Consider the following 53,972-nt stretch of genomic DNA (forward strand, 5'->3'; position numbering starts at 1 on the left):
ACTTCGTCATATGGTGCACTCGACAGGATTCGAACCTGTGACCGCTCGGTTCGTAGCCGAGTACTCTATCCAGCTGAGCTACGAGTGCATTTGTTGCCGCGCATTATAGACCGCTTAATCGATTTGCCAACCACTTTTTCGTTTAATTTCAACTACTTAGCGATTCAAGCAAGATTACAGCGCCCTACATGAATAATGGCGGAGAAGGGGGGATTCGAACCCCCGATACCCTTGTGAGGTATACTCCCTTAGCAGGGGAGCGCCTTCGGCCACTCGGCCACCTCTCCGCAACACGGGGCGTATAATAACCAGAGCCTTCCCCGTTTGCAAACCCTTTTTTGAAAAAATATCGATAAAAATTAATGGGTTGGTTCTTCGTCCTTCTCTTTCTTGATCCGCAGGTAGATTTCCTCACGGTGCACGGCCACTTCCTTGGGCGCGTTCACCCCAATCCGTACCTGGTTTCCTTTGACGCCGAGCACGGTCACGGTGATTTCGCCGTCGCCAATTATCAGGCTCTCTGCGCACCGACGAGTCAGAATCAACATACCTTTCTCCTCACGCAATTCAGTTCAGGGATAACAGTCTGCAAAAAAAAGGGCTTCAACCCGCCACCAGAACAGCGGCGGACCTACGCCTGAACGTTGACCGACACCCGACAACCCACAGGTTTCTTGTGCCGTTCAAAAACACGAAGGGCGCGGCCAGGCCGCGCCCCAGTGAGCACAACGCTTACTCGCCCTGACGGGAAGGCGCGTCGAGTTCGAAAGCGGTGTGCAAGGCACGCACAGCCAGTTCCAGGTACTTCTCTTCGATAACCACCGACACCTTGATTTCCGAAGTGGAGATCATCTGGATGTTGATGCTCTCCTTGGCCAGCGATTCGAACATGCGGCTGGCAACGCCCGCATGCGAGCGCATGCCCACACCCACGATCGATACCTTGGCGATCTTGGTATCACCCACCACTTCGCGGGCATTGAGCTTCAGGGCGGTTTCACCCAGTACCTTCTGCGCCTTTTCGTAATCGTTGCGGTGTACGGTGAAGGTGAAGTCGGTAGTGTTATCGTGCGAAACGTTCTGCACGATCATGTCGACTTCGATATTGGCTGCACTGATGGGGCCCAGAATCCCGAATGCCACGCCCGGGGTATCCGGCACACCGCGAATGGTCAGCTTGGCTTCATCGCGATTGAAGGCGATGCCGGAAATGATCGGCTGTTCCATGGATTCCTCTTCATCAATAGTAATGAGGGTACCCGGACCCTCCTGAAAACTGTGCAGTACACGCAGCGGTACGTTGTACTTGCCGGCAAACTCCACGGCCCGAATCTGCAGCACCTTGGACCCGAGGCTGGCCATTTCCAGCATCTCTTCGAAAGTGATCTTGTCCAGCCGCTGCGCCTGGGACACCACGCGCGGGTCGGTGGTATAGACACCATCGACGTCGGTGTAGATCTGGCACTCGTCAGCCTTCAATGCAGCCGCCAGGGCCACGCCGGTGGTATCGGAACCGCCACGCCCCAGCGTGGTGATGCTGCCGTGCTCGTCAACGCCCTGGAAACCGGCTACCACGACCACGCGACCTGCCTTGAGGTCGGCACGAATCTTCTGATCATCGATCTGCAGGATGCGCGCCTTGTTGTGCGCACTGTCGGTGAGAATACGCACCTGGTTGCCGGTGTAGGACACCGCAGGCACACCCCGCTTGATCAGCGCCATGGCCAGCAACGCGATGGTCACCTGCTCGCCGGTGGACACGATCACGTCCAGCTCGCGCGGAACCGGCTGATCGCTGATTTGCCTCGCCAGCTCGATCAGACGATTGGTTTCCCCGCTCATTGCCGACAGCACGACCACCAGGTCGTCGCCAGCCTCGCGGAACTTCTTCACCTTGTCGGCAACCTGTTCGATGCGCTCGACCGTGCCCACCGAGGTGCCGCCAAATTTCTGTACGATCAACGCCATTTCAAAGCCGCCTCAGCCCGTGAAGGGCACCCAATAAACACAATTACCCAACGCCAGGGCCCGCCATCGGATGGCGGGCCACCGGGCGCTTCAGACACCCTGTTCTACGAATGGCACGGTCAGAGCCAGTGCACCGTCCAGCGCTGCGGCATCCACGCCACCGCCTTGCGCCATGTCCGGACGACCACCGCCTTTGCCGCCCACCGCTGCAGCGGCTTGCTTCATCAGATCACCGGCTTTGAGTTGGCCGGTCAGGTCCTTGGTCACGCCTGCAACCAGTACGACCTTTTCTTCGTGGACACTGCCGAGCAGGATCACTGCGCGGCCGAGTTTGTTCTTCAACTGGTCGACCAGGGCCAGCAAGGCTTTGCCGTCCTGCCCGTCCAGACGCGCGGCCAGCACCTTGACGCCCTTGACGTCGACTGCGCTGGCAGACAGGTCATCGCCGGCAGCACTGGCGGCCTTGGCCTGCAGTTGCTCCAGTTGTTTTTCCAGCTGACGGTTGCGCTCGAGCACCGCCGACAGCTTGTCGACCAGGTTCTCGCGGCTGCCCTTGACCAGCTGGGCAGCTTCCTTGAGCTGCTCTTCGGCAGCGTTCAGGTAGGCCAGTGCGGCGGCGCCAGTGACCGCTTCGATACGACGCACCCCGGAGGCCACACCGCCTTCGCTGATGATCTTGAGCAGACCGATATCGCCGGTGCGCTTGGCATGGATGCCGCCGCACAGCTCAACGGAGAAATCACCGCCCATGCTCAGCACGCGCACGCTGTCGCCATACTTCTCGCCGAACAGCGCCATGGCGCCCTTCTGCTTGGCAGTCTCGATGTCGGTCTCTTCGGTCATGACCTCGGTGTTGTTGCGCACTTCGCGGTTGACGATGTCTTCCAGCGCCTTGAGCTGCTCTGGCTTTACCGCCTCGAAATGGCTGAAGTCAAAACGCAGGCGCTGGCTGTCGACCAGCGAGCCTTTCTGTTGTACGTGCTCGCCCAGCACCTGACGCAATGCCGCGTGCAGCAGGTGGGTGGCCGAGTGATTGAGCGAGGTGGCATGACGAACCTGCGCATCGACCCGGGTTTCAACCTGGGCACCGACGCTCAGCTTGCCGCTGGCAACCACACCGTGGTGCAGGAAGGCACCGCCGGTCTTGGTGGTGTCACGGACATCGAAGCGGACGGCACCGGCCTGCAGGTACCCGCAGTCACCCACCTGGCCGCCGGACTCGGCGTAGAACGGCGTGCGATCGAGGATCACCACACCCTCCTCGCCTTCCCCCAGCTGCTCGACGGCCTTGCCGTCCTTGTACAGTGCAACGACGCTGGCAGCGCCTTCGGTGGTGGCATAACCGGTGAATTCGGTGGCCACATCGACCTTGACCAGGGTGTTGTAGTCCAGGCCGAAGGCGCTGGCCGAACGCGCGCGCTCACGCTGCGCCTCCATCTCGCGCTCGAAACCGACTTCGTCGATGGTCAGGCTGCGCTCACGGGCGATGTCGGCCGTCAGGTCCATCGGGAAACCGTAGGTGTCATACAGTTTGAACACCACGTCACCGGGCACCACGCTGCCCTTGAGTTCGGCCAGGTCCTGCTCGAGGATCTTCAGGCCCTGCTCCAGGGTCTTGGCAAACTGCTCTTCCTCGGCCTTGAGCACGCGCTCGATGTTGGCCTGCTGCTGCTTGAGTTCCGGGAACGCCTCGCCCATCTCGGCAACCAGCGCCGCAACGATCTTGTAGAAGAAGCTGCCGGTGGCACCGAGCTTGTTGCCGTGACGGCAGGCGCGACGAATGATGCGACGCAGCACGTAGCCACGGCCTTCGTTGGAAGGCAGCACGCCATCAGCAATCAGGAAGCTGCACGAACGAATGTGGTCCGACACTACCTTGAGCGACGACTGGTCTTCGTTGCTGCAGCCGATGGCGGCAGCCGACGCGCTCAGCAGGTTCTTGAACAGGTCGATTTCATAGTTCGAATGCACATGCTGCATCACCGCACTGATGCGCTCCAGGCCCATGCCGGTGTCCACCGACGGTGCAGGCAGCGGGTGCAGCACGCCGTCGGCAGTGCGATTGAACTGCATGAAGACGTTGTTCCAGATCTCGATGTAACGGTCACCGTCTTCTTCCGGCGAGCCTGGCGGGCCACCCCAGATGTCGGCGCCGTGGTCATAGAAGATCTCGGTGCAGGGGCCGCACGGGCCGGTATCGCCCATGGTCCAGAAGTTGTCCGAGGCGTAGGGCGCGCCCTTGTTGTCGCCAATGCGCACCATGCGCTCGGCCGGCACACCGATGTGCTGGGTCCAGATGTCGTAGGCCTCGTCATCGGTGGCATACACGGTGACCCAGAGCTTTTCCTTGGGCAGTTGCAGCACGCCGGTGAGGAAGGTCCAGGCGTAGGTGATGGCATCACGCTTGAAATAGTCGCCGAAACTGAAGTTGCCCAGCATTTCGAAGAACGTATGGTGACGCGCGGTATACCCGACGTTTTCCAGGTCGCTGTTCTTGCCGCCGGCGCGCACGCACTTCTGGCTGCTGGTGGCGCGGGTGTACGCACGCTTTTCCTGGCCAAGGAAGCAGTCCTTGAACTGGTTCATCCCCGCGTTGGTGAACAGCAGGGTCGGGTCGTTGCCCGGGATCAAGGAGCTGGAGGCAACTCGGGTATGGCCCTGCTCTTCGAAGAAGCGAAGGAAGGCTTCACGGATTTCTGCGCTTTTCATAGGTTCTTCCACGGAAACGGCGGCCTGCGTCAAATTGACGAAACGACGGCAAAGGGCCGCATTATATCGAGCCTTAACACGAGGTGCAGTGAGTTTATACATCGCCAACCGCCATTTGAGGATGAAATGACCTTCATCCGGCGCGGTTTGCTTAGCAGGCTATACGTTCTGCCGACATCTATGCTACAACGTGTGCGTCGCCAGCCACTGGCGGCACGTTCTCAGGGCGGGGTGCAATTCCCCACCGGCGGTAATTGCGCCCATTGCGCATAGCCCGCGAGCGCTTGCAGGCAACCCTGCAAGGTCAGCAGACCCGGTGTGATTCCGGGGCCGACGGTCATAGTCCGGATAAAGAGAGAGCGGGATAGGCACGCGAGTGCCTGCGTCTGCACATCTGCGCAACGACAATCCCCTTCGATCCACTGCCCTGTTTCTCATACAAACAGGAGTTCGTTTCAATGCAAGCTACCCCAATCGACAGCAAAGGCCATCACAACGATCGCATCGCCTTCGTCCAGGCCTGCTGGCACAAGGATATTGTTGACCAGAGCCGCAAGGGTTTCGTCGAAGAGATGGCCAAGCAAGGCTATCAGCTGAGCGATATCGACTTCTATGAAGTCGGCGGTGCCTTCGAAATCCCGCTGCACGCCAAGCTGCTGGCCCGCAGCGGCCGTTACGCCGGCATCGTGGCTGCAGGCCTGGTGGTGGACGGCGGCCTGTACCGCCATGAATTCGTCGCCCAGTCGGTGATCAGCGGCCTGATGCAGGTGCAGCTGGAAACCGAAGTGCCGGTGTTCTCGGTGGTACTGACCCCGCATCACTTCCATGCCGGCGACGAGCACCAGAAGTTCTTCTTCGATCACTTCGTGCACAAGGGCGCCGAAGCGGCAGTGACCTGCGCCGACACCCTGCTCAAGCTGCGCTCGCTGCGCCGCAATGAAGTACCGCAGAAGATGGCGGGCTGATTGCACTGCCCCTTTCGCCGGCAGGGCCAACTGCTACGGGATGCGCGACACCTGTAGCAGCCGGCCTTGCCGGCGAAGGTGTTTCATCTTCAGACCAACTGCTCATCCGACGCAGGCACGATCAGCATCCCCGCACGCAGCCCGTTCTTCACCTTGGGGTTCGGGAAAATGATCCGCGCGCCCTCCTCCTCGACAACCCAGCGCGTCTCGGCCAGGTCCTCGGCCAGCAGATACCCTCTGGAAAGCTCGGAAAAGTTCTCGATATCCGCCGGCAGGTGCAGGTGGAAGCTGTCGCTGTGCTTGATGATCTCGCGCGCGACGCTGAACAGTTGCAGCCCGCCGATCCCTTCATCTTCAGCCGGCTCGTTACCCTCGATGATCGCCCTGAGCCGCGCTTCGAGCTTGCCGAGCTTGATCTCGCCGTTCTGGCCGAACGGCCGCGCCTTGCCCAGCTCGAGGGTGAACGCTTCGGCCCCCAGGGTTTCGTAGGTGAATGCGGTAAAGGTGATCGAAGGCTTGCTCTGCAGCAGCACAGCCTGCATGCCGGCGGCGCGCAAGCGAGCCAGTTCCCGACGCGAGTGCTGACGGCCTTCCTTGTAGGGATACAGCGCAAACTGCTCGATCTTGGAGCCGCGAATGGCGGTGTGCAGGTCATAGTGCAGGCGGGTACGGCCCTCTTTATAGAAAAAGGCCGTTGCCAGACGCTCCAGCGCACAGGCACGCAATGCCTCGACACCACTGGACTGCTCATGACGCCGGTTGAACAGACGGTTGACGTCGTGCTCGATATACCGCGCGCCCGTGCGCATCGCCTCGGGGTTGCCGAACAGGAACAGCACACGCGCCCGCGGCTTGATCTCCCCCCTGGCAATGCCATGCAGGAGTTCGTCGAGCAACTCGATCGGTGCAGTCTCGTTGCCATGAATGCCCGCAGACAGCAGCAGGTCCATGCCATCGTCACGCCCCTCGGGCGGGGTCACTTCAAGCGCCCCCTCGTCGAGCCAGCGCATGCGCACGCCTTCGACAGTCAGCTGGGTCTTCTCTGCCGGTTCACGACCGGCAAGGGTCAGTTCAAGCAGTTTGCCGAGGGCGAGCATGGGCGGTGTTCCTTAGTGGTGATGCCCGCAATCGGGGCCATGGACGTGGTCGTCATCTTCGCCAGCATCGGCCGGCTCCATTTCCAGCTGCAGGCTCACCAGGTTGGTGGCCAGCGGGCGCAGCAGCAGGTTGGCATACTCGGCGTCGCCTTCTTCAACATCGACACCGATCAGCAGCTGGCCGCGGCCATCCTGCTGAATCCACACTTCCTTGCCTTGCCACAGCACGGCAAAACGGGTGCAGGAAGTTTCCAGCTGGGTGCCATCTTCATCTTCGAGGATCAGCTGCAGGGCGTCGGACATAATCGAGTTCTCTTTCAAGGTTGGAGTTGGAACGGATACACCGAACCCAGCTTGAGGATCTGGGTCAGCTCATCCAGTGCCGTGCGACATTCCAGCAACAGCTGCGGGTCAGCCAGGTCGCGTTCGCTCAGGCTGTCGCGGTAGTGCCTGTCGACCCATTGGGTCAGGGTGTCGTACAGCGGCGCGGTCATGATAACCCCTGGGTTGACGGCCGCCAGTTCCGTTTCGTTGAGCGCCACGCGCAAACGCAGGCACGCGGGGCCGCCGCCATTCTGCATGCTCTGCTTGAGGTCGAAGACCTTGACCTCGGTCACCGGCCCGCCCTGGCCGGTCAAGGCCGACAGATAGGCCCAGACCCGCTCGTTGTTGCGGCATTCCTCCGGCACGATCAGCAGCATCGAACCGTCTTCACGGGACAGCAACTGACTGTTGAACAGATACGAACGCACGGCGTCCTCGACCGTCACCTGGGCCCGCGGCACGCAGATGGCCTTGAACTTGCCGCCACATCCGGCCAGTTTAGCCTGCAGCTCGGCCAGCACCGCTTCGGTGTCGAGGAAGGCGTCCTCGTGATAGAACAGCACCTCGCCGTTGCCCACCGCGATCACATCGTTGTGAAACACGCCCTGGTCGATCACGGCAGGGTTCTGCTGAGCATAGACCACGCCGTCAGCACTCAGGCCATGCAGCCGGGCAACCGCCTGGGAAGCCTCCAGGGTCTGGCGGGCCGGGTATTTGTGTGGCGCCGGGTAGCGCGCATCGAATGCACTGCGCCCGAACACGAAGAACTCCACGCCCGGTTCGCCATAGGCACGGCAGAAGCGCGTGTGGTTGGCAGCACCTTCGTCACCGAACTGCGCCACCGCCGGCAACGCGGCATGGTGGGCAAAGTGCTGCGTATTGGCGAACATCGCGCCCAGCACACGACTGGTGGTCGGGTGCTCGATACTGCGGTGGTACTTGCAGTTCAGGTTGGCCGCCGTGAAATGCACGCGTCCATCGGCCGTATCGGCGCTCGGACTGACCGTGGCGGCGTTGGCCACCCACATGCTGGACGCAGAGCAACTGGCGACCAGCAACGGCATCGCCTCCCTGGCCGCCCGCTCGATGACCTGCGCATCGCTGCCGCCAAAGCCCAGGCGACGCAGCGCAGCCACATCCGGACGCTCCTGCGGGGCCAGTACGCCCTGCACAAAGCCCATCTCCATCAGCGCCTTCATCTTCGCCAGGCCCTGGCGCGCCGCTTCACGCGGGTTGGATGCCTGCTGGCTGTTGCTCTGCGAAGCAACGTTGCCGTAGGACAGCCCGCCGTAGTTGTGCGTCGGCCCCACCAGGCCATCAAAATTCACTTCAAATGATTTCATCGGCTAAGGCTCCGTGAAGCTGTTGTTATAGGGTGACGCCGGGCGTCAGCGTGGCGGGCAGCACAAGGCTGGATGCCTCCAGCGACGCCACCGGGTAGGCGCAGTAGTCGGCCGCGTAATAGGCGCTCGCCCGATGGTTGCCACTGGCCCCGACACCACCGAACGGTGCGCTGCTGGCGGCACCGGTCAGTTGCTTGTTCCAGTTGACGATACCGGCGCGGCTTTCCAGCCAGAACTGCTGGTAGCGCGCCTCGGAATCGGACAACAGCCCTGCGGCCAGGCCGTACTGGGTGTTGTTAGCTTCGCGGATCGCGGCATCGAAATCGCTGTAGCGGATAACCTGCAGCAGCGGCCCGAAGAACTCCTCGTCCGGGCGCTCGGCCACCGAGGTCACGTCGATGATGCCCGGGGTCAGCAACGCCGCATCGGCCTGTGGCTGGGTCATCGGCAGCAGCGACTGTGCGCCGCTGGCCAGCAACTGGGCCTGGGCATCGAGCAGCGCGCGGGCTGCCCCCAGGGAGATCACCGAGCCCATGAACGGCGCCGGCTGCTGATCGAACGCGCCCACCGAAATGTTCCGGCTGACGGCCACCAGCCGCGCCAGCAGGGTGTCGCCCCATTCGCCTTGGGGTACCAGCAGGCGGCGTGCACAGGTGCAGCGCTGGCCGGCGGAAATGAAGGCCGACTGGATGATGGTGTATACCGCAGCGTCCAGGTCCTGCACCTGGTCGACCACCAAGGGGTTGTTGCCCCCCATCTCCAGGGCCAGGATCTTGTCCGGGCGCCCCGAGAACTGCTGGTGCAGCAGGTTGCCGGTGCGGCTGGAGCCGGTGAAGAACAGGCCGTCGATGCCGGGGTTGGCCGCCAGGGCCACCCCGGTTTCCCGCGCCCCCTGCACCAGGTTGAGCACGCCAGCCGGCAGCCCGGCCTCGATCCAGCACCTGAGCGTCAGCTCGGCCACTTTCGGCGTGAGCTCGCTGGGCTTGAACACCACGCTGTTACCGGCCAGCAGCGCCGGCACGATATGCCCGTTGGGCAGGTGGCCCGGGAAGTTGTACGGGCCGAACACCGCCACCACACCGTGGGGCTTGTGCCGCAGTACCGCCGTGGCGTCAGCCAGCGGGCCGCTCTTCTCGCCGGTACGTTCGCGGTAGCTCTGCACCGAAATGGCCACCTTGTTGACCATGCTGGTCACTTCGGTGGTGGCCTCCCACAGCGGCTTGCCGGTTTCTTCGCCGATGCAGCGGGCCAGTTCATCGGCGTGGGCCTTGAGGCTCGCGGCAAAGGCTTCGAGCACGCTGATACGCGCCTCCAGCGGCTGGCGAGCCCAGCCAGCAAAGGCTTGACGCGCAGCCTGTACCGCGGCCTCGACCTGCCCCGCGTCGGCGCCCTGGCCCTGCCAGATCACCTGCTGGCTGACCGGGTTCAGCGACTGCAGGGCCTCGCCCTGGCCGGCCTGCCATGTACCGGCAATGTAGTGCGTGGTCATTATTTGGCCTCCCGTGCTGCGGACAGTGGCACCGCACGTACCTGGTCACCGGCGCTCAGGCGCAGGCGCTTGGCCGTCAGCGGGTCGACCACCAGGGTGCCCGCAGCCAAGCGCGCGGGCGCTGCGGTGATACGGCAGTCCTCGCGCTTGCGGTTGTGGATGATGAATGGGGTGGCATCGTCGCCCGGCGTGCCGATCGCCAGCACCAGGGCCTGGCTGTCGTGCACCGCGCGAATCTTGCTGGTCTGGCACTCGACCGCCGGGCCCGCGTCGAAGATGTCGACGTAGCCCTGATAGCTGAAGCCTTCGCTCTGCAGCATGGCCAGCGCCGGTTCGGTATCGGTGTGCACGCGCCCGATCACATTGCGCGCCGCCTCGGACAGAAAGCAGGTGTACAGCGGGAACTTGGGCATCAGCTCGGCGATGAACGCCTTGTTGCCGACCCCGGTCAGGTAGTCGGCCTGGCTGAACTCCATCTTGAAGAAGTGTCGGCCCAGGCTCTCCCAGAAGGGCGAACGGCCCTGCTCGTCGGACATGCCGCGCATTTCGGCAATGATCTTGTTGCCGAACAGTTCGCTGAATTCGGCAATGAACAGCAGGCGAGCCTTGGCCAGCAGACGACCATTGAGGCCACTGCGGTAGTCGCTGCGCAGAAACAGGGAGCACAACTCGGAGTTGCCGGTCAGGTCGTTGGCCAGAAACAGCGTGGGGATCTCGCGGTAGATGTCCAGTTCCTGGGACGCGCTGACGGTCAGGCCCACCCGGTAGTTGTACCAGGGTTCACGCAGCCCAACGGCACCGGCGATGGCCGAAATGCCCACCACTTCGCCTTCGTCGTTCTCGAGCACGAACAGGTAGTCGGCATCGCCACGCTCGGCTTCGCCGCGGAAGGTCTTCTCGGCCCAGCCCACCCGGTGGGCCAGGCGCTCTTCGTTGGCCGGCAGAGTGGTCAGGCCGGTGGTGCCGGTGCTGCGCGCCAGCTCGATCAGCGCCGGTAGGTCGCTGCTGCGTACGGGACGAACAATCATGCTATCTCCTCGGGCAGGTGCCTGCTGGCCCCTGCGAAACTCGACCTGGGGTAGCCAGGCAATCAGACCGCGACCAGGCGCACGCTGGCGCCCTCACCCACTCCCAGCGCCTCGGCGGCGGCCAGGTCCAGCTGCACCGGCTTGCCAGGGGCCCAGTCCAGCTCCAGCATCACGGCGCGGTAATCCTGCAACTGGCCGTTGGATACCAGGTACGGGCGCCCACCCTTGACGGCCTGCTCCTGCAGCTTGACCGGCACCAGCCGGCTCTGGGCGATGGAGCGGATGCCGGACACCCGCGCATGCAGGGTCGGCCCACCGTCGAAGATATCGATGTAGTGATCGGTCTCGAAGCCTTCGCGCATCAGGATGTCGAAGGTGATCTGCGCGCGCGGGTGCACCTGGCCCATGGCCTCCTGCGCGGCATCCGGCAGCAGGGGCACATAGATGGGGTAATGCGGCATCAGCTCGGCAAGGAAGGTACGGCTCTTGAGCCCGCACAGGCGCTCGGCGGCAGCGTAGTTGAGGTCGAAGAAGTTGCGCCCGATGGCATCCCAGAACGGCGAGTCGCCGTGCTCGTCGCTGTAGCCGACGATCTCGGTCACCACCGAATCGGCAAACCGCTCCGGGTGCGCTGCCATGAACAGCAGCCGGCCGCGGGAATTGAGCTCGGCCCAGCCGGTGCCCACCAGTTCGGGCAGCACGTAGAAGCTGGTCAGCAGGCTGTTGCCGGTCAGGTCGTGACACTGCGACAGCACATGGATCTTGTTGTGGATCTTCAGCTCGCGCGAGGCGTGCACGAAGGTCTCGTTGCGAAAACTGTAGAACGGCTCGGAATAGCCGGCCGAGGCCACGATGGCCGAACAGCCGACCAGCTTGCCGGTCTCGCTGTCTTCGAGCACGAAGAAGTAGCTCTCCTCGCCATTGAAGCTGACTTCGGCGGCAAAGGAGGTTTCGGACGCAGCGATCTTGTCGCCCAGGCGACCGGCATCATCCGGCAGGGACGTGACACCGATGGGACTGTCCGCGGCCAGACGCTGCACTTCACCCAGGTCAGCCATTTGCGCGGGGCGCATCACCAGCATGGTGTCACTCCTTTAGGGAAAATCGGGCCGACAGCTGCCGGCGCAGAAGAAGCGGCACGTGCCACGGGCACGGGCCACCAGAATCGGTTCGCTGGCCACCGGGGCCAGCGAAGGACCGCAGGCCGGTATCAGGCCTTGGTCAGTGCAGCGGCAGCGCGTTCGAAGCGGTCAAGGCCTTCATCGATGTCGGCATCTTCCACCACCAGGCTGGGGGCGAAACGCACCACATCCGGGCCGGCCTGCAAAACCATCAGGCCTTCTTTCTCGGCAGCGTTAAACACGTCCTTGGCCTTGCCCTTCCAGGCATCGGACAACACGCAACCGATCAGCAGGCCCAGGCCGCGGACCTGGGTGAACAGGCCGTACTGCTGGCCGATCTTCTCCAGGCGCGCCTTGAAGCGCTCGTGCTTGGCCTTGACGCCCGCCAGCACTTCAGGGGTATTGACCACATCCAGCACCGCAGAGGCCACGGCGCAGCCCAACGGGTTGCCGCCATAGGTGGTGCCGTGGGTGCCCACGGCCAGGTGCTTGGCCAGCGCTTCGGTGGTCAGCATCGCGGCAATCGGGAAACCGCCGCCCAGGCTCTTGGCGCTGGTCAGGATGTCGGGGGTCACGCCGTAGTGCATGTAGGCGAACAGCTCGCCGGTACGGCCGACGCCGGTCTGCACTTCGTCGAAGATCAGCAGTGCGTTGTGCTTGTCGCACAGCTCGCGCGCGCCTTGCAGATAGGCCTTGTCGGCCGGCACCACGCCGCTCTCGCCCTGGATCGGCTCGATCACCACCGCGCAGGTCTTGTCGCTGATCTGCGCCTTGAGCGCTTCGAGGTCGTTGTACGGCACATGGCTGATGCCGGTGATCTTAGGGCCGAAGCCGTCGGAGTACTTGGGCTGGCCACCGACGCTCACGGTGAACAGGGTGCGACCGTGGAAGCTGTTCACGGTAGCGATGATCTCGTGCTTTTCAGGGCCGAAGCGGTCGTGGGCCACACGACGGGCCAGCTTGAAGGCGGCCTCGTTGGCCTCGGCGCCGGAGTTGCAGAAGAACGCACGCTCGGCAAAGGTGGCGTCGACCAGCTTGTGGGCCAGACGCAGGGCTGGCTCGTTGGTGAACACGTTGGACACGTGCCACAGCTTGTTGGCCTGCTCGGTCAGCGCACCGACCAGTGCCGGGTGGGCGTGCCCCAGGACGTTTACGGCGATGCCGCCAGCGAAATCGATCAGCTCGCGCCCCGCCTGGTCCCATACACGGGAGCCCTGGCCACGCACGGGGATGAAAGCGGCCGGCGCATAGTTGGGGACCATTACCTGGTCGAAATCGGCGCGTTGCACCGGAGCTTGCTCAACGGACATCGGAGTCTCCTGAAGAGGAACGCCTGCCTGGAACTGGCGAGCGATGGGGGGATTGTAAGGACTGATGAACGCCCGGCCTTGCCGCCAAGCGACAACTTCTTATAGCGCCAAACCCTGTTTTGCCAAGGCTTTCGGCAATGCGACAAATAGGGTCGCAAAGGCGCAGTTTAAACGGTGCGCGGTGCTGGCGGGGAGATTGTGTCACGCACGGATTTGCGGGGGCTTCTTCGCTGGCAAGCCAGCGCCCTCGGGCCGGTGCAGCCCCCTTCGACGCTGCGGGCGCTGGTTTGCCGCCGAAGGTCGCGCTGCGCTACCGAATCAGCCGCGCTCGGCAGGCGCCGACGACAACTCGAACGGGCTGTTGCTGCGGCGCTGGTTGCGGTCTTCGCGTGGCGTTGCGCCAAAGAAGTTGCGGTACGCGCTGGAAAAATGCGGCCCCGACGAGAACCCGCACGACAGGCCGATCTGGATGATCGACTTGCTGGTCTGCATCAGCATCTGGCGCGCCTTGTTCAAGCGCAGCTCCAGGTAATACTGGCTGGGCACCCGATTGAGGTACTGCTTGAAGATCCGCTCCAGCTGCCGGCGCGATACGCACACATGCTGGGCAATCTCGTCGGTGGTCAACGGCTCTTCGATATTGGCCTCCATCAGCAGCACCGCCTGGGTCAGCTTCGGATGGCTGGAGCCCAGGCGATTCTGCAGCGGGATGCGCTGACGCTCGCCCCCCTCGCGAATGCGCTCGACCACCAGCTCTTCGGAAACCGCACCGGCAAGCTCGGCGCCATGGTCACGGGCCAGCACGGCCAGCAGCAGGTCCAGTACCGACATGCCACCACAGGCGGTCAGCCGATCGCGATCCCAGTCGAACAGGTGGCTGGTGGCGATGACCTTGGGGAAGCGCTCGGCGAAGTCATCCTGCCAGCGCCAGTGCACCGCGGCGCGATAACCATCCAGCAGGCCCAGCTGGGCCAGCGGATACACACCTGCCGAAAGACCGCCCACCACGCACCCCGAGCGCACCAGTTGCTTGAGCGCGCTGCCCAGCGCCGCGCCTACCGCCTGCGGCGGCTCATCGGCCAGCAGAAACAGCTTCTGGCAACCTTCCAGCCGCCCCACCCAGGCTTCGCCAGGCAAGCGCCAGGCGCCCTCCGGCGCAGGTTCGGCCTGCAGGAACAGCAACTCGTAGACCACTTCGGGGTGCACCTTCTGGGCCACCCGCAAGACCTCTTCGGCCAGCGCCAGGGTCAAGGCCTTGGTGCTGGGCCAGAGGAGAAAACCGATTCGCTGGGTGGTCATTGGGTAAGGTCCGAAACCTGAGAGGAGTCTGGGAGAAAAGCCTCGATCGAGGCGCAGCATGCCCTATTCTGGTGCAAAGCGGCAGCCTCGAACTGTAGCACGGTCGATTATTTCAGGCTGCCGGACAGGAACTGCTGCAACCGCTCGGACTGCGGGTTGACCAGCACTTCACGCGGGTTGCCGCTCTCTTCGACCACACCCTTGTGCAGGAACACCAGCTGGTTGGACACCTCGCGGGCGAAGCCCATCTCGTGGGTCACCACCACCATGGTGCGGCCTTCCTGGGCCAGCGCCTGCATCACCTTGAGCACATCACCCACCAGCTCCGGGTCCAGCGCCGAGGTCGGCTCGTCGAACAGCATCACTTCAGGCTCCATCGCCAGTGCACGGGCAATCGCCACACGCTGCTGCTCACCACCGGACATATGGCCCGGGTAGGCATCCTTGCGATGGGACACACCGACCTTGGCCAGGTAGTGCTCGGCCTTTTCCAGCGCGTCCTTGCGGCTCATGCCCAGCACGTGCACCGGTGCCTCGATGATGTTCTCCAGCGCAGTCATGTGCGACCACAGGTTGAAGTGCTGGAACACCATCGACAGGCGCGAGCGCATGCGCTGCAACTGCTTGGGGTCGGCCGCCTTCAGCGCGCCGTCCTTGTTCGCCACCAGCTTCAACTCTTCGTTGTTGAGCAGGATCTTGCCGGCATGCGGCTGCTCGAGCAGGTTGATGCAGCGCAGGAAGGTGCTCTTGCCCGAGCCGCTGGAGCCGATGATGCTGATCACATCGCCCGCCTTGGCCGCCAGGGACACACCCTTGAGCACTTCGTGACTGCCATAGCGTTTGTGCAGGTCTTGGACTTCGAGTTTGTACATGCTGTCGGTTCTCACAAAGCGTCAGTCCCGGGCCTGCGCCCGGGGCGAAAAAGTTGCCGCCGGGCTCAGCCCTTGCGCGGCGCCAGGTAGCCGAGCCAGCGGCGTTCAGCCAGCTTGAACAGGCGCACCAGAATGAAGGTCAGGCACAGGTAGAACACACCGGCGGTGATGTACGCCTCGAACGGCAGGTAGTACTGGGCATTGACCGTGCGCGCCGCACCGGTGATGTCGATCAGGGTCACGATCGACGCCAGGCTGGTGGTCTGCAGCATCATGATCACTTCATTGCTGTACTGCGGCAGCGCCCGGCGCAGGGCCGAGGGCAGCAGGATGCGGCGGTACATCTTGACCCGCGACATGCCCATCGCCTTGGCCGCTTCGATCTCGCCGTGGGGCGTGGCCTTGAGGCTGCCGGCGATGATTTCGGCGGTGTAGGCACTGGTATTGATGGCAAAGGCCAGGCACGCACAGAAGGTCGCACTGGACAGCCACGGCCACAGGAAGCTCTCGCGCACCGCCTCGAACTGGGCCAGCCCGTAATAGATCAGAAACAGCTGCACCAGCATCGGCGTGCCACGAATCACGTAGGTGTAGAGCCAGGCGCTCATGTTCACCAGCGGCTGCTTGGACACCCGCATCAGGCCCAGCGGCACTGCCACCAGCAGGCCGAACAGCAACGACAGCGCCAGCAGCTTGAGCGTGGTCAGCATGCCGCTCAGGTACAGCGGCATGGCTTCCCAGATGACGTTGTAATCGAAAATCATAGATCAGCCGCCTTTACGCCAACCGAGTAGCGTTTCTCGAGGTAACGCAGGGCCAGCAACGAGACGCTGGTGATCACCAGGTACAACGCCGCGACCGCCAGGAAGAACGTGAACGGCTCGCGGGTCGCGTCCGCCGCCTGCTTGGCCTTGAACATCATGTCTTGCAGGCCCACCACCGAAATCAGTGCGGTGGCCTTGGTCAGTACCAGCCAGTTGTTGGTGAAGCCAGGGATCGCCAGGCGAATCATCTGCGGCACCAGCACCCGGAAGAAGATCTGCAGGCCGCTCATGCCATAGGCCATGCCGGCTTCGGCCTGCCCCTTGGGGATGGCCATGAAAGCGCCGCGGAAGGTTTCGGACAGGTATGCACCAAAGATGAAGCCCAGGGTACCGATACCCGCCATCAGCGGATTGAGGTCGATGTAATCGTCGAAACCGAGCAAGGGTGCGACGCGGTTGAGCAGGTCCTGACCGCCGTAGAAGATCAGCAGGATCAGCACCAGGTCGGGGATCCCGCGGATCACCGTGGCGTACAGGTCGCCCAGCCAGGCCAGCCAGCGCACTGGCGACAGCCGCAGCGCCACGCCGATCAGGCCCAGTACGATGGCCAGGGCCATGGACGACAAGGCGAGCTGTAGCGTCAGCCATGCTCCATCGAGGATGACTGCCCCGTAGCCTTTCAACATGTTGAGGTCCTCGACCTTAGGGATGAAAAAATGGTGCAAACCTCAGCGCTTCTGCTGCTTGCACCATTGAACAGGTGAAACGTCGACGGATTACTGCGCGTCAGGGCCGTAGATGTCGAAGTTGAAGTACTTGTCCTGGATCTTCTTGTACTCGCCATTGGCACGGATGCCGTCGATGGCGGTGTTGATCTTGTCCTTCAGGGCGTCGCCCTTGCGCACGGCGATACCGATACCGTCACCGAAGTACTTGGCGTCGGTGAAGGACGGGCCTACGAATGCATAGCCCTTGCCGGCGTCGGTCTTGAGGAAGCCGTCTTCGAGCAGGGTCGCATCGGCCACGGTGCCATCCAGGCGACCGGCGGCAACGTCCAGGTAGATTTCGTTCTGGGTGCCGTAGGGAACGATGGTGGCGCCTTTGGGGGCCAGCACTTCCTTGGCGAAACGGTCGTGGATCGAGCCACGCTGAACGCCGATCTTCTTGCCCTTGAGTTCGTCCAGGCTGTCGCTGACGGTGGTACCGTCCTTCATCACCAGGCGGGCCGGCGTGAGGTAGTAGCGCTTGGTGAAGTCCACGGACTTCTTGCGATCATCGGTGATCGACATGGACGACAGGATGGCGTCGATCTTGCGCACCTTGAGCGCCGGGATCAGGCCGTCGAATTCCTGCTCGACCCAAACGCACTTGACCTTCATCTCTGCACACAGCGCGTTGCCGATGTCGTAGTCGAAGCCCACGATGCTGCCGTCCGGCGCCTTGGAAGCGAACGGTGGGTAGGCGGCCTCGATGCCGATCTTCAGTGGTTTTTCATCAGCCAGCGATGCCAGGGAAAACACGGACAGCGCCAGGGCGCCAAGCAGTGCGAGTTTCTTCATCTGGGAACTCCATCGGTAAAGGGCAATACGTGACAGGCCGATTGGCCGTCGACGTTGCGAATGGGTACAACGCGAGCTGCGCAGGGCTCGACGAAACAGGGTCGAGGCATCACGAGCGAGTGATTGGCATTTTAGCGACAGCTCCGAACCCGATATTTCTTCAATGCGACAACTAGTTACAGAAGCGCCGGAAGTCAGGGCCGGAGATATTGACAGCTTTCGCGGAATATGCAAAAGCGAGAGACAAATAACCTATCAATCAAGCAATAACCGCGCCCATTATTGGCAAAGCCTTGTAATCCGGCAAGTGCATCGTGGCAGCCATGCAAAATTGGCGTGGTGGATGCGCCCGGATCGGGCGGCGGCGTTTCCCAATCCCCCGTTTGTGTGCGAAACCGGTGACAGAAAAGGTTACCGATGAAAGTCGGCGTAACAGGCATGAAAAAGCCCCGCAGTGCGGGGCTTTGTGCTGACAGCCAACCGGCCCTATCGCCGGCAGGCCGACCCCTACAAGGGCCGGCCTGCCGGCGATGACTCAGGCCGACGCCAGGTTCATCGACTTGTGCGTGTCGATCAGGTGCTGCACCACACCCGGGTCGGCCAGCGTCGAGATGTCGCCCAGGCCGTCGTACTCGGCCGTGGCGATCTTGCGCAGGATACGGCGCATGATCTTGCCCGAGCGGGTTTTAGGCAGCCCTGGTGCCCACTGGATCACGTCTGGCGAGGCGATCGGCCCGATCTCCTTGCGCACCCAGTTCTTCAGCTCCAGACGCAATGCTTCGCTCGGCTCCTCGCCACCGTTGAGCGTGACGTAGACATAGATGCCCTGCCCCTTCAGATCATGCGGCACACCGACGACCGCCGCCTCGGCGACCTTCGGGTGCGCAACCATGGCGCTCTCGATCTCGGCGGTCCCCATGCGGTGGCCCGAGACGTTGAGTACGTCGTCGACCCGGCCGGTGATCCAGTAGTAGCCGTCTTCGTCGCGGCGCGCGCCGTCACCGGTGAAGTACATGCCGCGGAAGGTCTTGAAGTAGGTGTCGACGAAACGGTCGTGATCGCCGTACAGCGAACGCGACTGGCCCGGCCACGAATCGAGGATCACCAGGTTGCCCTCGGCGGCGCCGTCGATCAGGTTGCCCAGGTTGTCCACCAGCGCCGGCACCACGCCGAAGAACGGACGGGTGGCCGAGCCCGGCTTGAGCGCAGTGGCGCCCGGCAGCGGGCTGATCAGGATGCCGCCGGTCTCGGTCTGCCACCAGGTGTCGACGATCGGGCAACGCTCCTTGCCCACGGTGGTGTGGTACCAGTTCCAGGCTTCAGGGTTGATCGGCTCGCCCACCGAGCCCAGCAGGCGCAGGCTCGAACCGTCGGCATCCTTCATGGCCGCCTGACCTTCGGCCATCATCGCGCGAATGGCGGTGGGCGCGGTGTAGAGGATGTTGACCTTGTGCTTGTCGACGATCTTCGCCACACGGGTGATGTCCGGGTAGTTCGGCACGCCTTCGAACAGCAGGGTGGTGGCGCCGTTGGCCAGCGGGCCATAGACGATGTAGCTGTGACCGGTTACCCAGCCCACGTCGGCGGTGCACCAGTACACGTCACCAGGGCGATAGTCGAACACGCGCTCATGGGTCAGCGAGGCGTACACCAGGTAGCCGCCAGTGGTGTGCAGCACGCCCTTGGGCTTGCCGGTGGAGCCGGAGGTATAGAGGATGAACAGCGCTTCTTCGGCGCCCATCTCTTTCGGCGCGCAGTGGGCAGAAGCCACTTTCATCAGGTCTTCGTACCAGATGTCGCGGTGCTGGTGCCAGGCAATGTCGCCACCGGTGCGCTTGCACACGATGATCTTCTGCACGCTGGCGGTTTCCGGGTTGGTCAGCGCCAGGTCAACGTTGGCCTTGAGTGCGGTACGACGCCCGCCACGCAGCCCTTCGTCGGCGGTGATCACGACCTTGGACTTGCAGTCGATGATGCGCCCGGCCAGCGCCTCGGGCGAGAAGCCGCCGAACACCACCGAGTGGATCGCGCCGATACGCGCGCACGCCAGCATGGCGACCACGGCTTCGGGAATCATCGGCATGTAGATGGTCACCACGTCGCCGCGGTGCACGTCCTGGCCACGCAGGGCGTTGGCGAACTTGCAGACCTGCTCGTGCAGTTCGCGATAGGTGATGTTGCGGTGCTCGGAAGGGTCGTCGCCTTCCCAGATGATCGCCAGCTGATCGCCACGCTCGGCCAGGTGACGGTCCAGGCAGTTGTAGGAAACGTTCAGAGTGCCGTCGGCAAACCACTTGATGTCGACATGGTGGTCGTCGAACGAGGTCTGCTTGACCTTGGTGAAGGGCTTGATCCACTCGAGGCGCTGAGCTTGCTCGCGCCAGAAGCCGTCAGGGTTGATCACCGACTGCTGGTACATGGCCTTGTAGGTCGCCTCGTCGGTCAGCGTGTTGGCCGCAACCTCGGGACGCACGGGATACAGGGGAGCCGCACTCATCTTTGTTACCTCGGTGTAATAGTTGTTTTTGTATGACCTCGTTTTAACTGTACCAGAGCGCCAAGGGCCATTCGACGTTGGTAGTAACGGGACCTGCATTTGGTCCAACACTGCGCGCCGACCGCTCTGGCACGGGCGTTCCAGCGCGGCAACAGATAGAAAAATAAATCCCGAGGTGAAATTTCAACTGATTGTTACAGTTTCCGCCAACAGTGTTTATCAAAACGGGCTCTGTTTCGGGGCCCGCCACACTCCTAGAATTCACCTCGCCAGCAACGGCAACGCGAATTAACTGGTAACAGCCCCCACGAAGGCATGTTAATCCCGCGATAACCCTGAAAGTTTCAACTTGCTGCACACGCCGCGCCACAAGCGCAGCGTGACCCCTTACGACCTTAGACAGGTAACTTGAAGATGAAAGCTTTACTGGTATTGGCACTCGGTAGTTTTTGCGCATCGGCCATGGCGGCTGAAGTTGCAGATGTTTCCGCCGAGCAGATTCCGGTTGAACAATACAGTTACTCGCAACATCTGGACATCGCCAAAGTCATTTCCATGACCGAAGTCCCGAACGTCTGCGAAGTGGTTCCGGCCCGCATGACCTACGAGGACTCCCAAGGCCAGAAGCACATTCTCGAATACCGCGTCATGGGTAACGGGTGCTCCAACGGCTGATAGAGCACACTGACGGTAGTTGCGCCTCGGGCCTTGTGTCGACGAGGCGCACCCTCGCTGCAAACAGTAACTTCCCCGCCTTTCAAGTCACTCCACAACTTTGCCGATTGCGTAATCACGCAACTTGTTGGCAATGGTGGTATGCGAAACGCCCAGGCGTTTACCCAGTGCTCTGCTACTGGGGAATTCACCCTGCAAACTTTCAAGTACGGCTTTTTCGAAACGACCGACTATTTGCGACAAGTCACCTTCCAGGGAAAACTCGCCCAAAGGTTGGCGCGCGCCATAATCGGGCAGGCGAATATGCTCGGCCTTGACCACCCCGCCGTCGCACAATGAAACCGCCTGGAACAGTACGTTCTCCAGTTGCCGCACGTTGCCCGGCCAATGGTATTGGCTCAGGCGCTCCATCGCCGCCGGTGCCAGGCTCGGCAACGGGCAGCCAATCTGACGGCTGGCCTGGTCGAGAAAATGCTCCACCAGCGGCGCCAGGCCGTCCAGGCACTCGCGCAGCGGTGGAATGTGCAGCGACAGCACGTTGAGGCGGTGATACAGGTCCTGGCGAAACTCGCCGCGGGCGCACAACTCCGACAAGTCCACCTGGGTCGCGCAGATCACCCGCACATCCAGGTACACCTCCTCGTCACTGCCCACCCGGCGAAAGCAACCGTCCTGCAGAAAGCGCAACAGCTTCACCTGCAGGCGCGGGCTCATCTCACCCACGCCGTCGAGAAACAGCGTGCCGCCCGCGGTCAGTTCCAGCAGGCCAAGCTTGCCCTCGGCGCGGGCGCCTTCGAACGCCCCCGGCCCGTAGCCGAACAGCTCGGTCTCGGCCATCGACTCGGGCAGCCCGGCACAGTTGAGCGCCATCAGCGGCGCCTGCCCACGCGGACTGGCCAGGTGGCAGGCACGGGCCAGCAGCTCCTTGCCGGTACCGGTCTCGCCCTCGATCAGCAGTGGCGCATCCAGCGGCGCCATGCGACGTGCCTCGCGCACCACCGCCGCCATCACCCTGGAGCTCTGGAAAATGCTGTCGAACCCACGCAGCTCCTGCTTGCGCACGTTGTAGATGCGTTCGCCGATTCGGTCAGCCCGGTGCAGGGTCAGCACGGCCCCTGCCAGCGCCTCGCTGTCATCGTGCTCGGACTGCAGCGGTGCGATATCGGCCAGGAACACATCGCCTTTGATCTTCACCCGCAAGCCGTTGATGCGTGACTTGTTGGCCCGCACCAACTCCGGCAGGTCGAAATCCTCGGCATACCGCGACAATGCAATGCCCGGCACTTCGTCCACCCGCACCCCGAGCAACTGCGCCGCCGAACGGTTGGCCGCGACGATCGAGCCCCCCATGTCGATCGACAGCACGGGAAAATCCAGCGCACCCAGCAAGGCATTGAGCTCCATGTGCCGGCGCTCGCTGGGCATCAGGCCCACCCGCTTGACCCCGAACACGCCGGTAATGGCTTCGAACTTGGGGCGCAGCGCCTGGAACTGCAGGTTGATCAGGTTCGGGCAGTGCAGGTAGATGGCATTGCCATGCTCGCCCCCCACCTCGCCGCGGGCCACGTTGATCCCGTACTCGACCAGCAGGTTGAGCATGTCGCGCAAGATACCGATGCGGTTCTGGCAGTGCACTTTGATACGCATGAAAGGTCCTACAAACAAGAAGACGAGGCCAACTATCTGCACAACGGCATGAATTCTCGTAAAGAATACGTTACAAAAAGGCGGATTCACAGCTACCAGCACCTGCGTTTTCTCGGCACTTCGGCACCACCGTAAAATCTGCGTTACAAAAATACGGTTGAACCGCCCGCCGGGCACGAGGCAACGGGATGCAAACACCAGGGTGAGGGGGTATTCCTAGGGCATGGCGAAAGCCACCCTATAACAATAAAGGCCCTCATCAGGAGAGCAGCATGAAACAGACGCACTACGTGGCCCGCGAGCCCGATGCGCAGGGTTTTATCGATTACCCGCCGCAGGAACATGCGGTGTGGAATACCCTGATCACCCGCCAGTTGAAGGTGATCGAGGGGCGCGCGTGCCAGGAGTACCTGGACGGCATCGAACAACTGAACCTGCCTCATGACCGCATTCCGCAACTGAGCGAGATCAACCAGGTACTGGGCGCCACCACCGGCTGGCAAGTTGCCCGCGTGCCGGCCCTGATCCCCTTCCAGACCTTCTTCGAACTGTTGGCCAGCAAGCGCTTTCCGGTGGCCACCTTCATTCGCACCGAAGAAGAACTCGACTATCTGCAAGAGCCCGACATCTTTCACGAGATCTTCGGCCACTGCCCGCTGCTGACCAACCCCTGGTTTGCCGAATTCACCCACACCTACGGCAAACTCGGCCTGGCCGCGACCAAGGAACAGCGCGTCTACCTGGCCCGCCTGTACTGGATGACCATCGAGTTCGGCCTGGTGGACACCCCGCAGGGCCGCAGGATCTACGGCGGCGGCATCCTCTCCTCGCCCAAGGAGACCGTCTACAGCCTGTCCGACGAACCGGAACACCAGGCCTTCGATCCGCTCGAGGCCATGCGCACGCCGTATCGCATCGATATCCTGCAGCCGGTGTACTTCGCCCTGCCGCAGCTCAAGCGCTTGTTCGACCTGGCCCACGAAGACATCATGGGCATGGTTCAACGTGCCATGCAGCTGGGCCTGCACGCCCCCAAATTCCCCCCCAAGGTGGCCGCTTGAGCCACCCTGTACACCTATAACAACCACTTGCGGAAGAATCACCTATGAACGCCTTGAACCAAGCCCATTGCGAAGCCTGCCGTGCCGACGCCCCACAGGTCAGCGACGAAGAACTGCCGGTACTGATCAAGCAGATCCCGGATTGGAACATCGAAGTGCGCGACGGCATCATGCAGCTGGAAAAAGTGTTCCTGTTCAAGAATTTCAAACATGCCCTGGCGTTCACCAACGCAGTGGGCGAGATCTCCGAAGCCGAAGGCCATCACCCTGGCCTGCTGACCGAGTGGGGCAAAGTCACCGTGACCTGGTGGAGCCACTCGATCAAGGGCCTGCACCGCAACGACTTCATCATGGCCGCGCGCACCGATGAGGTCGCCAGCACCGCAGAAGGTCGCAAGTAATGCACTTCGGCGCCATCGCGCGCGTGCCGGGCGACCCGATTCTGGGGCTGATGGAGGCGTACGCCAGGGACACCAACCCCGACAGGTTCGACCTGGGGGTTGGCGTGTTCAAGGACGCCCAGGGCCTTACCCCGGTACCCAGGGCGGTCAAGCTGGCCGAACAGCGCCTGCTCGACGGCCAGACCAGCAAGAGCTACGTAGGCGGTCACGGGGATGCAGCCTTCGGACAACTGATCGCGCAACTGGTACTCGGTGACGACGCGCCACTGCTCGCAGCCCGGCGCGCAGGCGCCACGCAAACCCCGGGCGGCACCGGCGCACTGCGACTGGCGGCGGAGTTCATCCGCCAGTGCCTGCCAGGGCGTGGCATCTGGCTGAGCGACCCGACCTGGCCGATCCACGAAACGCTGTTCGCCAGTGCCGGCCTGAAGGTCAGCCACTACCCCTATGTGGGCGCAGACAACCGCCTGAACGTGACCGGCATGCTCGCGGCACTGGAATCGGTGCCCACGGGCGACGTGGTGCTGCTGCACGCCTGCTGCCACAACCCCACCGGCTTCGACCTGTCGCAGCAGGACTGGCAGGCGGTGCTGGAAGTGGTCAAGCGCCGCGAACTGCTGCCGCTGATCGACTTCGCCTACCAGGGCTTCGGTGACGGGCTGGAGCAAGATGCCTGGGCCGTGAGGCTGTTTGCCCAGGCCCTGCCGGAGCTGCTGGTGACCAGTTCGTGCTCGAAGAACTTCGGCCTGTACCGCGAGCGCACCGGTGCGCTGCTGGTATGCGCCGACAGCGCCGAAAAGCTGCAGGATGTGCGCAGTCAGCTGGCATCGATTGCACGCAACCTGTGGTCGACGCCGCCAGACCATGGCGCGGCGGTGGTGGCGACGATTCTTGGCGATCCGGCGCTCAAGCGCCTGTGGGCCGACGAAGTCGACGCCATGCGCCAGCGCATCGCCATGCTGCGGGTCGGCCTGGTCGAGGCGCTGCAGCCCCATGGGCTGAGCGAGCGGTTCGCGCATATCGCCGCGCAACGCGGAATGTTCTCCTACACCGGCCTCTCACCGCAGCAAGTGACGCAACTGCGCGAGAAGCACAGTGTGTACATGGTCGGTACCGGTCGGGCGAACATCGCCGGGGCGGATGCGGCCAGGCTGCAGGTGCTGGCGGCGGCCATCGCGGACGTCTGTTGCTGAACCCTTCGTCGGCAAGGCCGGCTCCTACAGGGACAACGTCGATCCGTGTAGGCGCTGGCCTTGCCGGCGAAGCGTCGCTGAAGGCCACCAATCAGCAGGAAAATTCATACTGTCATCCAGACTCCTGTATCCTGCCCAGGCTTTATCGAAGCCAAGCGCGCCTTGCGCAGCCTTTCCACCTTATAAACTTGCGAGGAACGACGAGATGCATGAAATCCCGAATCTTCCCTTCCCAAGCCTGAACCAAGCCGAGCAGCCTGCTGCTCCTCTCAGCGCCGAACCTGCCCACGTGGCAGATTCCGATGGCGACGAAACCCCGAGCGCCGAACAGGAATAAACCGCGCACTACCCGGCGTGTGAAAACCACTACGACAGGGGACGACCCCGGCAACGGGTTTTCACACCGCCAAGAACCCTCCCCGCGCTCCACAGGTCTATGATAGGCACTCCAGCCCGTCACCTCCCGGACCTTCCATGCCTGTCACACCGCGCCCCCTGGCGGTCACCCTGCAAGTCGTCTCCATCGTGCTGTTCACCTTCATCGGCTACCTCAACATCGGCATTCCCCTGGCCGTGCTGCCCGGCTTCGTGCACGACACCCTGGGGTTCGGCGCCGTGGTCGCCGGCCTGGTGATCAGCGTGCAATACCTCGCCACCCTGCTCAGCCGCCCCTATGCCAGCCGCCTCATCGACAATCAGGGCTGCAAGCGTGCGGTGATGTACGGCCTGGCCGGCTGCGGCCTGAGCGGCATGTTCATGTTGCTGGCCGCCTGGCTGCAGGCCACGCCCTGGATGAGCCTGACCAGCCTGCTGGTGGGGCGCCTGGTGCTGGGCAGCGCCGAAAGCCTGGTGGGTTCGGGCGCCATCGGCTGGGGCATCGGGCGGGTGGGCGCGCAGCACACCGCCAAGGTGATCTCCTGGAACGGCATCGCCAGCTACGGCGCGCTGGCCATCGGCGCACCGCTGGGGGTGGTGCTGGTACAGCAGCTGGGGCTGTGGAGCATGGGCGTGAGCATCCTGCTGCTGTGCGCGGCAGGCCTGGCGCTGGCCTGGCCCAAGCAGGCGGCGCCGATCGTCAGTGGCGTGCGCATGCCGTTTCTGCATGTGCTGGGGCGGGTGTTCGGGCATGGCTCGGGGCTAGCGCTGGGCTCGATCGGCTTTGGCACCATCGCCACCTTCATTACCCTGTACTACGCCAGCCAGTCCTGGCACAACGCCGCCTTGTGCCTGAGCCTGTTCGGCGCCAGCTTCATCAGCGCACGCCTGCTGTTCGGCAACCTGATCAACCGTCTGGGCGGCTACCGTGTCGCCATTGCCTGCCTGAGCGTGGAGACGATCGGCCTGTTGCTGCTGTGGCTGGCCCCCAGCGCCGAACTGGCACTGGCCGGTGCGGCACTGAGCGGTTTCGGCTTTTCGCTGGTATTCCCGGCGCTGGGGGTAGAGGCGGTCAATCTGGTGCCGGCAGCCAACCGCGGTGCCGCGGTGGGGGCCTACTCACTGTTCATCGACCTGTCGCTGGGTATCACTGGCCCACTGGCGGGGGCCGTGGCGGCAGGTTTCGGCTTTGCCTCGATCTTTCTGTTTGCGGCAATCGCCGCCTTGTGCGGCCTGCTGCTCAGCCTTTACCTGTACCGCCAGGCACGACTGAACCCGGTACGCCACACGCTTCAATAATCGATCTTGCCGCGCCCGGCCTTGATCGCCCCGCGCTTGCTCTTTGACTCCAGGCGACGGGTCTTGGAGCCCAGGGTCGGGCGCGTAGGCCGCCGCGCCTTCTCGACCTTCACCGCCGCCAGAATCAGGTCGCGCAAGCGCTCCAGGGCGTCGGCCCGGTTCTGCTCCTGGGTACGGTATTGCTGGGCCTTGAGCACGATCACCCCGTCGCTGGTGATCCGGCTGTCACGCAGGCCCAGCAACCGTTCCTTGTGAAACGGCGGCAGTGACGAGGCATTGATGTCAAAGCGCAGGTGCACGGCGCTGGAGACCTTGTTGACGTTCTGCCCACCGGCGCCCTGGGCGCGAATGGCGTTCAATTCGATCTCGTCATCGGGAATGTGCACGGCGTTGGAAATGATCAGCATGGGCCTGGCTTTGCGCGAATTGGCCTTCAGGATACCCGCCCTGGTGCACAAAACCAAAAAGCCCGGCACAAGGCCGGGCTTTCATTGCAGCATCCTGCGCTTACTTGAGGGCGGCGCTCGGCACTGCAGGGGCGCCGTTGGCGCTGCGCTTGCTCTTGAGCCAGTAGAAGCCCCACATCACCACCAGCCATACCGGAATCGCGTACACCGATACACGGATGCCCGGCATCAGCAGCATGATGCCCAGGATGAACACCACGAACGCCAGGCAGAGGTAGTTGCCGTAGGGGTAGATCAGCGCGCGGAACAGCGACTTCTGACCGGTACGGTCCATGTGCTGGCGGAACTTGAGGTGCGAGTAGCTGATCATCGCCCAGTTGATCACCAGGGTCGCCACCACCAGCGACATCAGCAGCTCCAGGGCGCTGTGCGGCATCAGGTAGTTGAGCAGCACCGCCACCACGGTAACGGCTGCCGACGCCAGAATCGAGCGTACCGGCACGCCACGCTTGTCGATCTTGGCCAGGCTGGCCGGCGCATCACCCTGCTCGGCCATGCCGTAGAGCATGCGCGCGTTGCAGTAGGTACCACTGTTGTACACCGACAGCGCCGCGGTCAGCACCACGAAGTTGAGGATATGCGCTGCGGTGTTGCTGCCCAGCAGCGAGAACACCTGCACGAACGGGCTGGCGCTGTAGGCATCGCCCGAGCTGGTCAGGCTGCTGACCAGGCTGTCCCACGGGGTCAGCGACAGCAGTACCACCAGGGCACCGATGTAGAAGATCAGGATGCGGTAGATGACCTGGTTGATCGCCTTGGGGATCACGGTCTTCGGCTTGTCGGCCTCGGCTGCGGTGAACCCGAGCATTTCCAGGCCGCCGAAGGAGAACATGATGATCGCCATGGCCATCACCAGGCCGCCGACGCCGTGCGGGAAGAAACCGCCGTGGGCCCACAGGTTGGTGACCGAGGCTTCAGGGCCGCCGCTGCCACTGACCAGCAGGTAGCTGCCCAGGCCGATCATGCCGACGATGGCCAGCACCTTGATGATCGCGAACCAGAACTCCGCCTCGCCGAACACCTTCACGTTGGCCAGGTTGATCGCGTTGATGAGGATGAAGAATGCGGCTGCCGAGGCCCAGGTGGGGATCTCCGGCCACCAGTAGTGGACATACTTGCCGACCGCGGTCAGCTCCGACATCCCCACCAGGATGTACAGCACCCAGCAGTTCCAGCCCGACAGGAAGCCGGCGAAACCGCCCCAGTACTTGTGGGCGAAGTGGGCGAAGGAGCCGGCCACCGGCTCTTCGACGATCATCTCGCCCAGCTGGCGCATGATCAGGAAGGCAATGAAGCCGCAGATCGCATAGCCCAGGATCATCGACGGGCCAGCCGATTGCATCACCCCGGCCGAACCCAGGAACAGGCCGGTGCCGATGGCGCCACCGAGGGCGATCAGCTGGATGTGGCGGTTTTTCAGGCCACGCTTGAGCTCACCTGAATGCGAGTTTTGTCCACTCATGAACGGAGTCACCTGTTTGTTTTTATCTGTGACGGAATCGGACCCACCGCGCTCGTGGCGCAGCGGAATTAACAAGGTGGTATACCTTGAGGAGTCTTGGACCAGAGCCTTCGGCACGGGCGGCAGCCCGAGGCGAATCAGCCCGGAGTCAGCAAGGTTGCGCGGTACGCAGTTGGGTCACAGTTAAAACGCGGCGCATTGTATACCCTTGCTTTGGCGCAGGGGTCAACACGTTGCGTGACTGTCGGATGACAAGACGCAGCGGTCCGGCGGGGGTTCTGGAGCCTGGGGGAGTGTACGGCGTGCATGGCGCCTCCATTTCTTGTTATGGCTTGCCCAGCTCTGCGGCGGGGCTTTTGCACTTGGCAATGGCGGCTATCACACCGTGGTTGCGGGGGTTGGGCAAGAGGTTGACGTGGACGGAAGGTGGCCGTCGCCGACGTTTTCGGCAAGGTTTGTTTACAGCCTGAAGGATGGGCTGGCTTGCCCAATCAGTACGCCATAAGTCGTAACGAATTATTTACGACGTGGTTCAAAAAGTTTCCACCGGTTGCCTTGAAGTGTCTGCGCCGGCCCTTCGCCGGCAAGGCCGGCTCCTACACTGCGAGTGCAATGCCTGTAGGAGCCGGCCTTGCCGGCGAAGGTACGTGAAAACACCACAGGCACAAAAAAGCCAACCCGAAGGTTGGCTTGTGTGAGCGCTTACTCAGCCCGCGGCGGCTTGCCACGGCTGCTGCCCGGCCGCTTGGGTGCGGAGCCCGCCGGCTTGCGCTTGTTCATGTCGCTCGGACGCTCGGCCACGGTGCTGCGGCCCTTGCGTGGCGAGTCGTCACGCGGCTGGCGCGCTGCGCGCTCGGTGGTCGCGCCACCTTCCTTGGCCGGGCGCAGGGTGCGCACGCGCTCGCCACGGCCCACCGGCTTGGACGACTTGCGCTGCATGCGCTCGAGCTTGTCCTTGACCTTGGCCTTCATCGCTGGCATCGCCACCGGCTTGAGCCCCACTTCGGCAGCCAGGATGTCCACTTCGCCCTGGCTCATTTCGCGCCAGCGGCCCATCGGCAGGTCGCTGTTGAGGAACACCGGGCCAAAGCGCACACGCTTCAGGCGGCTGACCACCAGGCCCTGGGATTCCCACAGGCGACGCACCTCACGGTTGCGGCCTTCCATCACCACGCAGTGGTACCAGTGGTTGAAACCTTCACCGCCCGGGGCTTCCTGAATGTCGGTGAAACGCGCCGGACCGTCTTCGAGCACCACGCCCGCCTTCAGGCGCGCGATCATGTCTTCGTCCACTTCGCCGCGTACACGCACTGCGTATTCACGGTCCATTTCGGACGACGGGTGCATCAGGCGGTTGGCCAGCTCACCATCGGTGGTGAACATCAGCAGGCCGGTGGTGTTGATGTCCAGGCGACCGACGTTGATCCAGCGGCCCTCTTTCGGGCGCGGCAGGCGATCGAACACGGTCGGACGACCTTCCGGGTCGTCACGGGTGCAGATCTCGCCGTCGGGCTTGTTGTACATGATGACGCGGCGCACGGTCTCGGCGGCTTCTTCACGCTTGATCAGGCGGCCGTCGACCGAAATCGCGTCGTGCATGTCGACGCGCTGGCCAAGGGTGGCGTCCACGCCATTGACCTTGATGCGACCCTGGCTGATCCAGGCCTCGACGTCGCGGCGCGAACCCACGCCGATGCGCGCGAGTACCTTTTGCAGTTTTTCGCCGGCTGGACGCGGCGGGCTATCGTGCAGATCCTGTTCACTCATCTGGGCACCTCCCGGTGTAGTGCTGCTGAAAATCATTGAATTGGCCAAACAAGCGCCAAAAAAGGTCGCGAATCATACGCCGAACCGACGACAAACGCACCACAGACTAGCCGATATTGCACCCCAGGACGCTGTTTTCCGCTCGAAGGCCGCTCAGCCCTGCGGCGAACCGGGCGCTGCCTGGCCCTCATCGGGTTCATCGGCTTGCTCGAGCAGGTCGTCGAAGTCGGTCTTGAGCCCCTGCTCCATCGAGTCCAGCTCCAGCAACAGGCTGTGAAAGCTGGTCTCCTCGACCGGGGCTTCGGGCTCGGCGCTCTCGTCGGCCAGGGCCTGCAGGTGGGCCGGCACCGGTGCATCATCCACTTCCAGCAATGGCTCGGGTTCCATCTCGCGCAACTCGGCCAGCGAGGGCAGCTCGTCGAGGTTCTTCAGGTTGAAGTGGTCGAGAAAGGCCTTGGTGGTGGCGAACATCGCCGGTTTACCGGGCACTTCGCGGTAGCCCACGATGCGCACCCACTCGCGCTCGAGCAGGGTCTTGATGATATTGGTGTTCACCGCCACGCCCCGCACATCCTCGATCTCGCCACGGGTGATCGGCTGGCGATAGGCGATCAGCGCAATGGTTTCGAGCAACGCACGCGAATAGCGCTGCGGCCGTTCTTCCCACAGCCGCCCGACCCAGGGCGCGTAGTCCTCGCGAATCTGCAGGCGGTAGCCCGAGGCCACTTCCTTGAGCTCGAACGCGCGCCCGGCACAGGACTTGCGCAGCACCTCGAGGGCCTTCTTGAACACGCCGGGCTCAGGGCGCTCGGCCTCTTCGAACAGCTCGTACAGGCGCTCCAGCGATTGCGCCTTGCCAGAGGCGAGCAGGAAGGCTTCCAGCAGCGGCGCCAGGTCACGGGGGTCGGTCAGGTTCATTGGGGTGCTCGTGTACGGTTATTCGGCCCGGGCGCGGACATGGATGGGAGCGAAGGGCTCATTCTGCACCAGTTCGACGAGAGATTCCTTGACCAGTTCGAGGATGGCCATGAAGGTCACCACCACCCCCAGCTTGCCCTCCTCGGCCGTGAACAGCTCGACGAAGGGCACGAAGCCGCCGCCCTTGAGGCGCTCGAGCACATCGCTCATGCGCTCGCGGGTCGACAGCGCCTCGCGGCTGACCTGGTGGCTCTCGAACATGTCGCCGCGGCGCAGCACCTCGGCCATCGACATCAGCACCTCTTCCAGCGCAACGTCGGGCAACAGCTTGCGCGCCTTGGCCTGGGGTGCCTCCAGGCGCGGTACGATCACCTCGCGGCCAACCCGGCTCAGGCCGTCGATGCCTTCGGCGGCGGCCTTGAAACGTTCGTACTCCTGCAGCCGGCGAATCAGTTCGGCACGCGGATCGTCCTCTTCCTGCTCCACTTCGGCCGAGCGCGGCAGCAGCATGCGCGACTTGATCTCGGCCAGCATCGCGGCCATCACCAGGTACTCGGCGGCCAGTTCCAGGCGTACGGTCTTCATCAGCTCGACATAGCCCATGTACTGGCGCGTGATCTCCGCCACCGGGATGTCGAGAATATCCACGTTCTGCTTGCGAATCAGGTACAGCAGCAGGTCGAGCGGGCCCTCGAAGGCTTCGAGGAACACTTCCAGCGCATCGGGCGGGATGTACAGGTCCACCGGCATCTCGGTCATGGCTTCGCCATACACCATCACCAGTGGCAGCTCCTGCTGGGCGCCGGCCTGTGGGTCCAGGGCCGGCTCGACCGCAGCGACCTGGTTCACGCTTCGGCCATGAAGGGCGCCGGGTCGCCGCAGCCTTCACGCACCAGCACCGCCTCCTCCCCGGTCAGGTCGATGATGGTGGAGGCCTTGAGGTCGCCGTAACCGCCGTCGATGATCAGGTCGACCTGTTTTTCCAGGCGCTGACGGATCTCGTACGGGTCGGTCATGGGTTCGTCGTCGCCTGGCAGGATCAGGCTGACGCTCATCAACGGCTCGCCCAGCTCTTCGAGCAAGGCCAGCAGAATGGGGTTTTGCGGCACGCGCAGGCCGATGGTGCGGCGCTTCTCGTGCAACAGCAGGCGCGGTACTTCGCGGGTGCCATTGAGGATGAAGGTATAGGGCCCCGGCACATGCGCCTTGAGCAGGCGGAACGTGGCGGTGTCGATCTTGGCGAACAGGCCCATCTGCGACAGGTCGCAGCAGATCAGCGTGAAGTTGTGGCTCTTGTCCAGCCCGCGCAAGCGGCGCACGCGCTCCACGGCAGACTTGTCGCCGATCTGGCAACCCATGGCGTAGGACGAATCGGTAGGGTAGACCACCACCCCACCCTTGCGGATGATCTCGACGGCCTGCTTGATCAGGCGCGATTGCGGGTTTTCCGCATGAATCTGGAAAAATTGACTCACGTTTTCTACCTGTTCAGACGGGTGCAGTGGGCTGCTCATGTTTGAATCGACGCCACAGGGGTGGCAGGTCCTCCGGCAACGGCCGGTAGACACCGATCTCAGACCAGGCGCCCGGGCCATGGAAATCGCTGCCGGCGCTGGCCAGCAGACCGAACTCACGGGCCAGGATCGACATCGTGCCCACCTGTTCGGCGGGCATCATCCCATTCACCACTTCCAGCGCCTGGCCACCTGCTTGAATATAGTCGGCAATCAGGCGTCGACGCTTGCTGCGGGTTAATTCGTAGTGCATCGGGTGGGCAAGGCTGACCCATGCGTGGGACTGGCGCAGGGTCTGCACGGTGTCTTCCAGGCTTGGCCAGTGCAGCTTCACATCCCCCAGCTTGCCGGCGCCCAGCCACTTGCGAAAGGCTTCGCCGCGGTCCTTGACGTGGCCGGCACGCACCAGGTACTCGGCAAAGTGCGGACGGGCCGGCGCATTGCCGCTGTCGCCCAGCTCCTGCTGGATGGCACGGGCGCCGTCCAGCGCGCCGGGCATGCCCTTGAGCGCCAGCCGCCGGTCGATTTCCTCGGAGCGCAGCCAGCGTCCACGGTGCAGCGACTCGACGGCGCGCTGCAGCGGTTCGGCATCGAGCGGGAAGTTGTAGCCCAGGATGTGAATCGTCGCCCCGCCCCAGGTGCAGGACAGCTCGACCCCGCTGACCCACTGCATGTCCAGCGCCTGGGTGGCAGCCTGGGCTTCGAGCTGGCCTTCGAGGGTGTCGTGGTCGGTCAGCGAAAGCATCCGCACGCCGTGTTCGTGGGCGCGAGCGACCAGCGCCGTGGGCGACAGGGCGCCATCGGAAGCGGTGCTGTGGCAGTGCAGATCAACATTCATAGGTGGCGCATACGCTCTCATTGATGTTTGTTATTATGCCGTCACATCCTGCTTCTGGCTGCCACTGTGAAACAATTCATCGATTTCATCCCGTTGTTCCTGTTTTTCATCGTCTACAAGCTCGACCCGCGCACGGTCGATGTTGCCGGCCAGTCGTTCGAGCTGGGCGGCATCTACAGCGCCACGGCGGTGCTGATCATCAGTTCGCTGGTGGTGTATGGCGCATTGCTGATCCGCCAGCGCAAGCTGGAGAAGGGCCAGTGGCTGACCCTGGTGGCATGCCTGGTATTTGGCGGCCTGACCCTGGCCTTCCACAGCGAGACCTTCCTCAAGTGGAAGGCCCCGGCGGTGAACTGGCTGTTCGCCACCGCTTTTGCGGGCAGTCACTTCATTGGTGACCGTGTATTGATCAAGCGCATCATGGGCCATGCGCTGACCTTGCCCGAGCCGGTGTGGACGCGCCTGAACCTGGCGTGGATCGCGTTCTTCCTGTTCTGCGGCGCGGCCAACCTGTTCGTTGCCTTCACCTTCCAGGACATCTGGGTGGACTTCAAGGTATTCGGCAGCCTGGGCATGACCGTACTGTTCCTGGTGGGCCAGGGTGTCTACCTGTCCCGTCACCTGCACGACAGCGACCCTACTACCCCCAAGACCGAGGACTGACATGCTCTACGCCATCATCGCCACAGACGTTGCCGATTCGCTGCAAGCCCGCCTGGCTGCACGCCCGGCGCACCTTGAGCGCCTGCAGCAGCTCAAGGCCGAAGGCCGCATCGTACTGGCCGGCCCGCACCCGGCGATCGACAGCAACGACCCTGGCGCGGCCGGGTTCAGTGGCAGCCTGATCGTCGCCGAGTTCGACTCGCTCGAGGCTGCCAAGGCCTGGGCAGATGCAGATCCTTACATTGCGGCGGGTGTATATGCCGAAGTGCTGGTGAAACCATTCAAGCAGGTCCTGCCGTAACCTGATCGGCGCGACGAGCCCTTCGTCGCGCCGGTTCGCCTTACCTTCTGCGCACCTTCGCACACACTCGCTGCTCCCCTTCCTGGCTTTGCCCACTACAGCGGGCCTGTAGTGCTACGCCTTAAAATCCACTCGAATGTTCATCATTCTCGTCCACCTGCCGACAACCTACGCAACACCCGATTGGAATCAAGGAGTTCCGATGCGTCAAGGTCCGTTGTCCATGCTGCTGTGCCTGTTGCTGCTGACCCCGCTCGCCAAGGCCGCCGAAGCCTCCGCCAGCACCCCTTTGTCGTTGAGTGCGGGTAGCCAGATCTCCGAGCTGCAGCAACGCCTCAAGGAAAGTGAGCGCCAGCACGAAGCGCTCAAGCAGCAGCTGAAAAATGCCGAGAACGAGCGCGAAAGCGCCCAGCTGACCCGCCTGCGCCAGGAGAACCAGCGCCTGAGGCAGCAGCTCGAGCAACACCAGGCCAACCCGCTGCCCAAGCTGCTCACCGATCAGCAGCAATGGTTCGTGATTGGTGCCGGAGTTGCCCTGTTGGCCGTGCTCTGCGGTATCTTTGCCAGTGGCAGCCACAGACGGCGCCGGCAATGGTTGAATTGAGTGAGACATGAGCGAGCTGCTACTGATTGATGATGACCAGGAACTGTGCGAGCTGCTGAGCAGCTGGCTGACCCAGGAAGGCTTTCAGGTGCGTGCCTGCCATGATGGCCAGAGCGCCCGCAAGGCACTGGCCGAGCACGCCCCGGCAGCGGTGGTGCTGGATGTGATGCTGCCCGACGGCAGCGGCCTGGAACTGCTCAAGCAATTGCGCAGCGACCACGCCGAACTGCCAGTGCTGATGCTGTCTGCTCGCGGCGAGCCGCTGGACCGTATCCTGGGCCTGGAACTGGGCGCCGACGACTACCTGGCCAAGCCCTGCGACCCCCGCGAGCTCACCGCGCGGCTGCGCGCCGTGCTGCGCCGCAGCCACCCGGCCGCCACACCCACCCAGATGGAAGTGGGCGACCTGCGCTTCAGCCCCGCCCGTGGCGTGGTCGACATCGACGAACGCGAGCTGACCCTGACCCTTTCCGAAAGCCGCATTCTCGAAGCCCTGCTGGGCCAGCCGGGTGAGCCGCTGGACAAACAGGAACTGGCGCAGCTCGCCCTGGGCCGCAAGCTGACCCTGTACGACCGTAGCCTGGACATGCACGTCAGCAACCTGCGTAAGAAGATCGGCCCGCATCCCGATGGCAGGCCGCGCATCGTCGCCCTGCGCAGCCGCGGCTATTACTACAGCCTGTAGGCGCCAGCCTTGCTGGCAAAGGGGCGCACGCCAACGCCCCACCGTGTAAACACCCTCGCCCACCCTCTTTACCCAAGCTTTACCCTTGCCTGACCGCCGCTGACCTTGATCTCCCTAGACTGGGCACATCCGGTAACGACCGGCCTCAACAAGGAGAGTCACCATGCGCAAGACCCTTATCGCCCTGATGTTCGCTGCCGCCCTGCCAACCGTAGCCATGGCCATGCCCGATGGCGGCCCCCGTCACGGCGCCGAGCACCAACGCGGTGGAGCGCCTTTCGCCCAGCTGGACCTGACCCGCGAGCAGCGCCAGCAGATCCGTCAACTGATGGGCGAGCAGATGAAGAGCCGCCACGAAATCACCCAGCGCTACCTGGCCAAGCTGCCGGCAGCCGACCAGAAGGCACTCAAGGACGAACTCAAGGCAAGCCACGACAAGGTCGACACCCAGATCCGCGGCATGCTCAAGCCAGAGCAGCAGAAGCAGTTCGATGAAATGAAGAAGAAGCAGGCAGAGCGCAAGGCCGAGTGGGCCGAGTTCAAAGCCTGGAAAGCTGAAAAAGCCAGCAAGGCCCAGTAAGCTGTCCACACCCCGCCCGACCTGCCCCCGCAGGTCGGGCTTCTTTCGTTTGAGGTAATGCCCTTGCGTTCACTGTTCTGGCGCATCCTGGCCAGTTTCTGGCTGGCCATCACCCTGGTTGCCGGGCTGTCGATCCTGCTCGGCCACATGCTCAATCAGGACGCCTGGATCCTCAGCCGCCACCCGGGGCTCAATACCCTGGCCATGAACTGGTCGGCGCGCTACGAACAGCAAGGGCCCGAGGCCGCGCAGCGTTATCTGGAGCTGCGCAAGCGACGCTACAACATCGACGTGCAGGTGCTCAACGAAAGCGGCGAGGCCGTGGTGCCAGGCACGTTCCCGCGCCGCGCAGCAGCCTTCGAGGCGCGCCGGCACAACGGCGAGCCGCTGCCCTGGCGACGCCTCACCGAGGAGTACACCAGCCCTGGCACGGGCGACACCTACCTGCTGATCTACCGCATCCCTCACCCCGAACTCGACGCCTGGCACCGCGACAGCCTGCTGTGGCCGCTGAGTGCATTGGGCATTGCCCTGGTGGTACTGACCCTGTTCAGCCTGCTGGTGACCCTGTCGATCACCCGCCCCCTCAGTCGCCTGCGTGGCGCGGTACATGACCTGGGGCAGACCACCTACCAGCAGAACAGCCTGGCACGCCTGGCCAACCGGCGCGACGAGTTCGGTGTGCTGGCCAATGACTTCAACCGCATGGGCGCGCGCCTGCAGAGCCTGATTGCCAGCCAGCGCCAACTGCTGCGTGACGTGTCCCATGAACTGCGCTCACCCCTGGCACGCCTGCGGATCGCCCTGGCCCTGGCCGAGCGGGCAGAGCCTGCACAGCAGCAGGCCTACTGGCCGCGCCTGACCCGCGAGTGCGACCGCCTCGAGGCGTTGATCAGCGAAATCCTGGTGTTGGCGCGGGTGGATGCCGAAAGCGCCAGCGCAGAACCGGTCGACCTCAATGCGCTGCTGGCCAGCGTGCGCAAGGATGCTCAGCTCGCAGCGCCGGAACAGGACATCCAGCTGCACGACACGCCTGGGCTGAGCCTGCAGGGCTGGCCGACACTGATCGAACGTGCGCTGGACAACCTGCTGCGCAATGCCGTGCGCTTCAATCCGCCGGGGCAACCGATCGAGATGAGTGCACAGCGTGAAGGCGAGCGTATCGTGCTGACGGTGCGCGACCACGGGCCGGGGGTGGCCGACGAGCACCTGGCGCAGTTGGGCGAGCCGTTTTTCCGCGCCCCGGGGCAGACCACGGCCGGGCATGGCCTGGGCCTTGCGATCGCGCGCAAGGCGGCGGAACGTCATGGTGGCAGCCTGGTGCTGGGCAACCATGCGCAGGGCGGGTTCGTGGCGACGCTGGAGTTGCCGGTGGCGGGGCCGGCTAGCGCCTGAATAAAGACGGGTGTTGGCTTCTTCGCTGGCAAGCCGGCCCCCACAGGCTTGTCACCGTCCTCAGGGGCAGCTGCGTACCTGTGGGAGCTGGCTTTGCCAGCGAAAGGGCCATCTGATGCCTGTATAGCTTAGCGGGGCTGCTCCCAGGCGCTGACAAACGCCTCGACAGACACCACCGGCGCCGTACGCGGCGGGTTAAGCGGCGTGCCCACATACAGGAAGCCGATCAGCTCTTCGGTATCCGCCAACCCGAGGCCCTTGGCCACCTGCGGGCTGTAGGACAGCTCGCCGGTACGCCACACCGCGCCGATCCCCTGGGCATATGCCGCCAGCAGAATGGCATGCGCCGCACACGCGGCCGCCAGCCGCTGCTCGGACTTGGGCACCTTGACGTGATCCTGCACGTTCGCGATCACCACAATCAGCAACGGCGCCCGCAGCGGCATGGCATGGGCCTTTTCCAGCGCTGCCTCGGTGGCTTCGCCCTGCGCCTGCACCGCCTCGGCCAGCAGCGCCCCCAATTGCTCGCGGGCCGCGCCTTCGATGGTCAGGAACCGCCAGGGCCGCAATTGGCCATGGTCCGGCGCACGCGAGGCCGCCCGAAACAGCAACTCGCGCTGCGCAGCATCAGGTGCCGGCTCTACCAGGCGAGGAACGGAAACACGGTTGAGCAATGCGTCGAGAGCCTCCATCGGCTACCCCCTGTCGAGAAATGTGCGGCTATTCTACCGTTTACTTAAAGAGGCCCATAGGTAGAATGGCGCCCCTCCGTTTCAACCCAGAGCAGATCACATGGCGTTGCCGACCTTAAGGATCATCGGTTTCATTATCGGCATCTTCCTGATTACCCTGGCGATCAGCATGACCGTGCCCATGGCCACCCTGGTCATCTACGAGCGCACCGGCGACCTGCCGTCGTTTCTGTGGGCCAGCCTGATCACCTTCATTGCCGGCTTGGCCCTGGTCATACCCGGGCGCCCCGAGCACGTGCACCTGCGCCCGCGCGACATGTACCTGCTCACCGTGAGCAGCTGGCTGGTGGTGTGCATCTTCGCCGCCCTGCCGTTCCTGCTGACCCAGCACATCAGCTACACCGATGCCTTCTTCGAGAGCATGTCGGGCATCACCGCCACCGGCGCCACCGTGCTCAGTGGCCTGGACAGCATGTCGCCGGGCATCCTGATATGGCGCTCGCTGCTGCACTGGCTGGGCGGCATCGGCTTCATCGGCATGGCGGTTGCGATCCTGCCGCTGCTGCGCATCGGCGGCATGCGCCTGTTCCAGACCGAGTCCTCGGACCGCTCCGAAAAGGTCATGCCCCGCTCGCACATGGTCGCCAAGTCGATCGTGGCGGTGTACGTGGGCATCACCACCATCGGCGGGCTGGGGTTCTGGCTGGCCGGCATGAGCCCGTTCGATGCCATCAACCACGCCATGTCGGCGATTTCCACCGGCGGTTTCTCCACCTCCGACCAGTCGCTGGCCAAGTGGGACCAGCCGGCCGTGCACTGGGTGGCGGTGGTGGTGATGATCCTGGGCAGTGTGCCGTTCACCCTCTACGTGGCCACGATGCGTGGCAATCGCAAGGCACTGATCAAGGACCAGCAGGTACAGGGCCTGCTCGGCCTGCTGGTGGCCACCTGGGTGGTGCTGGGTACCTGGTACTGGGCCACCACCAGCCTGCCGTGGTTCGATGCCTTGCGCCACGTGGCGCTGAACGTGACCTCGGTGGTCACCACCACCGGCTTCGCCCTGGGCGACTACAGCCTGTGGGGCAACTTTTCGCTGATGCTGTTCTTCTACCTGGGTTTCATCGGCGGCTGTTCGGGCTCGACCGCGGGCGGGATCAAGATCTTCCGCTTCCAGGTGGCCTACATTCTGCTCAAGGCCAGCCTCAACCAGCTGATTCACCCGCGTGCGGTGATCAAGCAGAAATACAACGGTCACCGCCTCGACGAAGAGATCGTGCGGTCGATCCTGACCTTCTCGTTCTTCTTCGCCATCACCATCTGCATCATCGCGCTGCTGCTTTCGCTGCTGGGCGTGGACTGGATGACTGCCCTGACCGGCGCGGCCAGCACCGTATCCGGCGTAGGCCCGGGCCTGGGCGAAACCATCGGCCCGGCGGGCAACTTCGCCACCCTGCCCGACGCCGCCAAGTGGATCCTGGCCGGCGGCATGCTGCTGGGCCGCCTGGAAATCATTACGGTGCTGGTTCTGTGCATGCCGGCGTTCTGGCGGCACTGACGCCCTGGGCCGACGCCTCGGGGCCGGCACTGCGCGCCAGCTCCATGCGTGTGCGGTATTCCCCGGGGGTGAGGTCGAACCAGCGCCGGAAGGCCCGGAAGAAGTTGCTCGGGTCGGCAAAACCCAGCAGGTAGGCAGCCTCCAGCAATGTCATGTTCGGCTGCGCAAGGTACTGCTCGGCAAGTTCGCGACGGGTATCGTCGAGCAGGGTCTGAAAGCTGGTGCCCTCCTCCTGCAGGCGCCGCTGCAGCGTGCGCTGCGACAGGTGCAGGGCCTGGGCGACCATTTCGCGCTTGGGTTCGCCCTGGGGCAGCATGCGGCACAGCACCTGACGTGCACGGTGGGTCACCCGGCTTTCGGAAAAACGCGCCAGGTACTCGCCGGCAAAACGGTCGTGCAGAATCGCCATGGCCTCGTTGGCCGTGGGCAACGGCGCCTCCATGTCGGCGCGCTCGAACACCAGCGCATCGTGGGGCGCGCCAAACACCAGCGGGGCACGAAACGCCTGCTTGTAGGGTTCTATATCCTGAGGCTGCGGGCCTTGTACCAGCACCCGGCGCAGCTGGATGGTGCGCCCGCTCAACCAGCAGCACAGCGCCAGGGCGCAGGCCAGCGAGGCCTCGGCGCTGTGCCGGGTGGGCGGCAGATGATCGCCATGCACGGTCAGCACCAGCGAGTAGCCTTCCGGCCCCAGGCGAAAGCTCAGGTCGGAACTCTCCGCGATAATGCGCTGGTAACGCACCAGGCGCTCGAACCCCTCGGCCAGGGTGCGGCTGGACATCAAGGCATAGCCGACCACGTGAAACGATGCCGGGCGCACCACCCGCGCCATGTTCAGGCCGATGGCACGGTTGCCCGACAACTCTTCGGCCAGTTGCCACAAGCGGGTCATGGAGTCCTGGGTGAAACGTGCGTCGGGGTCGTCCAGCGCGGCGAAGTCCAGGCCGAGCTGCTTGAACAGCGCAGGGCAATCGAGCCCTTCGAATTCAAGTGCCTTGACGATCCCCGAGGCCCAGCTTGCTGACGTGGTTCTTTCGCTCATGGCTGGCTTCTTTTGGGTAAGACCGCTCCTGCGGTGAACGCAAAGGATACTAAAGTGGCGCTTATTGTCACTGACTGATACTGCGACACAATTCTAGACTCGGTTCAGGCTCCACGCCGTGCATGTTTCGCCACCTTCGACCGATACGGGAGCGACGCAGTGAACAGCCCCCCACGCTTCAACAGCTTTGCCGAGTTCTATCCGTATTATCTGGGTGAGCATAGCAACCCTGTCTGCCGCCGCCTGCACTTCGTCGGCACCAGCCTGGTGATCGCCCTGCTGGCCTACGCCCTGGCCAGTGCCAACGGCTGGCTGCTGCTGGCGGTGCCGGTGGCCGGTTACGGCTTTGCCTGGGCAGGCCACTTCTTTTTCGAGAAGAACCGCCCCGCCACCTTCACCTACCCCTTCTACAGCCTGCTGGGCGATTTTGTCCTGTACCGCGACATGCTGCGCGGCAAGGTGCAGTTCTGAGCATCGCCCGCCCCCTGCGCGTGGCCTAGAGGCTGGGCTCACCCACCGCCCGGGCCTGGCGCAGGGCCTCCCGGGCCTGGGCGTCGGCCAGGCGGTACAGCTCGATCGTGCCGTCCCAGTGCTCGATCAAGGCAGTGCACGACTCCACCCAGTCGCCGCAATTGAGGTAGTCCACCTCCCCCACCTTGCGGATTTCGGCGTGGTGGATGTGCCCGCACACCACCCCGTGAAACCCTCGCTTGACGCATTCGCGTGCAATCGCCTCCTCGAAGTCGCTGATAAAGCTCACCGCCGTCTTGACCTTGTGCTTGAGGTAGGCCGACAGCGACCAGTAGCCATAGCCATACCGCGCGCGCCAGTGGTTGAGCCAGCGGTTGAGGGTGAGGGTCAGTTCATAGGCCCAGTCACCCAGGAAGGCCAGCCAGCGGTGATAGCGGGTTATCACGTCGAACTGGTCGCCATGGATCACCAGTAGCCGCCTGCCGTCGACGGTGAGGTGCTCGGCCTGGTCCACCAGCTGGATATTGCCCAGCACCAGCTTGGAGTAGCGACGCAGGAACTCGTCGTGGTTGCCGGTCACATAGATCACCTCGGTGCCGCGCTTGCTCATGGTCAGCAGGCGCCGGATCACGTTGGTATGGGCCTGGGGCCAGTACATGCCACCCCGCAGCTTCCAGCCGTCGATGATGTCGCCCACCAGGTAGATGCGATCGGCCTGGTAGCCCTTGAGAAACTGCGACAGATGCTCGGCCTGGCAGTCGCGGGTGCCAAGGTGCACGTCCGAGATCCACAGCGTGCGCACGCGCTGCTTGCGCGAAGGTTTGCCAAGCTCGGCATGGGTCATGGGCAGGCTCCGGGAGAGTTTGTGCGAGCTTGCCTGTGGGCAGTGAATCGACCATGACCGTTGTGCGGCAGTCCTGTGACAGGCCGTCGGGGCATGTACACTGCGTGGCCTGTGCTCCCGATCCAAGGCAACCGCCCGCCATGACCCCTCGTACCGCCCTGGGCGCCCTGCATGCAGGCGCGCTGTTGTTCGGCCTGACCGGCGTGTTCGGCAAGCTGGCCAGTGCCGGCCCGTCGGTCATCGTGTTCGGCCGTGCGGCCTTCGCCGTGCTGGCCCTGGCCATCTTCGTCGGCGTTGCCCGACAACACTGGCAACCCCTGAAGGCACGGGACTGGCGCGGGCTGACATTGGCCGGGATGTTGCTGGCCGGCCATTGGGTCAGCTTCTTCGTCGCGGTCAAGGTGGCCGGCGTGGCCATCGCGACCCTGGGCTTTGCCAGCTTCCCGGCGTTCACGGTCATTCTCGAAGGGCTGTTGTTCCGTGAGCGCATCCGTCGCAACGAAGCCTTGCTGGTAGTGCTGGTGAGCATCGGCCTGGTGCTGGTGACGCCCGACTTCGACCTCGCCAGCCAGGCCACCAGCGGGCTGCTGTGGGCGTTGTTCTCGGGGTTGCTGTTCGCCCTGCTGTCACTGCTCAACCGTGCAGGCTCGCGGCACATTCCGGCGGTACAGGCGGCGCTGTGCCAGAACGCCGTGGTGGCACTGTGTCTGCTGCCGGTGGCGGGCCCGCTGCTGCCTTCGGTGAGCGCGCTGGACTGGCTGTGGCTGGGGCTGCTGGGGGTGTTCTGCACCGGCGTGGCACACAGCCTGTTCGTGGCCAGCCTGGCGGTGATCAAGGCCCGTACCGCCGCCGTGGTGTTTGCCATGGAGCCGGTCTACGGCATCGCCATGGCCTGGGTGATCTTCGCCGAGCAGCCCACCTTGCGCATGCTGATGGGCGGGGTGCTGATCATTCTGGCCATCGTGATTTCAAGCCGTCTGGCCGCCGGCGCACCACACACCGCACCCGCCACCTCCGGCGGCTGAGTCAGGCGCGGTCGTTGTGGCCCAGGTCGCGCTGCGGGTCGATCTGGTCGCGGACCCGCTGCTTGAGCACCTTGGCCTCGGGGAAACCGCCATCGGCCTTGCGTTCCCAGATCTGCACGCCATCGCAGGTGATGCGAAAGTTGCCGCCCGTGGCCGGTTCCAGGGCCACCCGGGCCAGGTCGTCACTGAAGGTGCTCAGCAGTTCCTGGGCCAGCCAGGCGGCGCGCAGCAGCCATTGGCACTGCGTGCAATAGGTGATGACAATTTCGGGTTTGGATACGGACATGGGGTAACGGTCTCCTGATAGGTGGTCGCGCTTATACTAGCCACCTTTAGCCTTTGCTCCGAGAGCCGCGATGCGTCGTCTGCTGTTGTGCCTGTTGCTGTCCCTTACCTCCCTTGCCCTCTGCGCCGCCGAGGCCGCCCGGCCCAAGGTCGGCCTGGTGCTGTCCGGCGGCGCGGCGCGCGGCCTGGCCCACATCGGTGTGCTCAAGGCGCTGGAAGAACAGGGGGTGAAGATCGACGCCATCGCCGGCACCAGCATGGGCGCGGTGATCGGCGGGTTGTACGCCTCGGGCTACAAGATCGACGAGCTGGAGAAGCTGGCCCTGGCCATCGACTGGCAGCAGGCGTTGTCCGATGCACCGCCGCGCAAGGACATCCCCTTCAGGCGCAAGCAGGACGACCGCGACTTCCTGGTCAAACAGCGCCTGAGCTTTCGCGACGACGGCAGCCTGGGCCTGCCGTTGGGGGTGATCCAGGGGCAGAACCTCGCGCTGCTGCTCGAAAGCCTGCTGGCCCACGCCAGTGACACCCGTGACTTCGACAAGCTGCCGATCCCGTTCCGCGCAGTGGCCACCGATATCGCCAGCGGCGAGAAAGTGGTGTTTCGCAAGGGCCACCTGCCCCAGGTGATCCGCGCCAGCATGTCGATCCCGGCGGTGTTCGCCCCGGTCGAGCTGGACGGCCGCCTGCTGGTCGACGGCGGCATGGTCGATAACATCCCGCTGGATATCGTGCGTGAGATGGGTGTGGACATGGCGATCGTCGTCGATATCGGCACGCCGCTGCGCAATCGCAAGCAGTTGGCCACGGTGGTCGATGTGCTCAACCAGTCGATCACCCTGATGACCCGGCGCAACTCCGAAGAGCAACTGGCCTCGCTGCACCGCGACGACATCCTGGTACAGCCGCCGCTGTCGAGCTTTGGCGTCACCGACTTCGGCCGGGCCCAGGACATGATCGACGCCGGCTACCGCGCCACCCGCCTGCTCGACCCGCGCCTGGCCAGCCTGCGCCGGGTCAACGACACGGCGGTGCAACTGGCCGAGGCGCGCTCGGCCGGGCAACGCACCCCGGTGATCACCGCCATCAAGGTCGAGAACGACTCCAAGGTCAGTGACGACGTGATCCGCTACTACATTCGCCAGCCCATCGGCGAACCGCTGGAGCTCGACCGCCTGCGCACCGACATGGGCACCCTGTACGGCCTGGACTACTTCGACCGGGTGCAGTACCGCGTGGTGCACAAGGGCGACGAGAACACCCTGGTGATCAACGCCCGGGGCCGACGTGGCGGCACCGACTATCTGCGGCTGGGGCTGAACCTGTCCGATGACCTGCGTGGCGACAGCGCCTTCAACCTGGGCGCCAGCTACCGCGTCAACGGCATCAACCGCCTGGGCGCCGAGTGGCTCACCCGAGCCCAGATCGGCGACAAGCAGGAGCTCTACAGCGAGTTCTACCAGCCGCTGGATACCGGGTCGCGCTACTTCGTGGCGCCCTACCTGGACATCGGCTCGCAGAACATCGAGGCCACCCTGGACAACGACCCCATCGCCGAGTACCGCCTCGAACGCTATGGCTTCGGGCTCAACCTGGGCCGCCAGATCGGCAACAACGGCGAAGTGCGCCTGGGGGTGGGCCAGGCCTGGGGGCAGGCCGAGGTACGCATCGGCGAACAGGGCCTGCCCAAGGTGAACTTCAACGAAGGCTTCTATGACCTCAAGTATTCGTTCGATACCCTGGACAACGTCTACTTCCCCCACAGCGGCGAAGACGTCAGCCTGACCCTGCGCCAGTTCGAGCCGGGCCTGGGCTCCGACCAGCGCTATCGCCAATGGGACATGAAACTGGACAAGGCCCTGAGCAGCGGGCCGAACACCTGGGTATTCGGCGGTCGCTATGCGCGGACTCTGGATGATGCCGAGGTGGTCACCTCGAGCTTCGTGATGGGCGGCGCCCGGCAGCTGTCGGGCTTTCGCCAGGACTCGGTGTCAGGCCAGAACCTGAGCCTGATGCGCATGGTCTACTACCGGCGCCTGACCCCGCGCTCCTACCTGCCGCTGGACTTCCCGCTGTATCTGGGCGGCTCGCTGGAACGCGGCCGCGCCTGGAACAACGACAACGAGTTCGACAGCGGCTACATCAACGCCGCCAGCATCTTCCTGGGCTTCGAAACGCCGCTGGGGCCGCTGAACTTCAGCTACGGCATGAACACCGAGAACCAGAAGGCGTTCTACCTCAACCTGGGGCAGACCTTCTAGGACTTCTCCAGGTTGCCCAGGATGCGCGCGTGCACCCGCATGCACACGCGCAGCTCTTCTTCGTCGATGCCTTCGAACAGCTCGACGCGCAAGGCGTTGGCAATGGTCTCGATCTGGTCGATCAACGGCTTGGCGGGCGGGCACAACACGATCTTCTTGGCGCGTCGGTCCTCCAGTACGGCCTGGCGCTTGACCAGGCCCTGGGCCTCGAGGCTGTCGAGCAGACGGGCCAGGGTCGGCCCTTCAACCCCCACGCTCTGCGCCAGTTCACGCTGGGTGGGGGCCTCGTCGAAGCGCGCCAGGTGCAGCAGCACCAGCCAGCGCGCCTGCGACAGGTTGAGCCCGGCCAGGCGGCGGTCCAGCTCGGCGCGCCAACCCCGGGACATATGGGCCAACTGCATCCCGAAACGGTGGTGATCGGTCAACGGCATAGGAAACTCATCATCAGAACTAATTAATAGGCAGCTAATCATGCCCTTGGGCCTTAGGCAAGGCTCATGCCGTCGGCAGGCGCTGCATAATCGTCATAAATGATGACAAACAACCTTTCTACATCTCGAACTCGGCCGCCAGTGCGGCGCGCACGCAATACAGCACGCCCTCAGGCACGCGTCCGCCAAACTGCTCGATGATCGCCGACACCGGCGGCAACTCGCCTTCGCCGTCGAGGAACGCGTCCTGGATCTCGCCCATCAGGTCCTCGGGCAGGTCCAGCGCCTGTTCCAGTGACAGCTGTTGGCGACCGATGGCCTCGGCCAGCAGGCTGTAAACGTTCTTTTCACTGCATTGCAGCTGGCCGGCGATCTGCAGCGGAGTCATGCCAGCGCGGGCCAGGCTGATCAGCTCGTGGCGCAGGTCGGCGACCGGGGCCGGGGCCTCTGCAGCGCCGCCCAGCACCTCGAGGAAGGCCTGGCCGTAGCGCTCCAGCTTGCGTGCCCCCACGCCACTGACCTGGGCCATCTCGCTGAGGCTGCCGGGCTGACTGCGCAGCATCTCCAGCAGGGTCGAGTCGGGGAAGATGACATACGGCGGCACGCCATGCTCCTCGGCCAGCTTGCGCCGCAGGGCGCGCAAGGCGTCCCACTGTTCGCGTTCCTCACCGCGCACCAGCTGGCTGGCCGGGCTGCCCGAGCTGCTGCTCTTGCTGCTGGTCTGCGGCTTGAGGTCGCGGCGCAGCTCAAGGGTGACTTCGCCACGCAGCAAGGGCCGGCACGTATCGGACAGGCGCAGCCCGCCATAGCCTTCCAGGTCGATATCGGCCAGGCCACGCGCCACCAGCTGGCGGAACAGCGAACGCCACTCGCCTTCTGCGCGAGCCTTGCCCACGCCATACACGGCAAGCTTCTCGTGCCCGAAGCTGCGGATCTTCTCGTTGTCCTTGCCCAGCAGCACGTCCACCAGATGGCCCACGCCGTAGCGCTGGCCAGTACGATAGATGGCCGACAGCGCCTGGCGCGCAGGCTCGGTGGCGTCCCAGGTCTGCACGCCGTCGACGCAGTTGTCGCAGTGCCCGCAGGGCTGGGGCAGTTCTTCATCGAAATAGTTGAGCAGGGTCTGGCGACGGCAGCGGGTCTCTTCGCACAGTGCCAGCATGGCATCGAGCTTGTGCTGCTCGACCCGTTTGTGACGCTCGTCACCTTCGGAGTTCTGCAGCATCTGCTTGAGCATCACCATGTCCTGCAGGCCGTAGGCCATCCAGGCATCGGCGGGCAGGCCGTCACGGCCGGCGCGACCGGTTTCCTGGTAGTAGGCTTCCAGCGACTTGGGCAGGTCCAGGTGGGCCACGAAACGCACGTTCGGCTTGTCGATGCCCATGCCGAAGGCGATGGTCGCGACCATGATCAGGCCTTCCTCGTTGAGGAAGCGGCGCTGATTGCTGGCGCGGGTCTCGGCAGGCAGGCCGGCGTGATAGGGCAGCGCCGGGAACCCCTGCTCGCACAAAAACGCGGCCACATCGTCGACCTTCTTGCGCGACAGGCAATAGACGATGCCGGCGTTGCCGCGCCGCTCGTTGAGGAACGCCAGCAACTGTTTGCGCGGCTGTTCCTTGGGCACGATGCGATAGAAGATGTTCGGCCGGTCGAAACTCGACAGAAAGCGCTCGGCGTTCTGCAGGTGCAGGCGGGTGACGATCTCTTCGCGGGTACGCATGTCCGCGGTGGCGGTCAGGGCAATGCGCGGCACGTTGGGGAAGAGTTCGGCCAGTTGCCCCAGTTGCAGGTATTCAGGGCGGAAGTCATGGCCCCATTGCGACACGCAGTGCGCCTCGTCGATGGCGAACAGCGCGATGTCCAGGCTGCGCAGAAAATCCAGCATGCGTGGCTGCACCAGGCGTTCCGGGGCCAGGTACAGCATCTTGAGCTCGCCGCGACGAATGCGCATGGCCAGTTCGCGCTGCTGGTCGGCGCTCATCGTGGAGTTCAGCGAAGCCGCGGCGACACCCAGCTCGTCGAGGGTCGCCACCTGGTCGTCCATCAGCGCGATCAGCGGCGACACCACCACTGCCAGGCCTTCGCGCAGCAGCCCCGGAACCTGGAAGCACAGCGACTTGCCGCCGCCGGTGGGCATCAGTACCAGCGCATCGCCGCCTTTGGCCACGCATTCGATGATCGCCCCCTGGCGCCCGCGAAAGCTGTCGTAGCCGAAGATGTCCTTGAGGACGCGCTGAGCCTGTTCGAGCATAAAAACTCCATAAATCGCAGAACCATCCTGGCCACAGGCTGGATGAAAAGCTTCCCCGCCACACCTGAAATTGCGTAAGCGGCTTTTGCCGGGGCCGCATGCTGGCGTGACCGGGCGCAAAAGCCGGGCATTATACCGGACACGGCGCCCGTGCAGGGGGCTCTGCGATAGGCGTCATCCTTTGCCTCGCAGGCGCCGCAAGATGCTAGAATTCCAGCATCGTTTATTCCCAAGGTAGCCCTGTAATGTCCTTCGCTGAGCAATTAACCCGCCTGCAAGCCTTCCTCGACGCTGACGAGCTGCACGAAGAAGCGCTGGACTACGTTGCCGCACACGGCTACCTGACCGCGCTGTCGATCTGCTCCGAAGCCGTTCCCGAGCGTGAATGGATCGACGCCCTGTTCGCCGAGCCGCCGCACTACAAGGACGAGGCCCAGCGCGAAGAAATCGAAAGCACACTGATCAAGCTCAAGGATCACATCGCCCGCCAACTGGCCAGCGATGAGGAATTCGAGCTGCCGTGCGACCTGGACCTTGGCGACGAGCCGGACGACTCCGAGCTGCGCGGCTGGTGCATCGGCTTCATGGAAGGGGTGTTCCTGCGTGAAGCGGCCTGGTTCGAAAGCGCCGAGGAAGAGGTCAGCGAAATGCTGCTGCCGATCATGGTCGGTTCCGGCCTGTTCGACGAAGAGGCCGAGTTCGCCGACATCGCCAGCGACGCCAACCTGATGGACGACATGATCGTGCAGATCCCCGAGGCGCTGACGGCCTTGTACCTGCTGTGCCATGCCCCGGACGAGAAACCTGCGCTGCTCAAGCCTCGCCACCACTGAGTCTGCATCCATGCGCTACCTGCTGCTGGCCATCGGCTGGCTCAGCGTCGCGCTGGGGGTGATCGGCATCTTCCTCCCGGTGCTGCCGACCACCCCTTTTCTGTTATTGGCGGCAGCCTGCTTTACGCGCAGCTCGCCCCGCTTTCACGCATGGCTGGTCAATCACCCGCGGCTTGGGCCGTGGATTCGCGACTACCTGGGCGGTGAAGGCATTCCGCTCAAGGCCAAGGTATACGCCATCGGGCTGATGTGGCTGAGCATAGGCTTTTCGTGCTACCTGGTGCCCTTGCCGTGGGCACGCGGGTTCATGCTCACCAGTGCGGTACTGGTGACCGTGTACATCGCGCGGCAGAAGACCTTGCGCAAGCGTACCTAGGCGCAACCACGCGCCCACCCCATCGCGGGCCAAGCCCGCTCCCACAGCTACTTCATTGCTCTTGTGGGAGCGGGCTTGGCCCGCGATGGCAGCGGCAGGTCAGCTGCGCCATCTACGCCTCATGTCACACCGTATCCACCTTCAACGAATGATCATTGAGCATCCCGTTGATCACCGTGGCTGTATCCGCCCCCGCCGAGATGACCCCACCCGCGCCCGCCGTCACCCCATAGTGATGGGCAAGGTCCACGCCGGCCAGTTCGATGGTCTGGGTCGGCGCCGCGCCGGCCACCGCACTCACCTGGATGGTCGATATCACACCGTTGCCCGTGCCCGTCACCGTGAAGTGCAGGTAATCGTCCAGCGACGCCGACGTCGCGTTCTCGCCCTGCAGCAATTGCGAGAGGTCCAGCCGATCGGTACCCGGGGTAAAGTCGGTCACCTTGTCGTGGCCAGTATTGCCCTGTTGCCACAGGAAGGTATCGCTGCCCGCGCCACCGGTCAGGGTATTGTTGCCCGGCCCGCCGATCAGCAGATCGTCACCGCCGCCCCCGATCAGGATGTCGTTGCCCAGGCCGCCGATCAGCGTGTTGGCGTTGTCGTCGCCGGTCAGCTTGTCGTCGTGGTCGGAGCCGATCAGGTTCTCGATCGACACCAGCTTGTCGAGCCCGGCGCCGATCGTGTTCTGCTCACCGGTCAGCGCCAGGCTCACCGTCACCCCAGCGCTCGCTCCGGCGTAGCTGGCGGTGTCGTTGCCAGCGCCACCGTCGAGCAGATCGTTGCCGTTGCCGCCGATCAACAGGTCGTTGCCATCCCCCCCGTAGAGCTTGTCGTTGCCATCGCCGCCAATCAGCACGTCGTTGCCTGCACCGCCATTGAGAACGTCATCACCGCTCCCGGCCAGCAGCACGTCGTCGTGGCTGGTGCCTTCCAGGGTACTGCCGGCCTGGTAGGTGATGTCCACCGCCCCCGTGGCGCTGCCGCCATGGCCGTCGCTGACGGTATAGGTGCCGTTGTAGGTGGGCGTGTAGTCATGCGCCCCGGCGTAGTTGATCGACATGTTCAGCTGGTAGCTTTCTGCGCCCTTGCCGCCGTCGTCATTGACCTGGTTGACCAGATGGATGCTGTACACCCCATCATGGCTGGCGGTGAAACTGCCGCCATCGGCGATGGTGTGGTAGGTGCCGCCCTCATCCTTCCACTGCATCAGCAAGTTGCGATCAGCGGTGCGGTTGTGGTCCAGGGTCAGGGTTTCGCCCTCGCGCAGGCTTACCTTGATCACGTCTTCGTCATTGCCATTGGCAGCACTCACCGCCCCCAGGTAGCCACTGACCACCAGCGCCGCGGTCATCGACCCGGCTGCGCCGGTAAAGGCACTGCGCGCCAGAACCCGCTCCTGATTGGCCAGCGTGTCGTCCTGGCCGGTGAAGGTGATAACCGTCTTGCCGTTGCCGGCCGTGAAATCCGCCCCCTTGGTCCAGCCGGTGTTGAAGGTGATCGGCGCCGCACTCAGGCGATCGTGGTTGGCGTCGCTATCGTTGGCCAGCAAGGCGGCGGCCGGGACGCTGATGCTCGGCGCAAGGATATTGGTGATGACATGATCGGCACCGGCCACCGGCGCAGCATTGGTGTTGACGTTGATCACCAGGTTGGCACCGCTCAGGTCGCCGTCGTTGTCGCTGGCCACGAAGCGGATGGTCTCCACCTGATTGCTGCCGCTGTCCTTGGGCGGCGTATAGGTGAACTGGCCGTTGTCCATGTCCACCACCAGCGTCCCGCCCAGCGCGGTCTTGACCGTGATGCTGTGGCTGTTCGCGTCGAAGGTGCCGCGGTCTGCACCGCCACTGGCTGCATAACTGGGCTGGTTGGCGTTGCCTTTGGGGTCGAAGGTGTAGGTGGTGCCGTCGATCAACAGAGACTTGATGAAGCCACCATCGGCACCGAAGTCGCCACCGCTCATCAGGCTGCCGGTGATCGGCGCGCCCTGCACGGTGCCCGACAGCACGTTGTCCAGTTGCGCCAGGTCGGTGACCACCACCGAGTTGGTATTGGTGTGGGTACTGCCGTCATAGGCAGCCGGGTTGAGATTGCCGGTGTTGACGCCGCTGCCCAGCCCGATCGCATACGACTTGATGCCGTTGTCGCCCAGGAAGTTCTCCCAGTTGCCGGTGCGCGTTTCGGTCAGGGCATGCCCCGAGGTCGGCGCACCGTCCGAGAAGAAGTAGCTGACACTCTGCGCCCCCTCCAGCTTGCCCGGCGTCTGGTAGGCCGTCTGCGCCACGTTGACTGCCGAGTCGTAATAGGTCGAGCCACCCGGGGTCAGGTCCTTGATCAGGGCCTTGGCCTCGGCCACCGTCACCCACACGTCGGTGCGATCACTGGCACCGGTGGAGAACGTGACGACCTGCACCTTCACATCGCCCATGTCGTCGTACTTGTCCAGCAGTGCGCCGATGGCCTCCTTGGCCAGCTCCAGGCGCGACAGGCCGCGCACCCCGGAATTGTCGGCCATGCTGCCGGACACATCGATGATCAGCATGACGTTGGTGTCCACCTGCCCCGGCGTGGTCGAGCGCACGGCGTCAGCCGTTGTGGGCACGTCATCGACGATATTGATCACGATGTTGCTGGTGGTCGAATTGCCGGCCGCATCGGTGGCCTTGTAGACGAAGGTCTCGCTGGTGACCACGTTGGGGCCGTCGTTGAGCCCGCCTGCGGTTTTGGGTGCGGACGTAAGGGTGTACTTGAAGCTGCCGTCGGCGTTGAGCTGAATCTGCCCATAGGCGCCCGTGCTGCTGCCCACCAGCGTATAGGTGATCGCGCCGCTGGCTCCGCTGACCGAGCCCACCAGGCTGCCGGTCGCGGTTTCACCCGCTGAGCCGGGGTCGCTGCCGGTCACGGTGCCGGGGGCGAGGTCGTTCGGATCCTGACTAAGGTCCAGGGCCTTCTCGTACACCGTGACCTCGTTGTTGGGGCAGGCGACGATCTTGCTGTCGGTGACATTGATGGTGATGGTGGTGGTGCTTTCGTCGCCGTCCGCGTCACGAATGGTGTAGGTGAAGGTGTCTTGGGCACCGTCCTGCGTCACCGCATTGGGGTTGGCCTTGTACTCGGCCTCGCCGTTGGCATGCAGGATGAGGGTGCCATAGGTGCCGGCGATGCCCACGCCCAGCGAGCCGATGGCCGAGGTCGAGGTGTCGGCGCCCGCCCGTACACCCACCACCGCACCGCCCTGGGCTGCACCGTCTGCACCCAGGATGTCGTTGAGCAGCACGTTGCCCGTGACCGTACCGCCCTCCACCACCGTGGTGCTGTCGGACTCCGCCCTTGGCACGTCATCCACGATCTTGATCACGATGGTGCTGGTGACGCTGTTGCCCAGTTGGTCGGTCGCCTTGTAGGTAAAGGTCTCGGACGTGACGATATTCGCCCCGTCGTCGCCGTTGCCGATGTGCGGCGCCGAGGTCAGGGTGTACTTGTAGCTGCCGTCGGCATTGAGCTGAATCTGCCCATAGGCACCTGTAGTGCTGCCCACCAGCGTGTAGGTGAGCGCGCCGGAACCGCCCGTGACCGAGCCGACCAGGGTGCCGGTACCCGTCTCGCCAGGCGAGGTAGGGTTGCTGCCCACCACCGTGCCCGGGGCCAGGTCCTGCGGGTCCTGGGTCAGGTCCAGCGCTTTTTCGTAGACTTTCACCTCGGTATCGGCGCAGGCCACC

The 53,972-nt window shown here is 63.8% G+C and carries 50 protein-coding genes, 2 tRNA genes and 1 riboswitch; of the genes, 19 read left to right on the forward strand and 33 right to left on the reverse strand.

The genetic code is table 11. The features are described from left to right. Window positions 1-11: 11 nt before the first annotated feature. The 5 genes from DN387_RS24705 to alaS form a co-directional block, all read right to left on the reverse strand. Window positions 12-88: transfer RNA gene (locus DN387_RS24705), tRNA-Arg, on the reverse strand. A 108-nt stretch (window positions 89-196) separates the two neighbouring features. Beyond that, window positions 197-287: transfer RNA gene (locus DN387_RS24710), tRNA-Ser, on the reverse strand. Between the two features lie 72 nt (window positions 288-359). Beyond that, window positions 360-548, reverse strand: coding sequence for a carbon storage regulator CsrA (gene csrA / locus DN387_RS24715; protein ID WP_010226667.1), 189 nt, complete (start codon window positions 546-548; stop codon window positions 360-362). Between the two features lie 184 nt (window positions 549-732). Further along, a complete protein-coding gene (locus DN387_RS24720) occupies window positions 733-1,968 on the reverse strand; it encodes an aspartate kinase (protein WP_043860296.1) in 1,236 nt (411 codons plus the stop codon). Window positions 1,969-2,058: 90 nt separating this feature from the next. After that, window positions 2,059-4,677 carry an alanine--tRNA ligase gene (alaS, locus tag DN387_RS24725; protein ID WP_043860295.1) on the reverse strand — a complete coding sequence of 873 codons (2,619 nt, stop codon included), beginning with the start codon at window positions 4,675-4,677 and terminating at the stop codon, window positions 2,059-2,061. Between the two features lie 213 nt (window positions 4,678-4,890). Beyond that, window positions 4,891-5,042: riboswitch (FMN riboswitch) on the forward strand. A gap of 93 nt (window positions 5,043-5,135) precedes the next feature. Here alaS and DN387_RS24730 point away from each other — a divergent pair. Then, entirely contained in the window at window positions 5,136-5,642 is a 507-nt protein-coding gene (locus DN387_RS24730) for a 6,7-dimethyl-8-ribityllumazine synthase (protein WP_043860294.1), read from the forward strand. An 89-nt stretch (window positions 5,643-5,731) separates the two neighbouring features. Here DN387_RS24730 and astE read toward each other — a convergent pair whose 3' ends face one another. The 13 genes from astE to acs all read right to left on the reverse strand — a co-directional run bounded on the left by astE (window position 5,732) and on the right by acs (window position 20,345). Continuing rightward, window positions 5,732-6,739 (reverse strand): succinylglutamate desuccinylase, encoded by a 1,008-nt coding sequence (gene astE / locus DN387_RS24735; RefSeq protein WP_054916583.1) that lies wholly within the window; start codon window positions 6,737-6,739, stop codon window positions 5,732-5,734. 12 nt (window positions 6,740-6,751) lie between these two features. Further along, on the reverse strand, window positions 6,752-7,042 hold the full coding sequence (locus tag DN387_RS24740) for a hypothetical protein (RefSeq protein ID WP_043860292.1): 291 nt from the start codon (window positions 7,040-7,042) through the stop codon (window positions 6,752-6,754). Window positions 7,043-7,056: 14 nt separating this feature from the next. Continuing rightward, a complete protein-coding gene (gene astB, locus DN387_RS24745; RefSeq protein WP_043860291.1) occupies window positions 7,057-8,406 on the reverse strand; it encodes an N-succinylarginine dihydrolase in 1,350 nt (449 codons plus the stop codon). Window positions 8,407-8,431: 25 nt separating this feature from the next. Then, window positions 8,432-9,898 carry a succinylglutamate-semialdehyde dehydrogenase gene (gene astD, locus DN387_RS24750; RefSeq protein ID WP_173925083.1) on the reverse strand — a complete coding sequence of 489 codons (1,467 nt, stop codon included), beginning with the start codon at window positions 9,896-9,898 and terminating at the stop codon, window positions 8,432-8,434. After that, entirely contained in the window at window positions 9,895-10,923 is a 1,029-nt protein-coding gene (gene astA / locus DN387_RS24755; RefSeq protein WP_043860289.1) for an arginine N-succinyltransferase, read from the reverse strand. Before astA ends, astD begins: the two co-directional genes overlap by 4 nt. Before the next feature lie 62 nt (window positions 10,924-10,985). After that, window positions 10,986-12,005, reverse strand: a complete 1,020-nt coding sequence (gene aruF, locus DN387_RS24760; protein ID WP_043860288.1) for an arginine/ornithine succinyltransferase subunit alpha — start codon at window positions 12,003-12,005, stop codon at window positions 10,986-10,988. Window positions 12,006-12,133: 128 nt separating this feature from the next. Beyond that, window positions 12,134-13,354 (reverse strand): aspartate aminotransferase family protein, encoded by a 1,221-nt coding sequence (locus DN387_RS24765; protein WP_043860287.1) that lies wholly within the window; start codon window positions 13,352-13,354, stop codon window positions 12,134-12,136. Between the two features lie 318 nt (window positions 13,355-13,672). Further along, window positions 13,673-14,653, reverse strand: coding sequence for a transcriptional regulator ArgR (gene argR / locus DN387_RS24770; protein WP_043860286.1), 981 nt, complete (start codon window positions 14,651-14,653; stop codon window positions 13,673-13,675). Window positions 14,654-14,760: 107 nt separating this feature from the next. Next, on the reverse strand, window positions 14,761-15,525 hold the full coding sequence (locus tag DN387_RS24775) for an ABC transporter ATP-binding protein (protein WP_043860285.1): 765 nt from the start codon (window positions 15,523-15,525) through the stop codon (window positions 14,761-14,763). 65 nt (window positions 15,526-15,590) lie between these two features. Beyond that, entirely contained in the window at window positions 15,591-16,289 is a 699-nt protein-coding gene (locus DN387_RS24780; protein ID WP_054916584.1) for an ABC transporter permease, read from the reverse strand. After that, on the reverse strand, window positions 16,286-16,975 hold the full coding sequence (locus DN387_RS24785; protein ID WP_054916585.1) for an ABC transporter permease: 690 nt from the start codon (window positions 16,973-16,975) through the stop codon (window positions 16,286-16,288). The genes DN387_RS24780 and DN387_RS24785 overlap by 4 nt, the downstream gene beginning before the upstream one ends. 90 nt (window positions 16,976-17,065) lie before the next feature. Further along, the gene (locus DN387_RS24790; protein WP_043860283.1) at window positions 17,066-17,848 is read right to left on the reverse strand and encodes an ABC transporter substrate-binding protein; all 783 of its coding nucleotides are present in this window, start codon (window positions 17,846-17,848) and stop codon (window positions 17,066-17,068) included. Window positions 17,849-18,383: 535 nt separating this feature from the next. Then, window positions 18,384-20,345: an acetate--CoA ligase gene (acs, locus tag DN387_RS24795; RefSeq protein WP_043860282.1), complete on the reverse strand. Its 1,962-nt coding sequence runs from the start codon at window positions 20,343-20,345 to the stop codon at window positions 18,384-18,386. A 414-nt stretch (window positions 20,346-20,759) separates the two neighbouring features. On the opposite strand from acs, the gene DN387_RS24800 reads away from it, so the two are divergent. Then, window positions 20,760-21,020, forward strand: a complete 261-nt coding sequence (locus DN387_RS24800) for a DUF2790 domain-containing protein (RefSeq protein ID WP_043860281.1) — start codon at window positions 20,760-20,762, stop codon at window positions 21,018-21,020. An 87-nt stretch (window positions 21,021-21,107) separates the two neighbouring features. On the opposite strand, the gene DN387_RS24805 is transcribed toward DN387_RS24800, so the two are convergent. Next, the gene (locus DN387_RS24805; protein WP_043860280.1) at window positions 21,108-22,667 is read right to left on the reverse strand and encodes a sigma-54-dependent phenylalanine hydroxylase transcriptional regulator PhhR; all 1,560 of its coding nucleotides are present in this window, start codon (window positions 22,665-22,667) and stop codon (window positions 21,108-21,110) included. A gap of 272 nt (window positions 22,668-22,939) precedes the next feature. On the opposite strand from DN387_RS24805, the gene phhA reads away from it, so the two are divergent. The 5 genes from phhA to DN387_RS24825 all read left to right on the forward strand — a co-directional run bounded on the left by phhA (window position 22,940) and on the right by DN387_RS24825 (window position 26,996). Continuing rightward, the gene (gene phhA, locus DN387_RS24810) at window positions 22,940-23,728 is read left to right on the forward strand and encodes a phenylalanine 4-monooxygenase (protein WP_043860279.1); all 789 of its coding nucleotides are present in this window, start codon (window positions 22,940-22,942) and stop codon (window positions 23,726-23,728) included. Between the two features lie 44 nt (window positions 23,729-23,772). Continuing rightward, window positions 23,773-24,129, forward strand: coding sequence for a 4a-hydroxytetrahydrobiopterin dehydratase (locus DN387_RS24815; RefSeq protein ID WP_036994257.1), 357 nt, complete (start codon window positions 23,773-23,775; stop codon window positions 24,127-24,129). Further along, a complete protein-coding gene (locus DN387_RS24820; protein ID WP_054916586.1) occupies window positions 24,129-25,322 on the forward strand; it encodes an amino acid aminotransferase in 1,194 nt (397 codons plus the stop codon). Before DN387_RS24815 ends, DN387_RS24820 begins: the two co-directional genes overlap by 1 nt. Before the next feature lie 205 nt (window positions 25,323-25,527). Next, a complete protein-coding gene (locus tag DN387_RS26100) occupies window positions 25,528-25,659 on the forward strand; it encodes a hypothetical protein (RefSeq protein WP_255002693.1) in 132 nt (43 codons plus the stop codon). Between the two features lie 137 nt (window positions 25,660-25,796). Beyond that, window positions 25,797-26,996 carry an MFS transporter gene (locus tag DN387_RS24825; RefSeq protein ID WP_054916587.1) on the forward strand — a complete coding sequence of 400 codons (1,200 nt, stop codon included), beginning with the start codon at window positions 25,797-25,799 and terminating at the stop codon, window positions 26,994-26,996. Here the strand turns inward: DN387_RS24825 and arfB are convergent. From arfB to DN387_RS24860, 7 genes are all read right to left on the reverse strand, one after another. Beyond that, a complete protein-coding gene (arfB, locus tag DN387_RS24830; RefSeq protein ID WP_054916596.1) occupies window positions 26,990-27,403 on the reverse strand; it encodes an alternative ribosome rescue aminoacyl-tRNA hydrolase ArfB in 414 nt (137 codons plus the stop codon). The genes DN387_RS24825 and arfB overlap by 7 nt on opposite strands. A gap of 100 nt (window positions 27,404-27,503) precedes the next feature. Continuing rightward, on the reverse strand, window positions 27,504-28,925 hold the full coding sequence (locus tag DN387_RS24835; protein ID WP_043864106.1) for an amino acid permease: 1,422 nt from the start codon (window positions 28,923-28,925) through the stop codon (window positions 27,504-27,506). A 702-nt stretch (window positions 28,926-29,627) separates the two neighbouring features. Then, window positions 29,628-30,692, reverse strand: a complete 1,065-nt coding sequence (rluB, locus tag DN387_RS24840) for a 23S rRNA pseudouridine(2605) synthase RluB (protein ID WP_054916588.1) — start codon at window positions 30,690-30,692, stop codon at window positions 29,628-29,630. Window positions 30,693-30,845: 153 nt separating this feature from the next. After that, a complete protein-coding gene (gene scpB / locus DN387_RS24845; RefSeq protein WP_043864108.1) occupies window positions 30,846-31,610 on the reverse strand; it encodes an SMC-Scp complex subunit ScpB in 765 nt (254 codons plus the stop codon). A gap of 18 nt (window positions 31,611-31,628) precedes the next feature. Beyond that, the gene (locus DN387_RS24850; RefSeq protein ID WP_162484885.1) at window positions 31,629-32,327 is read right to left on the reverse strand and encodes a ScpA family protein; all 699 of its coding nucleotides are present in this window, start codon (window positions 32,325-32,327) and stop codon (window positions 31,629-31,631) included. A gap of 128 nt (window positions 32,328-32,455) precedes the next feature. Further along, window positions 32,456-33,085, reverse strand: coding sequence for an L-threonylcarbamoyladenylate synthase (locus DN387_RS24855; protein WP_054916597.1), 630 nt, complete (start codon window positions 33,083-33,085; stop codon window positions 32,456-32,458). A 13-nt stretch (window positions 33,086-33,098) separates the two neighbouring features. After that, window positions 33,099-33,962 carry a PHP domain-containing protein gene (locus DN387_RS24860; RefSeq protein ID WP_043864110.1) on the reverse strand — a complete coding sequence of 288 codons (864 nt, stop codon included), beginning with the start codon at window positions 33,960-33,962 and terminating at the stop codon, window positions 33,099-33,101. Between the two features lie 66 nt (window positions 33,963-34,028). Between DN387_RS24860 and DN387_RS24865 the strand changes: the two genes are divergently transcribed. From DN387_RS24865 to DN387_RS24890, 6 genes are all read left to right on the forward strand, one after another. Beyond that, complete coding sequence (locus DN387_RS24865; RefSeq protein ID WP_043864111.1) at window positions 34,029-34,625, forward strand: septation protein A; 597 nt, start codon at window positions 34,029-34,031, stop codon at window positions 34,623-34,625. A gap of 1 nt (window position 34,626) precedes the next feature. Next, a complete protein-coding gene (locus tag DN387_RS24870; RefSeq protein WP_043864112.1) occupies window positions 34,627-34,926 on the forward strand; it encodes a YciI family protein in 300 nt (99 codons plus the stop codon). Window positions 34,927-35,128: 202 nt separating this feature from the next. After that, window positions 35,129-35,530, forward strand: coding sequence for a hypothetical protein (locus tag DN387_RS24875; RefSeq protein WP_054916589.1), 402 nt, complete (start codon window positions 35,129-35,131; stop codon window positions 35,528-35,530). Between the two features lie 7 nt (window positions 35,531-35,537). Next, on the forward strand, window positions 35,538-36,215 hold the full coding sequence (locus DN387_RS24880; RefSeq protein ID WP_043864114.1) for a response regulator transcription factor: 678 nt from the start codon (window positions 35,538-35,540) through the stop codon (window positions 36,213-36,215). 163 nt (window positions 36,216-36,378) lie between these two features. Beyond that, window positions 36,379-36,795: a Spy/CpxP family protein refolding chaperone gene (locus DN387_RS24885; RefSeq protein WP_043864115.1), complete on the forward strand. Its 417-nt coding sequence runs from the start codon at window positions 36,379-36,381 to the stop codon at window positions 36,793-36,795. 57 nt (window positions 36,796-36,852) lie between these two features. After that, on the forward strand, window positions 36,853-38,190 hold the full coding sequence (locus DN387_RS24890) for a HAMP domain-containing sensor histidine kinase (RefSeq protein ID WP_043864116.1): 1,338 nt from the start codon (window positions 36,853-36,855) through the stop codon (window positions 38,188-38,190). A 128-nt stretch (window positions 38,191-38,318) separates the two neighbouring features. Here the strand turns inward: DN387_RS24890 and DN387_RS24895 are convergent, their stop codons facing one another. After that, window positions 38,319-38,882, reverse strand: a complete 564-nt coding sequence (locus tag DN387_RS24895; protein WP_043864117.1) for a nitroreductase family protein — start codon at window positions 38,880-38,882, stop codon at window positions 38,319-38,321. Between the two features lie 100 nt (window positions 38,883-38,982). On the opposite strand from DN387_RS24895, the gene DN387_RS24900 reads away from it, so the two are divergent. Then, entirely contained in the window at window positions 38,983-40,437 is a 1,455-nt protein-coding gene (locus DN387_RS24900; RefSeq protein ID WP_043864118.1) for a TrkH family potassium uptake protein, read from the forward strand. Here the strand turns inward: DN387_RS24900 and DN387_RS24905 are convergent. Beyond that, window positions 40,394-41,479: an AraC family transcriptional regulator gene (locus tag DN387_RS24905; protein ID WP_043864119.1), complete on the reverse strand. Its 1,086-nt coding sequence runs from the start codon at window positions 41,477-41,479 to the stop codon at window positions 40,394-40,396. The two genes, DN387_RS24900 and DN387_RS24905, sit on opposite strands and share 44 nt — an antisense overlap. Before the next feature lie 159 nt (window positions 41,480-41,638). Between DN387_RS24905 and DN387_RS24910 the strand changes: the two genes are divergently transcribed. Beyond that, window positions 41,639-41,950: a DUF962 domain-containing protein gene (locus DN387_RS24910; RefSeq protein ID WP_043864120.1), complete on the forward strand. Its 312-nt coding sequence runs from the start codon at window positions 41,639-41,641 to the stop codon at window positions 41,948-41,950. 25 nt (window positions 41,951-41,975) lie between these two features. Here DN387_RS24910 and DN387_RS24915 read toward each other — a convergent pair whose 3' ends face one another. After that, window positions 41,976-42,794, reverse strand: coding sequence for a UDP-2,3-diacylglucosamine diphosphatase (locus DN387_RS24915; RefSeq protein WP_054916590.1), 819 nt, complete (start codon window positions 42,792-42,794; stop codon window positions 41,976-41,978). Window positions 42,795-42,934: 140 nt separating this feature from the next. On the opposite strand from DN387_RS24915, the gene DN387_RS24920 reads away from it, so the two are divergent. Then, the gene (locus tag DN387_RS24920) at window positions 42,935-43,819 is read left to right on the forward strand and encodes a DMT family transporter (protein ID WP_054916591.1); all 885 of its coding nucleotides are present in this window, start codon (window positions 42,935-42,937) and stop codon (window positions 43,817-43,819) included. Window position 43,820: 1 nt separating this feature from the next. Here DN387_RS24920 and DN387_RS24925 read toward each other — a convergent pair whose 3' ends face one another. After that, the gene (locus tag DN387_RS24925; RefSeq protein ID WP_054916592.1) at window positions 43,821-44,105 is read right to left on the reverse strand and encodes a SelT/SelW/SelH family protein; all 285 of its coding nucleotides are present in this window, start codon (window positions 44,103-44,105) and stop codon (window positions 43,821-43,823) included. Window positions 44,106-44,175: 70 nt separating this feature from the next. Between DN387_RS24925 and DN387_RS24930 the strand changes: the two genes are divergently transcribed. Beyond that, window positions 44,176-46,365 (forward strand): patatin-like phospholipase family protein, encoded by a 2,190-nt coding sequence (locus tag DN387_RS24930; RefSeq protein WP_043864124.1) that lies wholly within the window; start codon window positions 44,176-44,178, stop codon window positions 46,363-46,365. On the opposite strand, the gene DN387_RS24935 is transcribed toward DN387_RS24930, so the two are convergent. Together DN387_RS24935 and recQ are read right to left on the reverse strand one after the other, a co-directional pair. Beyond that, on the reverse strand, window positions 46,362-46,796 hold the full coding sequence (locus DN387_RS24935) for a MarR family transcriptional regulator (protein WP_043864125.1): 435 nt from the start codon (window positions 46,794-46,796) through the stop codon (window positions 46,362-46,364). The genes DN387_RS24930 and DN387_RS24935 overlap by 4 nt on opposite strands. A 118-nt stretch (window positions 46,797-46,914) precedes the next feature. Further along, entirely contained in the window at window positions 46,915-49,047 is a 2,133-nt protein-coding gene (recQ, locus tag DN387_RS24940; protein ID WP_043864126.1) for a DNA helicase RecQ, read from the reverse strand. 245 nt (window positions 49,048-49,292) lie between these two features. On the opposite strand from recQ, the gene DN387_RS24945 reads away from it, so the two are divergent. Together DN387_RS24945 and DN387_RS24950 are read left to right on the forward strand one after the other, a co-directional pair. Continuing rightward, window positions 49,293-49,880 carry a YecA family protein gene (locus tag DN387_RS24945; RefSeq protein WP_054916593.1) on the forward strand — a complete coding sequence of 196 codons (588 nt, stop codon included), beginning with the start codon at window positions 49,293-49,295 and terminating at the stop codon, window positions 49,878-49,880. Between the two features lie 10 nt (window positions 49,881-49,890). After that, the gene (locus tag DN387_RS24950) at window positions 49,891-50,256 is read left to right on the forward strand and encodes a YbaN family protein (RefSeq protein ID WP_054916594.1); all 366 of its coding nucleotides are present in this window, start codon (window positions 49,891-49,893) and stop codon (window positions 50,254-50,256) included. 124 nt (window positions 50,257-50,380) lie between these two features. On the opposite strand, the gene DN387_RS24955 is transcribed toward DN387_RS24950, so the two are convergent. Beyond that, a partial coding sequence (locus tag DN387_RS24955) for a type I secretion C-terminal target domain-containing protein (RefSeq protein ID WP_254506379.1) occupies window positions 50,381-53,972 on the reverse strand: 3,592 nt, incomplete at its 5' end.

Source organism: Pseudomonas sp. FBF18 (assembly GCF_024261405.1).
In the GTDB taxonomy this organism is placed as follows: Bacteria; Pseudomonadota; Gammaproteobacteria; order Pseudomonadales; family Pseudomonadaceae; genus Aquipseudomonas; species Aquipseudomonas palmensis.

Coding starts and splice junctions, on each gene's coding strand:
- astB (WP_043860291.1), bottom strand. CDS start 8,406: ATGAAATCATTTGAAGTGAATTTTGATGGCCTGGTGGGGCCGACGCAC.
- DN387_RS24875 (WP_054916589.1), top strand. CDS start 35,129: ATGCGTCAAGGTCCGTTGTCCATGCTGCTGTGCCTGTTGCTGCTGACC.
- DN387_RS24930 (WP_043864124.1), top strand. CDS start 44,176: ATGCGTCGTCTGCTGTTGTGCCTGTTGCTGTCCCTTACCTCCCTTGCC.
- DN387_RS24900 (WP_043864118.1), top strand. CDS start 38,983: ATGGCGTTGCCGACCTTAAGGATCATCGGTTTCATTATCGGCATCTTC.
- rluB (WP_054916588.1), bottom strand. CDS start 30,692: ATGAGTGAACAGGATCTGCACGATAGCCCGCCGCGTCCAGCCGGCGAA.
- arfB (WP_054916596.1), bottom strand. CDS start 27,403: ATGCTGATCATTTCCAACGCCGTGCACATTCCCGATGACGAGATCGAA.
- DN387_RS26100 (WP_255002693.1), top strand. CDS start 25,528: ATGCATGAAATCCCGAATCTTCCCTTCCCAAGCCTGAACCAAGCCGAG.
- DN387_RS24820 (WP_054916586.1), top strand. CDS start 24,129: ATGCACTTCGGCGCCATCGCGCGCGTGCCGGGCGACCCGATTCTGGGG.
- DN387_RS24935 (WP_043864125.1), bottom strand. CDS start 46,796: ATGCCGTTGACCGATCACCACCGTTTCGGGATGCAGTTGGCCCATATG.
- DN387_RS24780 (WP_054916584.1), bottom strand. CDS start 16,289: ATGATTTTCGATTACAACGTCATCTGGGAAGCCATGCCGCTGTACCTG.
- DN387_RS24880 (WP_043864114.1), top strand. CDS start 35,538: ATGAGCGAGCTGCTACTGATTGATGATGACCAGGAACTGTGCGAGCTG.
- recQ (WP_043864126.1), bottom strand. CDS start 49,047: ATGCTCGAACAGGCTCAGCGCGTCCTCAAGGACATCTTCGGCTACGAC.
- DN387_RS24870 (WP_043864112.1), top strand. CDS start 34,627: ATGCTCTACGCCATCATCGCCACAGACGTTGCCGATTCGCTGCAAGCC.
- DN387_RS24790 (WP_043860283.1), bottom strand. CDS start 17,848: ATGAAGAAACTCGCACTGCTTGGCGCCCTGGCGCTGTCCGTGTTTTCC.
- DN387_RS24730 (WP_043860294.1), top strand. CDS start 5,136: ATGCAAGCTACCCCAATCGACAGCAAAGGCCATCACAACGATCGCATC.
- alaS (WP_043860295.1), bottom strand. CDS start 4,677: ATGAAAAGCGCAGAAATCCGTGAAGCCTTCCTTCGCTTCTTCGAAGAG.
- DN387_RS24895 (WP_043864117.1), bottom strand. CDS start 38,882: ATGGAGGCTCTCGACGCATTGCTCAACCGTGTTTCCGTTCCTCGCCTG.
- scpB (WP_043864108.1), bottom strand. CDS start 31,610: ATGAACCTGACCGACCCCCGTGACCTGGCGCCGCTGCTGGAAGCCTTC.
- aruF (WP_043860288.1), bottom strand. CDS start 12,005: ATGCTGGTGATGCGCCCCGCGCAAATGGCTGACCTGGGTGAAGTGCAG.
- DN387_RS24860 (WP_043864110.1), bottom strand. CDS start 33,962: ATGAATGTTGATCTGCACTGCCACAGCACCGCTTCCGATGGCGCCCTG.
- DN387_RS24815 (WP_036994257.1), top strand. CDS start 23,773: ATGAACGCCTTGAACCAAGCCCATTGCGAAGCCTGCCGTGCCGACGCC.
- acs (WP_043860282.1), bottom strand. CDS start 20,345: ATGAGTGCGGCTCCCCTGTATCCCGTGCGTCCCGAGGTTGCGGCCAAC.
- DN387_RS24950 (WP_054916594.1), top strand. CDS start 49,891: ATGCGCTACCTGCTGCTGGCCATCGGCTGGCTCAGCGTCGCGCTGGGG.
- astE (WP_054916583.1), bottom strand. CDS start 6,739: ATGCTCGCCCTCGGCAAACTGCTTGAACTGACCCTTGCCGGTCGTGAA.
- DN387_RS24740 (WP_043860292.1), bottom strand. CDS start 7,042: ATGTCCGACGCCCTGCAGCTGATCCTCGAAGATGAAGATGGCACCCAG.
- DN387_RS24800 (WP_043860281.1), top strand. CDS start 20,760: ATGAAAGCTTTACTGGTATTGGCACTCGGTAGTTTTTGCGCATCGGCC.
- DN387_RS24765 (WP_043860287.1), bottom strand. CDS start 13,354: ATGTCCGTTGAGCAAGCTCCGGTGCAACGCGCCGATTTCGACCAGGTA.
- DN387_RS24920 (WP_054916591.1), top strand. CDS start 42,935: ATGACCCCTCGTACCGCCCTGGGCGCCCTGCATGCAGGCGCGCTGTTG.
- astA (WP_043860289.1), bottom strand. CDS start 10,923: ATGATTGTTCGTCCCGTACGCAGCAGCGACCTACCGGCGCTGATCGAG.
- DN387_RS24785 (WP_054916585.1), bottom strand. CDS start 16,975: ATGTTGAAAGGCTACGGGGCAGTCATCCTCGATGGAGCATGGCTGACG.
- DN387_RS24890 (WP_043864116.1), top strand. CDS start 36,853: ATGCCCTTGCGTTCACTGTTCTGGCGCATCCTGGCCAGTTTCTGGCTG.
- DN387_RS24905 (WP_043864119.1), bottom strand. CDS start 41,479: ATGAGCGAAAGAACCACGTCAGCAAGCTGGGCCTCGGGGATCGTCAAG.
- DN387_RS24825 (WP_054916587.1), top strand. CDS start 25,797: ATGCCTGTCACACCGCGCCCCCTGGCGGTCACCCTGCAAGTCGTCTCC.
- csrA (WP_010226667.1), bottom strand. CDS start 548: ATGTTGATTCTGACTCGTCGGTGCGCAGAGAGCCTGATAATTGGCGAC.
- DN387_RS24925 (WP_054916592.1), bottom strand. CDS start 44,105: ATGTCCGTATCCAAACCCGAAATTGTCATCACCTATTGCACGCAGTGC.
- DN387_RS24945 (WP_054916593.1), top strand. CDS start 49,293: ATGTCCTTCGCTGAGCAATTAACCCGCCTGCAAGCCTTCCTCGACGCT.
- DN387_RS24720 (WP_043860296.1), bottom strand. CDS start 1,968: ATGGCGTTGATCGTACAGAAATTTGGCGGCACCTCGGTGGGCACGGTC.
- DN387_RS24915 (WP_054916590.1), bottom strand. CDS start 42,794: ATGACCCATGCCGAGCTTGGCAAACCTTCGCGCAAGCAGCGCGTGCGC.
- DN387_RS24805 (WP_043860280.1), bottom strand. CDS start 22,667: ATGCGTATCAAAGTGCACTGCCAGAACCGCATCGGTATCTTGCGCGAC.
- argR (WP_043860286.1), bottom strand. CDS start 14,653: ATGACCACCCAGCGAATCGGTTTTCTCCTCTGGCCCAGCACCAAGGCC.
- DN387_RS24775 (WP_043860285.1), bottom strand. CDS start 15,525: ATGTACAAACTCGAAGTCCAAGACCTGCACAAACGCTATGGCAGTCAC.
- phhA (WP_043860279.1), top strand. CDS start 22,940: ATGAAACAGACGCACTACGTGGCCCGCGAGCCCGATGCGCAGGGTTTT.
- DN387_RS24885 (WP_043864115.1), top strand. CDS start 36,379: ATGCGCAAGACCCTTATCGCCCTGATGTTCGCTGCCGCCCTGCCAACC.
- DN387_RS24835 (WP_043864106.1), bottom strand. CDS start 28,925: ATGAGTGGACAAAACTCGCATTCAGGTGAGCTCAAGCGTGGCCTGAAA.